This is a genomic window from Saccharibacillus sp. WB 17 (assembly GCF_008634075.2).
Taxonomy (GTDB): Bacteria; Bacillota; Bacilli; order Paenibacillales; family Paenibacillaceae; genus Saccharibacillus; species Saccharibacillus brassicae.
Map to the genome: position 1 here is coordinate 1 of NZ_VPFK02000038.1, position 57,671 is coordinate 57,671.

Below are 57,671 nucleotides of genomic sequence, written 5' to 3' on the forward strand. Positions count from 1 at the left end.
GCATTCGGCTTCGCGGGCGGAGCCGGCGGCGGCTGGGCGGCATCGGCGGCGGCCGGCGCCGGCGCCGGCGTTGATGCCGCTGCCGGCGCGGTATCCAGCCCGCGCGGCTTCGCTCCGGCTGCGAGCGCCGCCGTGCTGAGCTCAAGCAGCGAAGACGGGCCGCCCGGCCCGCTGCGTCTGCTGGACGTCAAGCTGGCCGGGCAGATCTCGTGGCTGCTGCCGTTCGCGCTGTTCGGCGCGGTGCTGCTGGGGGTGAGACGCCCCAAGCTTCGGGCGGACGTGCTGCTGTGGGCCGGCTGGCTGCTGCCGATGATCGTCGTGTTCAGCGCAGCGGGCTTTTTCCACCGCTATTACCTCGTCATGCTGGCGCCGGGCATCGCGGCGCTCGCCGGAGCCGCGATCGCGGAGCTGTGCCGCGACCGGCAGCCGGGCTGGCTGCTGGCCGGCGGCACGGTCGCTTTCGGCACGGCCGCCTATATCGCGAATGCCGACGGGCTGCCGCGCCTCGGCCTGGCCGCGGCGGCGCTCGGCGCCTCGGGCCTGCTGCTGGCGCTGGCCCTTCCGCAGGCGCGCGCCGCTTCGAAGGCCGCCCTCGCGCTCTGTCTCGCGGGCGTGCTGGCCGCGCCGGGCTTCTGGTCGCTCACGCCCGCCCTGTACGGCGGAAGCGCCCGCCAGCCCTATGCGTCGCCTTATCTGGCGGACGGCGACAACTGGAGCCGCGACGGCGAGCCGCTCGACGCCGGGCTCGTGCATTACCTGCTCCGCCACCGCGGAGACGCGAAATACGTCGCCGCCATGCCTTCGTCCAACAGCGGAGCCGATTCGCTCATTATCCAGACCGGCGAGCCGGTGCTGGCGTGGGGCGGCTTCAAAGGCGCCGATCCCGCTCTAGGCGTCGACGGGATGCGGCGCATGGCCGCGGCCGGGCAGGTGCGCTACGTGCTGCTGGGCGGCTCGCACGACTCGGCGGACGCCGTCGCCTCGTGGGTGCGGCAGCATGGCGCGGTCGTCCCGCGCTCCCGCTGGGACGTCATGAGCACGGCCGAAGCTTCGGCCTTTTCCCCGGCGGCAGGCGCCGAAGCGGAGCAAGCCGGAACGGTCGTCGCCATGCTCGGCCGCGCCGTCGACCTGCTGGGGCTGCACCGAAGCTATACGCTGTACGATCTGGATAAGGAGGATTCTTCTGTTGAAAACCGCTAATGCACTCGGCCGTCCGCTGCGCTTCGCGATCGTCGGCGTATCCAACACGGCCGTCGATTTTATCGTCTTTTTCCTGCTGCAGGGCTGGCTTGGTCCGCTCGCCCAGGCTGCCGGCTATGCCGCGGGCACGGCCAACAGCTACGTCTGGAACCGCGGCTGGACGTTCCGGAGCGATTCTCCCGCACCCAGCGGCGCGCTGCTTCGCTTTCTGCTCGCGAACGGGGTCGTCGCCCTGTTCACTTCTTTTTTACTCATCCGGCTCGAATCGTTCCTGCCTCTGTGGATGTCCAAAATCGCCGTAACCGTTCCCGGTTTGGCGCTGAACTACATGCTGAGCCGCTATTGGGTGTTTCGCGTCAACCGAACTCCGCTCTGATCCGCTCCGTCAGCTTCCCGGCCGCCCGGATATGCGTCTTCCTCGTCGGATGGTAATCCGACGTCCGTCCGTCTTCGTCGCGCTGCACGTCGAATCTCAGGGTGGAGACGGACGTGTCGCCCGTCGCTTCGACGTACCGCTTCACGGCCTGCTCCACCAGCGGATACAACCGGTCGCCCATAATTCCGAGCGTGCACAGAATCGGCGCCTCGGCGCTTCGGCTTCGCACCTCCTGGAGAAAAGCGGCATACCGCTCCGCAAACTCCGCCTGCCGCTGGAGATCGCTTTGCGCATACGAATCGTCGTTCGTGCCGAGATTGATCACGATCAGGTCGGGTACGAAGCGCGAGAAGTCCCACTCCACCGTCAGCGGATTCAGCGTTCCGCCCGGTCGGCCTTCGGACTTGGCCCATTTGGCGTAATAATCCGGCACCAGATGCGTCAGCAGCTTCTCGCCGTTCTCCGTATAGCCCGAGATAAGGCCGTAGCCGCTGTACGACACCATGCTGTAATCGGCATCCAGCGCTTCGGCCGTTAAGTACGCGTATGTTCCGGTCACGTCTTCCGTCGCCGTGGAGAACGCATGCAGCGGGTCTTCGTCGTCGATGCCGTAGCCGCACGTGATCGAGTCGCCGATAAATTCGATACGGCGGCTTCTGCCCGGCGTCGGGCGGATGCCGTCTTCGGCGTCGACCGCGATCGCCCAGATACCGACCGTCGACATGGCGGCTTCCGACAGCTTCAGAATGCCGATCGTAACCTCCTGCTGCTCATCGCTGTCGAACACGGTATACACTTTGCGGGCTTCGTTCATAAGATCGTCCACGACCCGCTGCCCGTTCACCGTAATGCCGATCCGGGCAAAATTGTTCGTTCCGCCGACGGTATCGTCGCCGATCAGGGCAATCTGCGCTTTTTTTCCGTAAAAAGAAAATTCCGCGCCGCTGCCCGACAGGGCCAACCACAGCGCATCGCCGTATTCGTGCGTTCGGCCAAGCTTTTTCACGTAACCTTCCGCCGCTTTGAACGTTTTCATTGGATATTTCCCGCTCCTTTTGATAAGTTTTCCCCGAGATGCACGCGAATGACGATGTCCTGATCATGATTGCCGAAGCCTGCTCCGTACAGGGTGAGTCCGCCGACATGCTTCGCCTGCTCGTCCACCCCGAAGCGCAGCGTCCAGAACGGCTCGTCCAGACGCAGGTCCGCGGCGGTCACGTCCGACATAGGCTCTCCGTCGATAAAAGTGCCGCGCGCGTCGATCCGTATCGTTTTGAGCAGCCCGTATTGGTTGACGTTGCGATGCCACCACGTCGGCGTGTGCCGGCCGCGTGCGGCCCGACCGAAGTCGGCCGGACTCGTCCAGATGCCGAGAGGCACGCCGTTAAAGGCGAACCCGATGTCCGAAGGCCAGTCGTCCCGCAGCCCCGGCGCTTCGGAAGCCAGCTCCATCGAAATTTCGATCGCTTCCGCCGCCTGCTCCGGCAGCAGGTAATTGGGCGTTTTGTATTCGACGAATCCCTGCCCGAACCAGAGAATGGCCGCCTGCACGCGTTCCGGATCGAAGAAATAGCGCGGATCGTCCCACACGCCGATCTCTTTCTCCAGCGTGCCGAGGCCGCACGTCGGACGTATATCGAACGCCGTATAATGGCCGATCGCGATCGACTGCTCCCGAATCTTCGACGTTTGGCGTTCCGACGGCAGCTCGATCTCGATAAGGCTCTCCGCGAGAAAACAAATCTTGTGCGTCCCCCCGTTCAGGCGTATCCGGCGGCTGCCGGTCAAGCCCGCCTGTTCGAGCTTGCGGATATGCAGCGTCACGATCGACGGGCTGAGCCCAAGTTCCGCCGCCAGGTCTTTGACGTTGCGTTCCCGTTCGGCCAGCAGGTTCATGATTTTCCACCGGACTTCGCTCGCCAGCGCTTCGTAGATCGGCATGCACCCGGCGTCCCCGTTGACTTTCAGCATCTTCCGCCTCCTTCTTGACCGTTGAAATCATATCGGCATTCGTTCAACCCAATTCCTGCGCCGATTTTACTGTATCATATTGTGAACCGTTTTCGAATACTGTTTAATTTGCTTAGTTCCTCTAACTGCGTCGATTGATATAAAAGCGAATTCAACTTATCCCACGTTCGAAAAAGGAGACCAGCATGAAATACAACAATCCCGTAATCAAAGGTTTCTATCCCGATCCGAGCGTCTGCCGGGTCGGCGACACGTATTACCTTGTGTGCAGTTCGTTTCAATATTTTCCCGGCGTTCCCCTGTTCGAGAGCCGCGATCTGATCAACTGGACGCAGATCGGCCACTGCCTGACCCGGGAGAGCCAGGTGCAGCTTCGCGGCGTGAACAGTTCCGGCGGCGTCTTCGCTCCGACGATCCGTCATCATGCCGGCCGGTTCTACATGACGACGACCAACGATACGACGCGCCAGAACTTCTACGTCTGGACCGACGACATCCGCGGCGAATGGTCCGAACCCGTGTACGTCGATCAGGGCGGCATCGATCCGGATCTGTATTTTGAAAACGGTAGAGCGTTCTTCATGAGCAACGGAACGGACGACGACGGGATCGGCGGCGTGGTGCAGTGCGAACTCGATATCGAGACGGGCGCCAAACGTTCGCCGAGCCGCTCGATCTGGCAGGGAACGGGCGGGCGTTATCTGGAAAGTCCGCATATGTACAACATCGACGGCCACTACTATCTGATGGCCGCCGAAGGCGGAACGGAATACGGCCATATGGTCGTCTACGCGCGGAGCGAGAGCCTGTCCGGCCCGTTCGAATCGTACCCGGCCAATCCGGTGCTGACCAACCGCAATCTGGGCGGCTACGAGCTGCAGGGCGTCGGTCACGGCGACCTCGTGCAAGACGGCGACGGCCACTGGTGGATGCTGCACCTCGGCTTCCGGCAGATTGGGCGCTGGCTCACCTATCACCATCTGGGCCGCGAAGTGTTCCTCACTCCGGTCACGTTCGGCGCGGACGGCTGGTTCACCGCCGGGCATGACGGCTTGACGCTGACGTCGTTCACGACCGACCGGATTCCCGAGGCGGTGCGCCAGCAGAAGAAGAAGCTCGATACGTTCGACAATACGGATTGGAGTCTGGACTGGTGCTATCTTCGCCATCCGGTGACGTCGAATTACGAACTGGGCGAAGAGGTGCTGCGACTGCGGGGCACGGCGGTCACGTTGGACGAAGCGGCTTCGCCGACTTTTATCGGGCTGCGGCAAAAAGACTTCGACGCGACCATCGCCTGCGAAGTGCGGCTCTCCGGCCGCGAAGGCGAAGCCGGCCTCACGCTGTACATGGACGAGAACCATCGCTACGACCTGGCTGTCCGCACCGATGCCGACGGCAGCCTCAGCGTGATCAAGCGACTCAACGTCGGCGATATCAAGTCTATTGAAAAAGAGATTCCGCTCAGCCGTGCAGGCGCCGTCCGGCTGCTGATCCGCTCGGGACACGAACGTTACCATTTCTTCCTCGTCGAAAACGGCCGCGAGATTGCGCTCGGCAGCGCCCAGACCCGCTATCTCTCGTCGGAAGTCGCGGGCGGCTTCACCGGCGTCGTGATCGGCTTGTACGCGGTAGGCGAAGGCGCGGAAGCCGAATTCACCGACTTTGCGTGCGAATACGCGTAAATCGCCATGGCCGTTTCTCACTTGACTGCCTGCTTGATTGCCTGCAAATCGCGTTTCTTCGCAACAAAAAAAGAGCCCGCCGAAGCGGGCTCTTTTTCGTTGGAGCTGTCTACATTTTCATGCCGATCGAGTTGTTGCCCATGATCCAGATCGAACCGACAACGATCGTCAGCAGGATCAGAACCCCGAAGATCAACGTGATCAAGTTCCAACGCGGCTGTTCTCCGTCACGCACGTGCATGAAGAAGATCAGCTGAACGAGAAACTGGAGCGTTGCCGTAACCATGATGACCGCGATGGTCGCCGTACGGCCCATCATGTCGTTCAGAACGACAACGAGCGGGATGATCGTAAGCACGATCGAAATGATATAGCCGATGATGTAGGATTTGAGCGAACCGTGCTCGTGACGATCCCCACCGTGGCTGTTATGCGCGTTGTTGTGATCCGCCACCTTACATCACCTCCATCAGGTACACGATCGAGAGCAGGAAGATCCAGACCGCGTCCAAGAAGTGCCAGTACAAGCTGAATACTGTAACTTTGCCTTTGGTATCGTCGGTCAGACCGCGGCGAACGATCTGAATCATGATCGAGATCATCCAGCCGATACCGACGGTAACGTGCACCCCGTGCGTGCCGACGAGCGTGAAGAATGCCGACCAGTACGCGCTCGTTTGCAGCGTCGCGCCTTCGTGGATCAGGTGCAGGAACTCGTTGATTTCCAGGTATAGGAACCCTGCGCCGAGCAATCCGGTAATCACGAGCCAGATCAGCATCTGCTTGATCTTGTGCTGGTGCATGGCCAGAACGGCCACGCCGCTCGTGAAGCTGCTTGTGAGGAGCAGGAACGTCGAGATGATGATCCCGTTGATCTCCAGCAGTTCCGCGCCGGTCGGACCGCCGTCCGTACCGCCGCGAAGAACGATGAATGTCGCAAACAGCGTTGCGAACAAGATAACGTCGGTTACGAGGAAGATCCAGAAACCGAGCAGTTTGATATCCTGCGGATCATGATGACCCGCAGCGTGATGGTGATGATCCGTGCCGTGTGCCGGAGACTGTGCCATTATACCGCGCCCCCTCTTAACTTCGCTTCGGTTCTTTCAATCTCATCAACCGGAATGTAGTATTCCGCTTTGTGTGCGCTGAAGGAACGAGCATACATGCAAATGAATACGCCGAGCAGGCCAGGAATGGCCATCCACAGCCAGTGGAAGACGAGACCGAATCCGAGCACGAACCAGAATGCGCCCATGATCGGCCCGATCGCCGAGTTTTTCGGCATATGGATCGGTTCGATCGGTCCGAGATCCCAAGGCTTCTCGCCTCTGGCGCGGCGCTCTTTCTCTTCCCACCACTCGTCGCGGCTGTGAACCTGCGGGATGACCGCGAAGTTGTATTCCGGCGCCGGGGAAGGAATCGAGAACTCAAGCGTACGAGCATCCCAGATATCGCCCGTCGTATCTTTTTCGTGACGGAAGATGCTGTAGCCGATCTGTGCAACCTGGAACAGGAAAGCGATACCCATCAGGTAAGCGCCCATCGTCGAGAGGACGTTGAGGCCTTGCCAATCCGGGTCTTTGAATACGCTGATCCGCCGAGTCATGCCGTCGAGGCCGACGAGGTACTGCGGCATAAAGCAGACGTAGAAACCGATGTTCCAGAACCAGAATGCCCATTTGCCGAGGTATTCGTTCAGCTTGAAGCCGAACATCTTCGGCCACCAGTAGTACAGGCCCGCGAAGTAACCGAATACGACGCCGCCGATCAGCACTTGGTGGAAGTGGGCGATCAGGAAGTAACTGTTGTGGAACTGGAAGTCGGCCGGTGCGACCGAGAGCATGACCCCCGTCATCCCGCCGACGACAAACGCCGGTATGAACGCGATCGTCCACATCATCGGGGTCGGGAAGGTGATCCTGCCCTTGTACATCGTAAACAGCCAGTTGAAGATCTTGACCCCGGTCGGGATCGCGATGATCATCGTCGTGACCGCGAAGAACGCGTTGACGTTAGCGCCGGAGCCCATTGTGAAGAAGTGGTGAGCCCAAGTGAAGAACGAAATGATACTGATGATAACCATGGCGAATACCATCGAAGCGTAGCCGAACAGCCGTTTTCTCGCGAAGGTCGCAACCGTCTCCGAGAATACGCCGAAGGCCGGCAGAACGACGATATACACTTCCGGGTGACCCCACATCCAGATGAGGTTGATATACATCATCGGGTTGCCCCCGCCGTCGAGCGTGAAGAAATGGGCGCCGAAGAAGCGGTCCATGAACAACAGCAGCAGCGTGATCGTCAGGATCGGGAAAGCGAAGATGATCGTCGTCGAAGCGGCGAATACCGACCAGGTGAACATCGGCATTTTCATCATCGTCATGCCCGGAGCGCGCATTTTGAGAATCGTAACGATAAAGTTGATACCGGACGCGAGCGAGCCGATACCGGAGATCTGTATCCCCCAGATGTAGAAGTTCTGTCCGACGCCCGGGTTGAACTGCGAACCGGAAAGCGGCGGATAGGCGAGCCAGCCGGCGTCAGGCGAACCGCCGATGACGAACGACAGGTTGAACAGCATTGCGCCGGCGAAGAACAGCCAGAAGCTCAGCGAGTTCAGGAAAGGGAAAGCGACGTCGCGCGCGCCGATTTGCAGCGGCACGACGATATTGAACAGACCGAACATCAGCGGCATGGCCATGAAGAAGATCATGACGACGCCGTGCGTCGTGAAGATTTGGTTATAGTGGTCGGCTTCCAGGAAGTTCAATTCCGGGAAAGCCAACTGAGTCCGCATCATGACGGCATCGACGCCGCCGCGGAACAGCATCACGATCGCGGCCAGGATATACATAATCCCGATCTTTTTATGATCGACGGTCGTGAGCCATTCCTTCCAGAGCCAGCCCCATTTTTTGAAGTAGGTCAGTACGAATACGATCCCGAGCGTCGCCAACACGATGGATGCGTCCGCGCCGTAGATGAGCGGATCGCCCGTTACAAAAAACTCGGATGCGAACTCTTTGATTTTCTCGAGCATTAGGGAGCTCCTTTCGTTGCAGTAAATGTTCAGATCACCCTATCCGGCCAAGACCGAATGTCAGTGACCGCTGTGCGAGGAAGAACCGTGTTCTTCCGAGTCCGCAGTCGAAGCCGTGCCGTCCGCTTTGTCGGCCGACGCGCTTCCGTGCTGGTGAAGTTCCGCGCCTTCGTGCATGTACTTGGTCACGATGCTTTCGTAAATGCCTTCCGGGAACGAAGAGTACAGCGTCGGTTCTTCGCTTTCGGTCGGCTTGGACATTTCTTCGTACGACTCGGCGGTGATTTTGTTCGGCGAGCTTTTCGCCTCTTCGATAAACTTCTCGTAGTCCGCTTCGCTCGTCGCGTTAACGTCGAACGTCATGTTCTCGAAGTGTTCGCCGGTGAAGTTGGCCGCCGTGCCGAAATATTTGCCGGGTTCGTCGGCCTGCAGATGCAGCGCCATCGACATGCCGGACATGGCATAAATCTGTCCGCCCAGTTCCGGAATCCAGAACGAGTTCATCGGCGAATCCGCCGTCAACTCGAAGCGTACCGGATGACCTTCGGGAATCGTGATCGTGTTGACGGTCGCGATGCCTTCTTCCGGATAGAAGAACAGCCATTTCCAGTTCAGCGATACGACCTGGATCGTGACTTCGTCTTTCTCGGACGCCAAAGCTTTGGACGGTTCGAGTTCGTGCGTGTAACGCACGGTAACGATAGCGAGGACGATAACGATGACAATCGGAATTCCCCACCAGATCGTCTCCAGCAGGTTACTGTGTGCCCATTCCGGCTTATAATCGGCCTTCTTGTTGCTGGCCCGGTAGCGCCAAACAATGATGAACGTAATGATAAGCACCGGCACGATAATGATCGCGCACAGGATCACGGTGATAATCATCAGGTCCAACTGCTTCGCGGCGATCGGTCCCTTCGGATCGAGGACCATATAGTCCGCGCATCCCGAGAGCAGCAGCATCGTCATGACGAGCATGACAGCCGAGAAAGCTGCGCGAACGAGCGATCTTCGTTTTTTGCCCATGTGGATCCCCTCTCTTTGTTGAACGCTCAGTAAATTCGACAAGCATTTCACACATTAAAACGCAACTTTGATTCTACACTTAAAGATACCAGAAATGAACAGCTTTTTCGAAAAGTTTTGACTTTGTTAACAAAGATGTCAAACTATCCTCCGGAATTAGTGATGTTAGGCCTTGAAAAGCACTTACCCGAAGGCTAAGTGTCTTTTCATGCCCAGTGCCTAACGAGCCTTTGGCCTTGAAACGCACTTGATCTTAATCCCAGATCTTGATCTTAGTCTTGCCCTCAGATCTTTCTCTCGGATCTTCCCCTCAGATCTTCCCCTCAAATCTTTTCCCCATTAACAATCCCCGGCGCGAAAAAACCCTTGTCGCTTTCCTTCCATCACCGCCTATTGTTCCGCCCCCACCTCACTTTATTTCAAATTTTAATTTTTCTCTTCCTTATAATAGGCCGATATATAGCCTTTAACGTCTTCCGGTCCGATCCTAAACACCTTTCCTTCCGGTTTCCTCCTTCTACGGGGCTTCTTTCTATTATCGGCCTTTATTCGGCGCGTTCAAGGGTTATCCGGCGCTCTCTTCGACACTTTTGTGACATTTCTCATAGCCTCTGTCCTATCCGGATTTCTGCGGCCGAAACGCGTAGAAACCGCGCGAATTCGCCTTTTTCCGACACATCGAACCCATCCTGCGCGCTCCACTTGTTCGTACTATGCTCCTCATCCCTGCTCTGCCTGTCCTGTGTCCTGCTCCATCCCTGCTCTACCTGCTTCCGCTACAACCCGCAACGAATCCTCCTATCGCTATTTGCCCGTTTTCGGCTTTTTCCGCCCTCCAACGAATCCTGTTATCCTTATCTGCCGCAATCCGCCCGATTAGGGCCGATTTCGAGCACATAGCGTGATGACGATTCGTTAAAAAGTGAAAAAGCGAATCCGGGCGCAAATAGCGTGCTGACGATTCGTTAGCCCGCCCCCCTTGGCATCGGCCTCGGTACACGCCATCAGCCTCGCCACCGGCATCTCCAGTACCAGCACCAGCACCAGCCTCACCATCGCCCAACCCGACTCCCCCGTTTTCCCCGCAAGCCAAAAAGACGCGGAGATCCGCGTCTTCGGGCCGTGCGCTTTTTCGGAACAGGGAAGCCTCGGGGCGACTGCGCCTTAGTCTTTGCGGGTCTCCATCCAATTGTTCTTCACCAGGTTCTGGTACCAGTAGAAGCTCTCTTTCGGCGTGCGCTTCAGGGAACGGTAGTCCACGTGCACGAGACCGAACCGCATCCGGTAGCCTTCGGCCCACTCGAAGTTGTCCATCAGCGACCAGGCCATGTAGCCTTTGAGGTTGATACCGTCGGCAATGACGCGGTGCACCTGCGCGATATGCTGCTGCAGGTAGGAGATGCGGCGCGTATCGTTGACTTTGCCGTTGACGATATCGTCGTTGATGCAGGCGCCGTTTTCGGTAATGTAGATGTCGATGTTGCCGTATTTTTGCAGGTAATGGATAACGTCGTACAGCCCTCTCGATTCGACCGGCCAGCCGATATCGGTCTTGGTCAGTCCCATATCGACTTCTTCCATCTGCAAATAGCCGCCGTCCGGGTTGAACCGGTTGACGCTCATCGCGTAATAGTTGATGCCGATATGGTCGATCGGCTGCGCGATCGCTTCCATGTCGCCTTCGTGGATCGGCGGCACGTGGCCGGACTGCTCGAACCAGTCGTACAGCGGCTTCGGATAGCTGCCTTTGTAGATCGGGTCGAGGAACCAGTCGGAGAAGACTTGGATATTGCGGTCCGCGGCGCCTTGATCGGCTTCCGTTTTGGAATACGGCACGGCCCAGGCTACGTTCGGCGCGATGCCGATCTTGCCGTCGACGCCGAGTTCGCGGAACTTGGACACGGATTTGCCGTGGGCGACGAGGAGGTTGTGCGCCACGTCGAGGCCGGCCTGCAGATCCTGCTTGCCCGGCGCGTGGACGCCGATCACGTTCGACAGGAAGGCGATGCACCACGGCTCGTTGAACGTCAGCCAGTGTTTGATCTTGCCGTTGAACTCGCGGTACATCACTTCGGAGAACTTGACGAAAGCGTCGATGCTGCGGCGGTTTTCCCAGCCTCCCACATCCTGCAGCGTCTGCGGCAGATCCCAGTGGTACAGCGTGCAGAACGGCTCGATGCCGGCTTCCAGCAGCTTGTCGACGAAGCGGTGGTAGTAATCCAGTCCTTCCTGGTTGATCTCGCCGTCGCCGTCCGGAATGATGCGCGACCAGGAGATGGAGAAGCGGTACGTGTTGATGCCGAGTTCTCTCATGAGCTCGACGTCTTCTTCGTAGCGGTGGTAGCTGTCGCACGCGACGTCGCCGTTATCGCCGTTGTAGACCCGGCCCGGCGTGCGGGCGAACGTATCCCAGATCGACGGGCCGCGGCCGCCTTCCTGCGCGGCTCCTTCGATTTGGTAGGCGGCCGTAGCCGTGCCCCATTTGAAATCTTTCGGGAATTGGAAAATAGTCATGTGTCGTTCCTCCATAAATTGAGTGTGGGCGGATCTGTTCAGGCAGGCCCGCATTGCAGGGCGAATCGAAAAGCATCAGGGCGCCGGCCGCTCGGCAGGCAGCGGCCGGCAGGACCGTATCGCCTACTCGAAGGCGATACGGCGGGTCTCGCCGGCGGCGAACACGAATTCGCCGGCAAAAGCTCCGGCTTCGCCCGCGGCAGCCGGCGAAGAGCCTTCAAAAGCACGGTCGGCGCGCAGCCGGACCGTGGCGGAACGGTCGGCCGCGATCTCGGCCGACCGGAGCTTGCCGCCGCGCCATTCCAGCGCGACGGTGAAGCCCCCGCGCGCGCGCAGCCCGCGAACAGAGCCGTCCGCCCACGCTTCCGGCAGCGCCGGCAGTAGGTGCAGCTCGCCGAGATGGCTCTGCAGCAGCAGCTCCGCGATGCCGGCCGTTCCGCCGAAGTTGCCGTCGATCTGGAACGGCGGGTGGTCGTCGAACAGGTTCGGGTGCGTAGAGCGCGCCAGCAGCGTGTGTACGAAGCGATAAGCGCTGTCCCCGTCCAGCAGGCGGGCGTACAAATTGATCAGCCACGCGCAGCTCCAGCCCGTGTGGCCGCCTCCGCTTGCGATGCGGGCTTCAAGCGAAGCCCGCGCGGCCGCCAGCAGTTCCGGCGACTCTTCCCGGTTGATGGAACGGCCCGGGTACACGCCGTACAGATGCGAGACGTGGCGGTGGCCCGGCTCGTGCTCCTCCAGTTCGGTGCCCCATTCCAGCAGGCGTCCGTCGGAGCCGACCTGCAGCGGCTGCAGGCGTTCCAGCGCCGCGGCGAATTCCGCCGTCTCGGAAAGATCGAGCCCCAGAATCGAAGCCGATTCCGATGCCTGCTCCAGCACGTCGCGAATAAGCGTCAGGTCCATCGCCGAACCGAAAGCGGTACTGCAAGGCTCGCCGTCCGCCGTCACGAACTTGTTCTCCGGCGAAGTCGACGGAGCCGTCGTCAGACGGCCGTCCGGCCCGTCCACGAGCCAGTCGACGGCGAACAGCGCCGCTTCGCGCAGGATGGGATACGCGGTTGTCCGCAGGAACTGCGCGTCGCCCGTGAACAGATAGTGTTCCCACAGATGCGACGTCAGCCACAGGCCGCCCATCGGCCAGAACGCCCAGCTGGCTTCTCCGCCCGACGGCGTCGTCATGCGCCACAGATCCACGTTGTGATGCGCCGCCCAGCCGCGCGCCCCGTAATGGATCTTCGCCGTGCGGCGCCCGGACTGCGCCAGCTCCCCGATCATGCGCAGCATCGGTTCGTGGCATTCGCCGAGATTGACCGACTCGACCGGCCAATAGTTCATCTGCACGTTGATGTTCGACGTGTAGTTGCTGTTCCACGGCGGCTCGATCTGATGGTTCCAGATGCCCTGCAGGTTGGCCGGCTGCGTCCCGGGACGCGAGCTGCCCATCAGCAGGTAGCGGCCGTAATGGAAGTACAGCGCTTCGAGCGCCGGATCGACCGCTCCCTGCTTGTACGCGTCCAGCCGCTGATCCGTCGGCAGCTGCGCGCGCTCCGCGCCGCCCAGATCCAGCTCCACGCGGCCGAACAGCGCCGCATGGTCGCGGACATGCCGCTCGCGCAGCGCCGGCGAACCGAGCGCCGAAGCGGCCGTGAGCCACGCTTCGCACAGGCGGTCCGGCCGGCGGCTGCCGCTTTCCGGCAGCTTGTCGTACGCCTCGAAGTTCGTCGCCGCCGCAAGCAGCAGCACGGCCCGGTCGGCGCCGCGAATCTCGATCCGCCCTGCGGCGGCGCGCATCGTTCCGCCTTCGACCTCGCTTTTGAGCTGCGCTTCGAAGCGCATGCCCAGCCCTTCCTCGAACAGGACGCCCTGCGGATGGTCGCGGAAATAATTCGATTCCACATGGCTCGGCGCCATGCCTTTGATCGACAGCCGTCCATCCGTGAACGCAGCCGTCTCGTAAGGCAGCAGGCTCTCCAGCGACACGTCCGCGTCGATCGCTCCCGGACGGTCGGCGCTCAGCACGACGGCCAGCACCTGATCCGGTTCGCTGATCCACACTTCGCGCGTATGGCGGACGCCGTCCGCCGAGAACACGGTCGTCAGTACGCCCGTGGACAGGTCCAGTTCACGTTCGTAGCCCGAAGCTTCACCGCCGCCAATCCGGTCGATGTAGAGGTCTCCGAGCGGCTGGTACGCTTCCGTATTCCACCCCAGCATCCGCTGGTTGATCTGCTGCTCGGCTTCGGCGTACCGGCCGGCGAAGATCGCTTCCCTGGCCGGCTTCAGATAACGCTGCGCGTCGTAGTTGACTTTGTCCCGCGGAAAGCCAGACCACAGCGTATCTTCGTTCAGCTGCAATCGCTCCCGGCGGTCGCCGCCGAACACCATGGCGCCCAGGCGTCCGTTGCCCGCGGGCAGCGCTTCTTCCCAGCGCCGCGCCGGCTGTTTATACCATAATTTGAACGTTCGGTTGTGCTCCATTGCGTCTTACCCCCGTCTCCGGAAAACGTTTTAGGTACATCGCGGAATTGGCCCGCTGAAAATGCTTACACATACGTATTCAGTATAATTCAGCCGCCAAACAGCGTCAATTCCTTCATGCAAATTTGACCCTGTACCGGTCCTGTGTCCCGCTCTGCCGCGGCGGCTTGTACGAACCTTTCCCTTCACGTAAAAACAGCCTTCATCCGCGGGGGATGAAGGCTGTTTGCCGCTGCGTGCAGAATCCGGGTACGGAATTATTTGGCCGACCAGGCTTCTACCGTATCTTTGATCAGTTGGGTATACGTCGCTTCCATTTCCGGAATGCCCGAACCTTCGAGATCGTTCAGCATTTGATCGTAGATGGCATCGAACTCTTCCGGTGTCGCCACGATCGCGGCCGGAATCGCTTTACGGACGATATCCTGCGATTTTTGGAAAGCAACCGTGTAGTCCGAACCGCTCGGAGCCGGCAGGTTGTACGCGGCGCCCCATGCTTTGACCGGGAAGGCGTCTTTGTCCGGGAACAAGTCTTTCCACGTCGTTGCGTCATACGCAGCCAACGCTTTTTTCATCGGCTCGCTGTAGTTCGCCGTGATTTGTTCCGGGTAGTTCGTCGTGTAGTAGTTGTCGCTTGGGTCTTTGACGCCGTCGCCGTAACGGACGGACAGCGGGTTGTACAGACCAATGCCGGATTCTTTGCTGAAGGCGGCGTTGTCATTTGTTTTGCGGTCCTGCACGTCGGCCGGAATCACTCGCTTGCCGTCTTCGACGTTGTAATGCGTGCCTTCGATACCCCAGTTGTTGAGGACTTGAGCTTCGTCGGAAGCCATCCAGTCGATGAACTGGATCGCGCGAATCTGGTTCTCTTCGCTGAGAGCGGTCGTCAGGCCGACACCGTAACCGGAGCCGTTGCCGATGTCCACAAAGGAGTGGTCTTCGTATTCTTCAGTCAATGTAACCGGGAAGTGACCGTACGTACGCTCGTGTTTGCCTGCGCCTTTGAGCGCATTTTCGGCTTCCTGGTAGTTCCAGTTCTGGTCGATCAGGCCGAGTACGCGGCCGCTTGCGATCTTCGCTTTGTACTGGTCGTCTTTTTGTGTGAACGATTCTTTGTCCAGCAGGCCGGTGTTGTACATATGGTTCAACCAGCGGAAATATTCTTTCTCCTCCGGACGTTTGTAGTGCAGTTTCGCTTCGTACGTCTCCGGGTCGACATAGTATTCGCCGTCATCCGGACCGCCGGTCGCGTATACGGCCGGGTTCGTCACGGTAATCATGATCTTCCAGTCGTCCGCGTTCAGCGTCAGCGGAATGGTCGGCTGTCCGTCGATCGTCGGGTTCTTCGCGTAGTAATCTTTGAGCGCTTTCTCGAAGTCTTCGACCGTACGGATCTCCGGATAGCCGAGTTCTTCCAGCACGGCGAGCTGTACTTCGAATCCGCCGCCGGCGTCGAAGTACGATTGGTCGACCATCGCGTTCGTCGGGATCGTGTAGATGGACGGATCTTCCTTGCTGAATTTCAGACGGTTCATGTAAGGTCCGTAGATTTTCTTGATGTTCGGGGCGTACTTGTCGATCAGGTCGGTCAAGTCCACCATAGCGCCCGCGTCAACCAATTTGCTTGTTTCGCCTTTGGGGAAGATGATCTCCGGGTAATCGCCCGAAGCGATCATGAGGGCAATCTTCTGCTGGTCGGTACCGCTGACCGCGAACTCCGCATTCAGCGTCACGCCGGTCTTCTCGGTAATGACTTTGCCTACCGCGTCCTGCATGCCGGTCCAGTTCGGGCTGGCGTCGCCGCCGAAGAACGTGAATTCGATCGGTTCCGTGCTCGGTGCTGCCGTCTCGGTTGTGCCTCCGGTATCCGTTGTCTTGGCCGGGTCGGTACTGGCTGTCGTACCGCCGCCACCGCCACCGCATCCTGCTGCCACAACCAGCGTGCTCGTCATGAGCAAAGCCGCCATTTTCTTTGTTTTCCCCTTCATAAATCTACATCCCCCTTAGGACGGATTTTATAGTCGTACAACGGGCGCTGACCCGGTTATACCGATGCTGAACTTCTGTCGATCCTGCCAAAAAGAGATTACATTTCCCGACTTTGATTGTCATATAAAGCGTTTACATTATTAATGAATAATTAAGCTTTATCCGGCCGGTTTCCAAACTGTTTCGAAGCAGGAAAGTCTCTGGGATAAAGCCGTTTCGAGCGAAGCTTGAATAATTGCTTCATTTAATAATGTAAGTGCTTACAGTAAGAATATAACGCTCCGAAAACGTTTTGTCAATAACCAATCGCTTAAATCGACACGAATTTTTTTCAACGTTTTCGGTCTTTCGCAGACGGCTGGTTTCAAGCAAAAAACCTTGTCCGAATGGACAAGGTTTTTCGTCTGAAAAGGCTTATGTTATTGGGCGGCCGTCTCGCTGTTCCACAGTTCGACCGTATCTTTGATCAGCTGCGTGTAGAGAGCTTCCATCTCCGGAATGCCCGAACCTTCAAGATCGTTCAGCATTTGATCGTAAATGGCATCGAACTTCTCCGGCGTCGCCACGATCGCGGCCGGAATCGCTTTGCGGACGATGTCCTGCGATTTTTGGAACGGTACGGTGAAGTCCGGCGTGCTAGGCGAAGGCAGGTTGTATGCGGCGCCCCACTTTTTCACCGGGAATTCGTCTTTGGCCGGGAACAGGTCTTTCCACGTCGTCGCGTCGTACGCGGCCAACGCTTTTTTCATCGGCTCGCTGTAGTTCGCCGTAATCTGTTCCGGGTAGTTCGTCGTGTAGTAGTTGTCGCTCGGATCTTTGACGCCGTCGCCGTAACGGACAGACAGCGGAGCATAGAGACCGACGCCGGATTCTTTTTGGAAAGCGGCATTGTCGTTCGTCTTGCGCTCCTGCACGTCGGCCGGAATGACTCTTTTGCCGTCTTCGACGTTGTAATGCGTGCCTTCGATCCCCCAGTTGTTGAGGACCTGCGCTTCGTCGGAAGCCATGAAGTCCAGGAATTGGATCGCCCGAACCTGCTGGTCTTCGCTCAGCGCCGTCGTCAGGCCGACGCCGTAACCGGAGCCGTTGCCGATATCGGTGAAGGAAGGATCTTTGTACTCTTCCGTCAGCGTAACCGGGAAGTGACCGTATGTGCGCTCGTGTTTGCCCGCGCTCTTGAGCGCGTTCTCGGCTTCGCCGTAGCCCCAGCTTTGGTCAATCAGACCGAGCACGCGGCCGCTTGCGATCTTCGCTTTGTACTGATCGTCTTTTTGCGTGAACGATTCTTTGTCCAGCAGGCCGGTGTTGTACATATGGTTCAACCAGCGGAAATATTCTTTCTCTTCCGGACGTTTGTAGTGCAGTTTCGCTTCGTACGTATCGGGATCGATACTGAACTCGCCGTCATCGCCGCCGCCCGTCGTGAATACGGCCGGGTTCGTCACCGTAATCATGATCTTCCAGTCGTCCGCGTTCAGCGTCAGCGGAATGGTCGGCTGCCCGTCGATCGTCGGATTTTTTGCGTAATAATCTTTGAGCGCTTTCTCGAAGTCTTCGACCGTGCGAATCTCCGGATAGCCGAGTTCTTCCAGCACCGCCAGCTGCACTTCGAATCCGCCGCCGGCGTCGAACGCCGTGTTATCGACCATGCTGTTCGTCGGGATCGTGTAGATGGACGGATCTTCTTTGCTGAATTTCAGGCGGTTCATATACGGTCCGTAGATCTTCTTGATGTTCGGGGCGTGCTTGTCGATCAGATCGGTCAGATCGACCATCGCTCCCGCGCTGACCAGCTTGCTCGTCTCGCCCTTGGGGAAGATGATCTCCGGGTAATCGCCCGAAGCGATCATGAGCGCGATCTTCTGCTGGTCGGTACCGCTGACCGCGAACTCCGCATTCAGCGTCACGCCGGTTTTTTCCGTAATCGCTTTGCCTACCGCGTCCTGCATGCCGGTCCAGTTCGGACTGGCGTCGCCGCCGAAGAACGAGAATTCGATCGGCTCCGTGCTTGGCGCTCCCGTCTCGCTTGATGTTCCGGCACCCGAAGAATTGTTGGCCGCGTCGCCGCCGCCGCATCCTGCTGCCACTACCAGCGTACTCGTCATAAGCAGAGCCGCCATTTTCTTTGTCTGTTTGCGCATGGATCTGCATCCCCCTTAGGATGTATTTTTGACAATTCCAACTTCGTTTTACTTATAAAGCGCTTGCACATGTAATAAAAAATGCAGCTTCGTTTCCGCGCTTCGGCCTGCTTTTCATATAAAATATGGCCTTCTGTATAAAGCGTTTTCGAAATAGGCTGAAAATAAACCTTCATCTAATATTGTAAGTGCTTACAGTCCGAGTATAACGGACCGAAAACGTTTTGTCTATATAAATGTTCTTTTTTTACTCAAAAAGAAAAACTCTCCTTATCAGGAGAGTTTTTCTTATAAATGTTTGATATTCTAATCGCTTATTTACCGTTGAACAGGTCAACCGTATCTTTGATTTGCTGCGTGAACGTTTTTTCCATTTCGAGGATCGAAGGGTCTTCCAGCTCTTTCAACATGCCGTCATAGACCGCGTCGAATTGGGCCGGCGTCGCCAGGATCGCTTCCGGAATACGCTTGCGCACGATATCCTGCGATTTTTGGAACGCTACCGAGTACGAAGAATCGTTAGGTGCCGGCAGGTTGTACGCCGCGCCCCAGTCGCTCGTGCCCAGTTCGTCCGCTTGCGGGAACAGGTCTTTCCAGGTCTTCGCGCCGTATTCTTTGAGCGCGTCTTTTTCGGGCTGCGTATAAGCGGCTTGAATCTGTTCCGGGAAGTTCGTCGTGTAGTAGTTGTCGGTCGTGTCTTTTACGCCGTCGCCGTAGTGCGGGGACATCGTCGTGTACATGCCGATACCCGTTTCTTTGGTGAACGCCGCGCTGTCTTTCGTTTTGCGGTCCTGCACTTCTTGCGGGATAACGCGTTTGCCGTTCTCGACGTTGTAATGCTTGCCTTCGACGCCCCATTGCACGAGCACTTGGCCTTCGTCGGAAGCGAGCCAGTCGAGGAACTTGATCGCGCGGATCTGTTCCGCTTCGTTGAGGTTGGTCGTCAGGCCGACGCCGTAGCCGCCCGGGAAGCCTACGTCGATAAACGAGTGGTCTTTGTACTCTTCGCTCAGCGTAACCGGGAAGTGGCCGAAGATGCGGTTTTGCGTCGTTGCGTCGCTCGAACCTTTAAGCGCGTTTTCCGCTTCCGAGTAGCCCCACTCCTGGTTGATCGTGCCGAGTACGCGTCCGCTGGAGATTTTCGCCAGATATTGGTCGCTTTTTTGCGTAAATGTTTCTTTGTCCAGCAGGCCTTCGCTGTTCATTTTGTTCAACCAACGGAAGTATTCTTTCTCTTCCGGACGTTTGTAGTGCAGCATCGCTTCGTACGTCTCGGGATTGATGTAATACTCGCCGTTATCCGGCAGGCCCGTCGCCATGAAGGCCGGGTTGGTCACGCCGATCATGATGTTCCAGTCATCCGCGTTCAGCGACATCGGGATCGTCGGCTGGCCGTTGATGGTCGGGTTTTTGGCGTAATATTCCTTGATGGCGTTCTCGTAATCTTCGAGCGTCCGGATTTCCGGGTAGCCCAGTTCCTTCAGCACTTCAAGCTGCAGTTCGAAACCGCCGCCCGCGTCGAACGAAGTTTGTCCTACGCCGGTATACGTCGGGATGATGTAGATCGCAGGATCTTCTTTGCTGTATTTCAGACGGTTCATGTCTTCGGAATACAGTTTCTTGATGTTCGGAGCGTATTGGTCGATCAGGTCCGTCAGGTCGACCAGCGCGCCGGCATCGACCAGCTTGCTCGTATCGCCTTTTGGCATAATAAGGTCAGGGTATTCGCCCGAAGCGATCATCAGCGAGACTTTTTGCGTGTCGCCGCCGATTGCGAATTCGGCATCGAGCGTAACGCCCGTTTTTTCCGTAATGACTTTGCCGACTTCGTCCTGCATGTTGACCCAGTTCGTATTCGTATCGGCGCCGAACAACGTGAAGTCGATCGGTCCGCTTTCCGTCTCTGCTGCTGCTTCGCTATCGCTTGCGCTGCCGCCTCCGCATGCCGTCAGACCGACGATCGATGCCAGTGCGACAGGAGCTACCCATTTCACTTTTTTGCTTACCACTTGTAAAAACCTCCCTATTCAATTTCACCCTGAGAATTTAATCTCTTTATTTGTATGGAGCTCTTTGTCAAAATGTCCGAAAAACAGCTTCAGGCGAATTTCGCAAAGCGCCCTTTGTATATCGGGAGGCCGAAGCCTCCCATAGATACCTAAGGAATACTTGCTCGCAGCCGTTCCCGATCGGGAGCGATTGCGGTCTTGACGTTACGTGCTTACTCTTACGATTTTACCGCGCCAAGCGTCATACCGCTGACGAAGTATTTTTGCAGGAACGGATACACGATCAGGATCGGCACGGTAACGACGATGGTGATCGCCATTTTGATCGATTCCGGCGAGATTTGAGTCATCTTCTGCGCCATGTCGTTCGCGTTGATCTGCTGTCCGCTGCCGCCCTGCTGGGTGCTCTGCAGCACCTTCATGAGCTCGTATTGGAGCGTCGTCCATTCCGGATGGCGTCCGTTGTACAGGTACGTATCGAACCAGGAATTCCACTGGCCGACCGCGAGGAACAGGGCGATCGTGGCCAGTACCGGCTTACAGAGCGGCAGGATGATTTTCCAGTAGATGGTCAAATCATTCGCACCGTCCAGCTTCGCCGATTCCTGCAGCGCATACGGCAGGCCGTCCATGAAGGAACGGATGACGATAACGTTGAAAGCGTTGACGACGGTAGGCAGGACGTACACCCAGAACGTGCCCAGCAGGTCGAGATCGCGGAACAGGATGTAGACCGGGATCAGGCCGCCGCTGACATACATCGTCACGACCAGGAACGTCGAAGTGAATTTGCGGGCCTGGAAGTCCGGTCTGCTGAGCGTGTACGCCAGCATCGAGGCACTGACCAGGCCGAACAGGGTACCGATGACCGTACGGAGAATCGAAACCCACAGGCCGCGGATCAGACCTTCATATTGGAAGATCTGCTGATAGTTCTCGAAGGTGAATACCCGCGGCAGGATCGTAATTCCGCCTTTGACCGTATCGGACGATTCGTTGAGCGAAATCGCCAGTACGTTCAGGAACGGATACAGCGTAACAATCAGGACCAGCGACATGAAGACGATATTGGCGACGTCGAATATTTTATCGCCGCGTGTGGCGTTGAAAGCTTTAGGTGCTGCCATGACGTTCCCCCCCTTACATGATGCTTTCTTTGGATATTTTCTTGAAGATGCCGTTTACCGTGAACAGCAGGATTACGCTGACAACGGAGTTGAAAATACTGATCGCGGTACCGTACGAGAAGCGTCCCATCTGCAATCCGTACTGCAGCGCGTACAGTTCCAGCACCTGCGAGTATTCCTGCACCAAGTTGTTGCCGAGGAGGAATTGTTTCTCGAAACCGATTTGCAGCAGGTGACCGATCTGCATGATGAACAGAACCGAGATCGTCGTCCGGATACCCGGAAGCGTGATATGCCACATCTGTCTGTAACGGCTTGCGCCGTCGACCCGGGAAGCTTCGTACAGCTCGGGATCGATACCAGTAATGGCCGCCAGATAGATGATCGTGTTCCAGCCCATTTCTTTCCATACATCTGAAGCGGTTACAATGTACCAGAACCATTCGCCTTTGGCCATAAATTGGATCGGTTCATTGATAATGTGAAGTCCGAGCAGCAGGTCGTTGATCGCTCCATCCTGCGTCGAAAGCATTTTCGTTACGAGACCGGCCACAACGACCCACGATACGAAGTGGGGCAGGTAAGAGACCGTTTGCACGAATCTTTTGAACATCATGCCGCGCAGTTCGTTCAGCAGCATCGCGAAGATGATCGGAATGACGAAACCGACCAGCAGGCCGAGAACGCTCATTGCCAGGGTGTTTCTCAAAGCGAGATAGAACCGATCATCGCTGAAGAGTTCCACGAAGTGTTCGAATCCGACCCATTTTTGATCGAAGAATCCTTTGGCCGGTTTGAAATCCTGGAAGGCCATCGTCCAGCCCCATAACGGCAAATAACTGAACACAAAAGCCCAAATGATGAACGGTAACGACATTAAATACAGATACCTTTGCTGCAGAGCAGTACGCCAGAAACCTTGCTTTTTAAAGCGCTTACCAGCGTTTGGATCGGCAGCAGGAGTACCCGGGTTTTTGGAAGTACCGCCTGGTGTGAGCGTTCCCATTTCTATAACCCCTCCTGATTTCCTTTATGACCTAATGATAAGCGTTTTCTTTGAAAGCGCATACCCTACGAATTTTGGACAAAATCATGCGAAAATTAGACATCAAAATCAAACTCTCTCACAATTCGCAAAAAAACGGGTGAAAATTAGAGATCGCTCTCCAATCCTCGCCCGTTTTCGTAAAAATAAAAGGATATTTCGTCGAACTTTGTTTTGCAACCGTTATCTTTCTCCGCTTTGCTGCTCGCCGTGCGCCTCGCTGCGGTAAGCGGAAGGCGAAGTGCCGACGTATTTGCGGAATTTCGAATGGAAATAGTCCGCGTTGGAGTAGCCGACCCTCGAAGCGACCTGGTGCACTTTGAGTCCCTGGGCCAGCAGCTCTTTCGCTTTGTCCACTCTCACCTTGTCGACGAACGCGTTGAAATATTCGCCGGTGTAGTTTTTGAACAGCTTGCCGAGATAGCCGCTGTTGTAGCCGAACATTTCCGCCAGCAGTTCAAGCTTCAGGTTCTCGCTGTAATTGCGGCGGATAAAATCGATCATCTGCTTGAGCACGGTATCTTTGTTCGCGCCGCCGAAGCGGTCGACCAGTTCGCCGAGCCGCGCATGCACCCGCTGCTTCAGCTCGTTGTAGCTCTGCGCCTGGTTGACGTCCGAGAGCAGCAGGCTGTGGTAGTTCTGGGCCTGTTCCGCCGCAGCGGAACCGCCGGAAGACAGCTTGCCGATCGCGAGCGACAGCGTGCGGGAGTATTCGCCGCGGACCGCGGCTTCGTCCATCCGCCGGCCGACCGCCGCGCGTTCGAGCTCCGCCAGCACTTTGTACACCGCGTCGCGGCTGCGAATATCGAGCGCGTAATACAGCTTGTCGCCCAGCTGCGGGCCGTCTTCGGCCGCTTCGCCGTCTGCCGGCGTCTGCGCGCCGTCGAACAGCGCTTCGTAGGCGGAGCGGTCGATGACCGAGCCGTTCTCGAAAAAGAAGCGCGCGTGCAGCAGCCGTTCGGCTTCGCGGAACGACTCGCCGATCCCGGTCAGACTGTCGACGACGGGGCCGCAGGCCGCATGGAACTCAAGGCCGCTCGCGGCGTCGGCCAGCTGGGCGCGCAGCGTGTCGCCGCATTCCACGTGGCTCTGCCGCACGAGCAGCATGCCGATATGCGAGCCGGCCGAGAACAGCACGTTGCCGCCGCGTTCTTCGAACACTTCCTTGAGGCGCTGCCGGAACACCGCATGCTGGCGGGATTCCGTATCCGCGCCTCCGTGCGCGTCGAGCAGCGCGATCCGGTAAGCCGGCGCAGACAGTCCCAGCGCGTCGGCCAGCTTGTTCTGGTGCGCGTCGTCCGCGTCTTCCTCGAACAGCAGCTCTTCGACAAGCTGCGCCTTCGGCAGCGACGCTTCCTGCTCGATCCGGGCGCTGCGGGCGTCACGTTCGCGCTGCAGCAGCTCGCGCACGCGGCGCAGCTCGTCGAGCAGTTCTTCCTCGTCGACCGGCTTGAGCAGATAGCCGCTGACGCCGCTCACGATTGCGCGCTTCGCGTAATCGAATTCCGCGTAACCGCTCAGGATCAGGAAATGCGCCGTGGAATTCGTCTTGCGCACCCGTTCGATCAAATCGAGCCCGGTCATCCCCGGCATCCGGATATCGACGATCGTGAGATCCGGTTCGAGCCGGCCGAACTTCTCCAATCCTTCTTTGCCGTTCGACGCCGTATCGACGATTTCGTACCCTTCGGCGCCCCAATCGACGATCGTGCGCAGGCCTTCGCGAATCATCGGCTCGTCGTCCACAATCAGCACTTTATACATCATTCGTCCCTCCCGGCGGGTATCTTGAAATAGATTTGCGTTCCTTTGCCGAGCTCGCTCGAAATGCGCAGCCCGCACTCTTCTCCGTACGTCATGATCAGCCGCTGGTGCACGTTGCGCAGCCCGATCCGGCTTTCTTCGTTTTCTTCCTTGTCGCGGATCGAGTCTTCGACCTGCCGCAGCCGTTCCGGCGTCATGCCCGCTCCGTTGTCGATGACGTCGATCAGCACCTCGTCGCCGACCCGTACCGCATGCAGCGAGACGATGCCTTCCGCTTCCTTGTTTTCCAACCCGTGCACGATAGCGTTTTCGATTAAAGGCTGTACGATAAGAGGCGGCAAAAGAACCGAAAGCGTATCAGGCTCGGCCGCCAGCTCGTAATGCAGCCTTTCCCCGTGGCGAAACTTCTGGATCTCCAGATACGACCGGACCATGTCCAGTTCGCTTTTGAGCGACGTATGCCGATTGCCCAGTTCCAGATTGCGGCGGATCAGCTTGCCGAGCAGTTGGACGATCCGCGCGATCTCTTTTTCCCCCTGGATATGGGCGCGCATCCGAATCGATTCGAGCGCGTTGAACAGAAAGTGGGGATTGATCTGGCTGGCGAGCATCTTGAGCTTGATCTCGCGCTGCATCACTTCGAGCCGGTTGTTCGTCTCGCTCGCTTCGTACACCTGGCTCATCAGTTCGTTGATATTGGTCACCATATAGTTGAACTGTTCCGACAGCTGCCCGATCTCGTCGTGCCCGTCGATCCGGGACACCGTGCCCAGATCGCCTTCGGCTACGCGGTTCAGGTTGCGGTTGAGCTTGAGCAGACGGGAGCTGATCAGCCGCGAATTGAAATATACGGCCAGCAGCGCCGTCAGCAGGATGAAGACGATCAGCTCCGCTCCGATCAGGCCGATCCGGTTCGCGTCGTGCACGATGCTGGACGACGCGAATGCGGACACGATCGTCAGTCCGCTCGTGCTGGAGTCCGGAATGAGCGTATTGATCGACACCTGATAATCCAGGCCGTTGATCGCCCGCTCGAACGTCCGCTCCTGCTCCCGGTCGCCGACCGCTACCTCGAAGCCCATATCGCCGAGCGTGCGCCCGATCGTCGACCGGTCTTTGGCCGCGACGATGTAGCCGTCTTCGTCGGCGACCATCGTGTCGAACGGTTCCTGGCTGAGCAGCGAGTTCAGATAATCGGTATCGACCTGCACAACGAGCACGCTGCGTTTGCCTGTATTGGGAAAAAAGATCTGCCGGACGAGGCTCAGCTGCTTGCCGGACACCGCGCCCGGATTGTTCATGTCTTCGATATACATCCAATAGATCGTCCGTTTGCCCATCGCCTTCTTGTACCATTCGGCGGACTGGATCGCGCTGTCCGCGTTCATGAACTGCAGGTTGTTGAGCAGCGTCGGATTGTCCGTGAACAGCTGGATGCCTTTGATTTCGCTGTAGGCACGCAGATAATCGCTGAAATCGGTATAGCTGCGGTAGGCGTTCACGAGCTGGATCGGATCGTCGGGCGGATACACCGTCGTGGCGACCCGCTCCATGTCGCGGTCCAGCAGCAGTTGGTTCGAGACGCTGATCGGCACGTTGAGCTGGTTCTCGATCTGCGTCTTAATCCGCTGGACGTTGTTCTCGGTCTGCTCGGTCGCTTTCTCAAGCGCGTCCTGCCTGAAATACTGGATCACGATCAGGCCGACGATCAGCACCGGAATCATGACAACGATTACATAAAAAAAGATCAACTTGTTGCGTATTTTCATATCGTTCAGCCATCGGACAAACCTTCTTGTCAACCTTCTCATCACACGTTTCATCCTCCGAACATCGGGCGATTGCCGAAGCCGTTCGCCGTATCGGCCGACGTGCGGCCCCATTTCATCATAACACAGAAAGAAGCCGCTGTTCATCCACGTGCCGGCTACCCGTTTCATCCGTTGCGAATTCGCCCGAAGCGGACTATACTGACAACAGGATGAAGCGCCGGCCCGCCTGCCGCGACGCCACGTTTCGTATTCGATCGACCAACGGGCCATGCCGTCCGTTCAAGGAGGGTCTATGTATTATTTAGCCGCTTTTGTATTGTCTTTGGCCGTTGCCCTGATTCTGATTCCTTTGCTTCGGAATTTGGCCGTCCGGCTCGACTTCGTCGACAAACCGCGACCGGACAATGAACGCAAACTGCACCGCGAACCGATTCCGCTCATGGCGGGAATCGCGCTGTTCGCCGGATTCGCCGTCTCTTACATACTGTTCAACGATATGGGCGCCATGGAATCGGCTGCCGTCATGGGCGGTTCGCTGCTGATCCTGCTGATCGGCCTCGTCGACGACTGGTACAAAGTCAGCCGCCGCGAATTCCCGGCGCTGCCCAAGCTGATCGTGCAGCTGCTGGCCGCGCTGCTCGTCTACATGGCCGGTATCCGCTTCTCCGGCTTCTCCAACCCGTTCACGGACAGCTACGTCGTCCTGCCCGAATGGCTCCAGCTCGTTCTTACGCTGCTGTGGATCTTCGGCGTGACGACGGTTATCAACTTCACCGACGGTCTGGACGGCCTCGCCGGCAGTCTCGCCACCATCTCCGCCGGCACGCTGTTCGTTGTCGCGATCGCCCAGCAGGAGAGCAATTCGGCGATCATGGCGATCAGCCTCGTCGGCGTTGGCCTTGCATACCTCAAATACAACAAGCCGCCCGCCAAAGTGTATATGGGTGACTCGGGAGCGACCTTCCTCGGCTTTATCCTGGCGATCATCGCCCTGGACGGTGCGTTCAAGCAGGCGACGGCCCTGTCGCTGCTCGTGCCGATTCTGGCGCTCGGCGTGCCGATCTTCGACAACATCTTCGTCGTGCTGAAGCGGTTGAAGAACGGACAGAAGATCTACGAAGCGGATGCTTCGCAGATCCATTACCGGCTGCTGTCGAGCGGGATGAATCCGAAGCAGGTGCTGTTCGTCCTGTGCCTCGTCAGCGTCTGCCTCAGCCTGTCTTCAATCATTCTGGTGCTGCTGCCGATCTGACGCCGGTCTGCCGCCTGTCGGCCCGAATAGGGCCGTATCCAGCCAAAAGAACCCCCTGTCCGATCTTCTCGATCGGACAGGGGGTTCTTTTGGCCTTTTACTTCCGGTTCATGCGGTAATGCAGCAGCACCTGCGGCCCTACGGGACCCTGCTTGCGGTGGCCGCGGTCTTCGAAGCCGGCTTGTGCGTAGACGCGCAGCGCCGCTTCGTTGTGCTGGTTAACGACCAGCACGATCTCGTTCATGTCGGGAAAATAATTGCTGACGAACTTGGGCAGCATGCTTGTCGCCTGCTTCGCGTACCCTTTGCCCTGTTCGGGAAGATTGACGGACATCGAACGCACCAGCATCGCGCGCGGAGATTCGGTCACGCTTTTGATCCGGTCTCCCCGGTGAAGCACGAAGAAGCCGACCGGCTTCTTGTCCGCCAAAATCACGATCGGGTGGCGATCCCGGTCTTCCCTGCACAACTGGATGGCCCGGACCGGCAGCGCGGTATATTTCTCCTGCTCCGCGGATACCTGATAGTCCTCGAACAGAGCTTTTTCGTATTCCGGACGGAAAAACTTCAGCTCCACTTTCGGCTCCGTACCCTGAGACATACTGCTCATCCTACGTTCCTCCTGTCTTCTTATCCCGACCGCCGCGGACGTGCCCGGCGCTGCGGCGGAAGCTAATGAAGATGACGCCGTTACTCTACTATATAAACGCGAATATTCCTTCTCTAATCGCCGGCCCCGCCGAACCGGGCATTCATTCGATGATCTGCTGAACCCGGCCGACCTGGCCGTCCTGCAGGCGAACCTTGATTCCGTGCGGGTGGGTGGCGGAATTGGTCAGCAGATCTTTGACGACGCCGCGCGTCAGCGCGCCGGTCCGCTGGTCTTTTTTGAGAATAATATCGACGGTGAGGCCCGGTCGAATGTTGGAGCGGTTCTTTCCGTTCATGACAATCTCTCCTTCTTGGTCTGCTTCCTTCATCATAACATAGCGCCATGCCGGACCAAAATGCAAAAACGCCTTTCGCCGATAGGGCGAAAGGCGGCATGCGTTCGCGATGACGGGACAGGCCACCTGACCTGCGCGAGTCCGGAGAACGGGTGCAGGCAAGATTCGTACGGGACCGTCTATTCGTTCAGGGCGCTCTGAAGCTGCTGCAAATTGGTGCGCATCACGGACAAATAGTCTGCGCCTGCGGCCGTTTCTTCTTCGGTCAAGCCTTCGAGCGGATTGAGCACCGCCGTTCTCGCTCCGATCTCGGTCGCGATCGTGGCGGCGACTTTGGAAGACACGAGCGTCTCGAAGAAGATCGTCTTGACGTCGTTCGCTTTGGCGAACTCGACGATCTCCGCCATTTCCTGGGCGGACGGCTCCTGATCCGGCGACAATCCCGCGATCGGCACCTGCGTCAGCCCGTAATCGCGGGCCAGATAGCCGAACGCGGCATGCTGCGTAACGAAGTCTTTGCGTTTCGTGTCCGCGAAGCCGCTCGCGAATTCCTTGTCCAGCGCTTCAAGCTTCGCGACATAGGCGTCGGCGTTGCTCTTGAAGCGGTCGGCGTTGCCTGGGTCCGCTTTGGCGAAAGCCGCTTCGATGCCGCGGACTTCCTCGATCGCCAGACGCGGCGACAACCAGACGTGCGGATCGAGTCCGCCGTGGTCATGGTCGTGACCTTCTTCGGCTGCCGCGTCATGTTCGTGTCCATGTTCATGGTCATGCTCGTCTTCCGAACCTTCCATAATGTCGATTCCCGCGCTCGCTTCCACGACCGCCGGCGCGTCGCCCGACGTGGCGTTCAACACCTGATCGACCCAGCTCTCCATGCCTGCCCCGTTGTAGACGAGCAGATCCGCTTCGGAGATCCTGGCGATATCTTTCGGCGTCGGTTCCCAATCGTGCGGCTCCGTTCCGGCCGGCACGAGCAGTTCGACGTCCGCGAGATCTCCGCCGACCTGGCGGGCAAATTCGTACATCGGATAGAAGCTCGCCTCGACCTTGAGCTTGTCCGCCGGCGCGGCGGCCTGCCCGGATGTGCCGCCATTTTCCGCCGACCCGTTAGCCGGAGCCGTACCGGCCGGCGCGGCCGCGTTCGACCCGCATCCTCCCAGTACCAACATCAAACCCAGCAGCGAAGCGCCGACGGCGCTTGCGGTCTTCACGTTCTTTGTATTTCTTTTTGCCTGCATCTTTTTGTTCAGTCCTCTCCGTTCAAACGATCTGTTTGATCTCTTTTTTGCGGCTGCCGGTATTTGAAATACCGACCCGGCCGTGACGTTTGCGCCGGAACAGAAGCCCGACTTTTTGCAGCGCCGTCCCGAGCAGCAGCAGGGCCAGCAGAATCAGCGCGATCGTCCCGCCGGGCGGCATGTCGTAAAAGTACGACACGGTCAGTCCGCCGAATATGCCGGTCAGCCCGACGACGACGGCGATGAAGATGGCCGACAAAAAGCCTTGCGCGATCCGCAGCGCCAAAGCGGCCGGCAGCACCAGCAGCGCCGAGACGAGCAGCACGCCCACGATCGGCATGGCGGCGGCCACCGTCATTCCGGTCAATACCGAGAAAGCGATTGATAACGCGCGCACCGGCACCCCGCTGATCCCCGCAGTCTCTTCGTCGAAAGTCAGGTCGTACATCGGCCGCCGGAACACGAACAAAAACAAAAGGCCCGCGACCGCGGCGCTCCCGATCAACCAGAGCTGCGTCTCGCTGACGGCCACGATCGAGCCGAACAGATAGGCATTGAAGCTCTGGGACAGCGTCTTCCCGAAGCTCATCAGCACGACCGCAAGCGCCAGCCCGCCGATCATCATGATCGCGACCGGCACTTCGGCATACGTGCGGTACCCGCGCCGCAGCCGTTCGATCAGCAGCGCCGCGACGACCGCCGCGACAAAGCCTCCGACGGAAGGATTCACGCCCAGCAGGGCGCCGGCCGCCACCCCGGCAAGCGATACGTGCGACAGCGTATCGGCCATCAGCACCTGACGGCGCAGCATCAGGTAGATGCCGAGCACCGGCGCGATCAGTCCGATCAGCGCTCCCGCCAGAAAAGCGCGCTGCATAAATTCGTAAGCCAGCATAACCGTTACCCCTTTTCCCAGCGGTCGCCGGTCGAGACTTCGCTTGGGCGCGGCGAAGCCTCAACCGATTCCGTGTCGAACCGCTCCAGCGTAACGACCCGGTCCAGATACCGACCCGCTTCTTCAAGGCCGTGCGTGACCATCACGACCGTGACGCCGTGATGCCGCACCTGATGCCGCATCAGGCGATACAGCTTGGTGCGGCTGTTAACGTCCATGCCGGTCGTCGGTTCGTCCAGAATCATGACGTTCGGGCATTGCACGAGCGCCCGGGCGATACATACGCGCTGCTTCTGTCCGCCGGACAGCTCGCCGATCCGGCGGCTTCTCAGCTCCCACATGCCAACTTGTTCCAGGCTGCCCCGCACAAGCCGCTCTTCCTTCGCGCCGAGGCGGCCGAACAGCCCTGCCCGGGCATGGCAGCCCGAACGCACCAGTTCGATCACCCGGCTCGGAAAGCCGGAATTGAACGCCGCCGCATGCTGCGGCACGTAGCCAATGACCGGCTTCTCTCCGTCAAACGCGGCCGCGTTCAGTTCGACGCTGCCGCTCCAGGGCTTGAGCAGGCCGAGCAAAATTTTGAGCACTGTCGTCTTGGCCGTGCCGTTGGGACCGACGATGCCCAAAAATTCGCCTTTGTGCACGTCGAGCGATACCCCGTTCACGACCGGCTTTTCCCCGTAGCCGAAAACGACGTTTTGCATGGAAGACAAGATCATGCCGGACACCCCTTGCGTAATGATTACGATTTAAAAAGAGGCAAAAAATTTTGCCTCTTTCCGGTTTTCGTTTTTCCGTTTTATCGTGTTTTCGTTTTAGCGCGTTTCCCGATGGATCGTATACTTTTTCAGTCGCGGGGAATATTTTTTCAATTCCAGACGCTCCGGATGATTTCTTTTGTTTTTCGTCGTCGTGTAGTTGCGGTCTCCGCATTCGGTACAGGCCAACGTAATGATGACTCTCATGATCGGAACCCTCCCATTTTTTTGAACGCGGCCGCATAACGGTCTGTATGCTGTGCCGCTTATTATCGTAATGATTACGAATAAATGAAATTATACGTATTCGTCGATCTCTTGTCAACAGTGCCTGCGTCGTGACCCGCTGTTACCAGCTCGCTTTTTTGACGCCCGGAATCTGGCCTTTGTGCGCCAATTCGCGGAACATGATCCGGGACACTTTGAACTTGCGCAGGTAAGCGCGCGGACGGCCCGTGATCTCGCAGCGGCTTTTGAGCCGGGTCGGCGACGAATCGCGCGGCAGTTTTTGCAGGGCGGCATAATCGCCTTTTGCTTTGAGTTCGCGGCGCAGGTCGGCGTATTTCGCTACCATCGCCTCGCGCTGCTGCTGACGTACCACTTTGGACTTTTTAGCCATGTTTATCTCTCCTTCGGTATGTTTGCTTCTATTGGGCGGATCGTTCCTCAGACCGGCAGTTGTTCGGCGACCGTCCACGGCAGCGGATTGTCGAACCCGCTCCAGTCCGCCTCCATCTCTTCTTCGCCCAGCAGGCACGCATCCAGCTCCCGCTCGATTTCTTCGCGCTGCATATCGATCCCGATCAGCACGAATTCGTTGATCCGGTCGCCGCTGCGTTCGTCCCAGCCGTCCGCAAGTTCCGGCTGCTCGGCGAACAGTTCCGCGCGTTCGCTCTCCGGCAGGCCCGCAAGCCAGCTTCCGGCCGGACCGAACTGGATCGAAGGACCCGCCTGGCTGAAGTTGGCCGCCCAATCCTGCTCGACGGCGATCCACATCAGCCCTTTGGCGCGTACGATCTCGGATGGCCATTCGGCCAGTACGTTCGCCAGCCGCTCCGGGTGAAACGGACGGCGGCGGCGATAGACGAACGAGCCTATGCCGTACTCTTCCGTTTCCGGCGTATGCTCTTCCCGCTGCAGCTCGCGAATCCAACCCGGCGCGAGGCTCGCTTTTTCAAAATCGAACCGGTTCGTATTCAGCACTTCGGCCAGGTCGACTTCACCGTGCACGGTGCGGATGATCCGGGCCGACGGCTGAAGCTTGCGCAGGACGCCTTCGAGGCGCTGCAAATCTTCTTCCGCAACGAGATCGCACTTGTTCAGCAGCAGCACGTCGCACATCTCCACCTGGTCGATCAGCAGATCCGTGACGTCGCGCAGGTCGTGCTCGTCATTCGCCTGTCCGCGGGCCAGCAGGCTCTCGCCCGACTCGAAATCGTGCCAGAACCGGTAGGCGTCCACGACGGTCACCATGCAGTCCAGCCGCGCCAGGTTCGTCAGATCGACGCCGGTCGTCTCGTCCGCATATGTGAACGTCTGCGCGATCGGCACCGGTTCGCTGATGCCCGTCGACTCGATCAGGATGTAATCGAACCGGCCGTCGGCCGCAAGCGTCTCCACTTCGCGCAGCAGGTCATCCCGCAGCGTGCAGCAGATGCAGCCGTTCGACATCTCCACCAATTTTTCCTCGGTGCGCGACAGGCTGGCTTCGCCCGCTACCCGTCCCGCGTCCACGTTGATTTCGCTCATATCGTTCACAATTACCGCCACTTTCAGACCCTGACGGTTATGAAGGATATGATTGAGCAGGGTGGTCTTCCCCGATCCCAAATAACCGCACAGGACGGTAACGGGAATCTTCTCGCTAGGCATGTGTACCGCTCCTTGAACAAATAGTAATTATTACGATTAATAAATCGTACTATACGCCTCTTTTTGCAATCCTGTCAACGTTCTATTGGAAAAAGAAATCCGGAAACGCCAAAAAACCCGGCGCGAACCGGGCTGCGGATCAGGAACTGCCGATCAATCGAACTTGTTAATCTTCTTGCCTTCGCTCTGGCCGAGCAAATATTCGAAATCGTTCTCCAGCCGTTTGCGTTCGGCCTGCTTCGCTTCGAGCGCCTGACGCTGCTCGGCCTGGCGCCGTTCTTCTTCCGTCGCCTTGAGTTCGTTCGCCTGGGCCTGCAGCTTCGCCAGCACTTCGGGGTTCAGCATATCTTTGAGCGTAGCCGGCTTGTCCGAAGGTGCCGGACGGGCGGCCGGCTGTTTTTTCTTGGCAGCCATGTTGTTTTCCTCCCTCGTGATCGCGGTTCCTGCGGAAGGAACCTGTATCTCTTTATTATACGGCGCACGCCGCGGGAAAGGAACCCGGCAGCCCTGTGTATAACTTGCTGGCTATGCACAAGTTATGCCGCGCTTTTCCACAACCTTATCCCCAGTAATCGGCAAGTTACCCCCAACCTGTTGAAAGCTTGCTCCTTTTTTCCAATTAACAGGTTTTTTTATCCACAAATCTCTCAATCCGTCGGCCGCTCTTCCCCGTCCCGTCCGAACGCGCGCACCGCTTCGATCTGTCCGATCCGGCCGTCCCGCATATCGAGCACTTTCCAGTCCCAGCCCGATTCGTGCAGCGTATCGCCCGGCTTGAGATCGAACTTGGCCGACAGCAGCCAGCCGCCGATCGTGTACACTTCTTCCGAATCGATATCGGTGCCGAGCGTGCGGTTCACGTCGTGCAGCAGCGCGTTCGAACCGAGCCGGAACCGTCCGTTCCCGTCTTCGCGAATAAGCGGCGTCGGCGTGCCTTCGCCGTCCGGCGAAGAACTGGACGGAATATCGCCCACGATTTCTTCCAGCAGGTCTTCGAGCGTGACCAGTCCCGACGTGCCGCCGTATTCGTCCATCAGCACCGCCATATGAATGCCTTCCTTCTGCATCCGCCCGAGCAGGTCGCGCGCCCGCACCGTCTCGATCACCTGAATGACCGGCCGGATATACGCCGCGATCGGCTTGGGCTGCCCGCCGCCGCTGCGCACGTAATCGCTCAGCACCTGCTTGACGTTCACCATGCCGACGATATGGTCTTTGTCCCCGTCCAGCGATACCGGCACGAGGCTGTACGCTTTCGGTTCGATCAGCTTCACCAGATCCCGCACGTCCGCCTGCTGCGGAATATGCCGAATCTCGGTGCGCGGCACCATGATCTCCTGCGCGTCGCGCTCGTCGAAGTCGAACACGTTGTTGAGATAGCGGTATTCGGTCGGCGTGATCTCCCCGCTCTTGAATCCTTCCGACAGCGCCAGACGCAGTTCGGCTTCGCTCTGCGCGGCTTCGCCTTCGGTCAGCGGCTTCAGCCCGAACAACCCGCTGATGACGCGCGACGAACGGCTGAGTACCCAGTTGAACGGGTACGTGAGGCGGTAGAACGCGATAAGCGGGCGGGCGAGCGCAAGCGCGAGCGGCTCGGCGACCTGGATCGCGATCGTTTTGGGTACCAGCTCCCCGATCAGCACTTCGAAATAGGTCAGGATCAGGAACGCCAGCAGAAACGAGAGCACGCCCGTCGCCGATTCCGGAATATGCAGCCAGACAAACGCCGGCGCCAGCAGTTCTTCCACCGTCGATTCGCCCAGCCAGCCGAGCGCGAGCGACGTCAGCGTCGTGCCGAGCTGGCTGGCGGACAGAAATTCGTCGAGCCGCGACAGTATGCGTTTGACGGCCTGCGCATTTTTGCTGCCCTGCTCCGCGAGCTGGTTGATGCGCGAGACACGCACCCGGATAATCGAATATTCGGATGCGACAAAAAAGGCCGTGAGCACGATAAGCAAAATGACGATCAATATATTTACGATTTCCACACTGTTCCCCCGCCTCCGGCCGCCCGCGGCGAACCGAAACGGAGAACACCTCCTTCACGGCATTCGTCGGTCCTGCGCGAACCGCGTCGTTGTCGTATTTATATACCCATTTTTACACATCGTATCGCGCGGTCATCATCTTGCAGCCGAACAGCGATCGTTCGACTGTTCCGGCAGCGCAAAAAGCCGCGGGGAGCGGCCGGCCGAACGTTCCCCATAACGGGAAATCTTCGGTCGACCGCGCCTTCGCGGCTTCAGAGAGTGCTTATTGAAGAGAGCTGACGGCTACCCGGCCAAAACGGCCGGTTTGGGCTTCACCTTGCGGTTGACCAAATAGATTCCGGTTCCGATCAGCACGAGGCCGAGCAGCAGGAAGCGGCTGAACGGCTCGTGCAGCGCAAGCGTTCCGATCAGCACCGACAGCAGCGGCACGAGGAACGTATAGGACGCGACCTGGCTCGCTTCTCCGGCCTGAGTCAGCGTGATGTACAGAATCCACGACAGCGCGATCCCGAAAAAGACGCCGAACAGCAGTCCGGTCCAATAAGCGCCGTTCCAGACGATATCGCTCCAGCTTTCGGTCAGCGAACCGGACAGCGTCAGCACGATTCCGCCAAGCGTACACTGGAACGCGACGAGCCAGAGCGAGTCGACGGACGTGCCCGCTTTTTTGATAAAGACGGTCCCAAGCGCCCAGCTGATCGCGGTCGCGATAGCGAGCACGACGCCGATCACGGCGACATGGCCGGAGAATCCGCCCAGGCTGACCGAGATCACGCCCAGGAATCCGAGCAGCAGCCCGACCGCTTTGAGCGGATTCATCCGCTCGTTCAGCCAGACCCAGGCGAGCAGTCCGACGAGCACCGGCTGCAAATAGACGAGCACGGTGAACAACCCCGACGGCATATAGAGCAGGCCGATCGTCTGCAGGCCGTAGAACAGCACGACATTAAGCAGCGCCGAGACGAGATAGACTTTGCGGTTTTCTTTCCAGCGGATACGGCTGCGCTTGGGCAGCAGGAACAGCATCAGCAGCAGTCCGCCGATCAGCGTGCGCAGACCCGCGAACAGCAGCGGCGGCGTGTAGTCGAGCGCGACTTTGTAGATCGACCAGGAGACGCCCCAGATCAGGACGAGCGCGGCGATCATGCCGAGACGCTGCGGTCCGGTTAAAGTTTTCATGGATGTATGACTCCTCGTTGTGTGATTTTATCGGCAAAAACGGAAAAAGCGTCGATCGCGCCGCGCAGGCACTTCCTTCGCTTTTCCCGTTGTCGATGTGATGAAGTTGGGGGAGAGCTTGTGCGCCGCCGTGTGCGCGGCCTTGCCGTTATTCGGGTGCGTGACCTTTGTCCAGGCGTTCCAGCCCGGTCTCCAGCGTATTCATGGCCAGAGCCAGCCGGTCGACCAGTTCGCCGAGATCTTTTTTGCCTTCCGACGGTTCGCTCGACACGGTCGGAATCGGGTCGCCGATCACGATCCGGGTCTTCGCGCCGCGCAGCAGTCCCTTGAACGTCGTCGGGCCGGAGAAAGCCGCCGGAACGACGGGAACTTTCGCCATCTTGGCGATGGTCACCGCGCCGCGCTTGAGCGGCACGTCTTCCGAAGAGCGGGTGCCGGACGGGAAAATCCCGATCGTCTTGCCCTGCTTGAGCAGTTGAATCGGTACTTTCAGGCTGCTCGGCCCCGGATTTTCCCGGTCTACCGGAAAGGCGTTGATGTCGCGCAAAAATTTATCGGCAATCTTTTTTCGGAACAATTCCTTCTTGGCCATAAAGTGGACTTCGGTCGGCAGCAGCGAGCTTCCGAGCGCGATGACGTCGATCCAGCCCCGGTGCGTGCAGGTGATCACATAGCCGCCTTCTGCCGGCAGCCGCTCCGCTCCGATCACTTCGAACTTCCCGAATCCACGCAGTACAAGTCTGGCCAATTTAGCTAGGGGTTGATACAACACGTCGACTGCTCCTTCCGTATTCCGCTTGTTCATGGGCTTAGGATCTGGTCCTAATTTTGAGGTGCGTCGTACTTTCCGTGCAAAAACGGACGACACGTGTTAAGTGTACCACGCGCTTGCTCTCCTGAACAGCGCTGCACCGGTAAAAAGCATGCGTCTTTTCCGCAATGCGGGTAGAAAGCCGCGGCCTTATCGCCTATAATGACGGTAAGCCAATCCTTTTGCATGCCTTCTTTTGGAAGGGGTACAAAAAGATTCTATCCGCAAACGAAGGAGACCGGCGTATACGATGAGCGACTTTATTTTATTCAAACTGGCCGACAAAACTTACGGAATTCCTTTTCACGAGATCGACGAGATCCAGAACTCCAAACCCGGCACGTCGATTCCGTTCTCTTCCAATTGGCATGAGGGCGTAGTCAAGATCCGCGAAGAAATCTATACGATCCTGAATCTGCGCAAAAAATTGAACGTCTCGCACGACGACCAGCAGGATACGGACAAGTTCATCCTGCTCCGCCGCGAAAAAGTCGCCCTGCTCGTCGATTCGCTCGACGATACGGCGTCCGTGCCCGATTCGGCGCTGACGGACAACGAAGAAGCGGCCAGCCGCCGTTTCCTGCCGTCGGTGTTCGAACACGGCGACCGGCTCGTCCTCGTGCTGAACGTCGATACGCTGCTCGCCAGCACGACCGGAGGCGGAGCCTAGGCTCCGTTCCCGCCCGGCGCGGCAGCGGCCGTATGCATGCAGCAAAAAGCCCCGATGCAAATCGGGGCTTTTCGTCGTTTCCGCGGCTGCCGGCAAGCGGGGAATAGTGCTGCGAATAAACAAGGTATGGGTCAAAATGCCGTAGGCAGAAAATCGCAAGCGTGAACGTACTCTGGTTGTATAGGCTGTATCGTTGAGAGAAGCTGCAGATACGAGCCGCGGAAATCGACCGGCCTGTGCCGAAAGTTGAGAAGAGAGCACCCACGGTTGGTTGAAAATCTAAGCGGGCGATGGGGCCGTACCAGTTGTTGTTCTGTGGTGCTCTCACCGGGTAAAACGCAAAAGATTCCGGGTTGGATCACTTTTTTTGAATTTTTTTAAAAAAGTTTTTCGGGACGTTCGGCGGGCGGTGCAGCGGAACGTTCGGCGCGTTTGGCGCTATGAAGGCTAAGCGCGCCAGACCGACGCGATCCGCGCGATCTGCTCCGGCGTCGTGCGGCAGCAGCCGCCGATCAGCCGGGCGCCGGCGGCGTGCCAGGCGCGCGCCGAGTCGGCCATGTCGCCGCAGGCCGCGGACTCGCCGCCGTGCCACGTCTTCGTCGAGGCGTCGTACGACTCGCCGGAGTTCGGGTAGACGAGCACCGGCTTGGACGTATGCGCGGCGAGCACGGCAACCGCTTCGGCCGCTGCCGAAGAGGGCGCGCAGTTGACGCCGATCGCGGCGATGCCCGCCCGCAGCGCAAGCGCAAGCGCGCACTGTTCGAGCGGCGTGCCTTCGCTGATCTGGCGGCCGTTTTGCAGCGAGAACGACATCCACGCGAACGTCCCCGGGAACTCTTCCAGCAGATCGGCGAGCACGAGCGCTTCCTGCAGCGACGGAATCGTCTCGAACGCGAGCAGGTCGGCGCCCGCTTCGATCAGCGCGCGCATGCGCGGCCGATGAAACTGCGCCAGGCGCTCGTCGCTCACCCCGTAATGGCCGACGTACTCCGAGCCGTCCGCCAGATAAGCGCCGTACGGACCGACCGAAGCGGCCACGATCGGCTTGGGCCGATCGCCATGTTCGCCGCCGGCCCAGAACTCGTCGCGCGCCTGCGCCGCAAGTTCCACCGTCAGGCGGATCAGCCGAAGCGCCTCCTCTTCCCCGATTCCTCTCGCCGCGAAGCCTTCCACCGTCGCCTGGTAGCTCGCCGTAATGGCGCAGTCCGCGCCGGCGCGGAAATAATCGGCATGGACGTCCCGGATATGCCCGGGATGCTCCAGCAGCACGCGGGCCGACCAGAGCGGATCGTCGAGGTCGCAGCCGCGGCCTTCAAGTTCCGTCGCCATCGCTCCGTCGAGGATCAAGACCGGATGCCGGCTCAGCAGGTCCGCGATCGGATCTTGGCGGGGCGCTCCGGCCGGGTCGTTTTGATTAGGCTCTTTTTGCGAATCTTCGTTCATGACTGTTTCTCTCCTTCGGGCCGCCCGGTGCGGGCGGTCAGGTAATAAGCCGCGTAACACAGCAGAATAAACGGAACGCCGAAGTACAGCGCGACGCGCTGCGTCGGATCGAACGCGATGCCGATACACGACAGCAGGCACAGCAGGAACGAAGCGATCGGCACGAACGGGTACAGCGGGGTGCGGAAGCCGAGATCGCCAACCGAATGCCCGGCTTTGAGGTAAGCTCGGCGGAACATGAACTGCGAAGCGCTGATGCTCATCCAGACGACGACTACCGCAAGGCCCGAGATCGAGACGAGCGCGATATAGACCGTTCCCGGCGCGATGATGCTCGACAGCAGCGCCAACGCGCCTCCGGCCATACTCAGCAGCAGCGCGTTAAACGGGATGCCGCGCTTGTTCAGACGGGCCAGCGAACGCAGGATCGTGCCTTTGTCCGCCAGCGACCAGAGCATGCGCGAAGACGCGTACAGACCGGAATTCGCCGCGGACAAAATGGCTGTCAAAATAACGAAGTTCATGACGTCCGCCGCGTAAGGAATACCGATCCGGTCGAGCACGGCCACGAACGGACTCTCCAGCACGCCGGCTTCGTTCATCGGCAGCAGCGCCGACAAGATGACGATCGTGCCGATAAAGAACAGGATCAGGCGCACGAGCGTCGTCTTGATCGCTTTCGGAATAGTGCGGGCCGGATCGACCGTCTCCCCCGCCGCGATCCCGATCAGCTCCGTGCCGGAAAAAGCGAAATTGACGGCCAGCATCGTCAGCAGAATCGCGCTCGCCCCGTTCGGGAACCAGCCGTCCGCTGTCAGGTTCGACAGCAGCGGCGCGGTCTCGCGCCCTTCCATCGGCATGATGCCGAACACGGCCGCCGCGCCGATCAGGATGAAGGCCACGATCGTCAGCACTTTGACGAGCGAGAACCAGAACTCCGACTCCGCGAACAGCCGCACGGTCAGCGCGTTCAGACCGAAGATCAGCGCCGCGAACAGCGCGCTCCAGATCCAGACGTTGATGTCCGGGAACCAGCGCTGCATCAGCAGTCCCGCCGCGGTAAATTCCGAACCGAGCGCCACGGTCCAGGTCAGCCAGTACAGCCAGGCGACCGTGTATCCGGTGGCGGGTCCGATATATTTGGCGGCATAGCTGTGAAACGCGCCGGTCTCCGGCATCTGCACGGCCAGCTCGCCGAGGCAGAGCATGACCAGGTAGACGGCGATCGCGCCGACCGCGTACGACAGAATCGTTCCGACAGGCCCGGCCTGCTGGATCGTATACCCCGAGCTCAGGAACAGCCCCGTTCCGATCACGCCGCCGAGCGAGAGCATGACGACGTGCCGAACTTCCATTTTCCGCTGAAAATTCCCGCCGTTTTTTTGATCCATCCGTATTTGCTCCTTTCGGTCCGCACGCAAAAGAGGCGTCTTCGTATTGAAGACGCCTTGTGAACCCCTGGTTGTCGGGACAGGTCTTCAAACCCTGTAGCCCTTCGAAGATCTGCGCCGGAACCCAAGATTTTCATCCCAATATACCGGGAGCTCCCTTGCCGTGTCAATCTTTATTTTGGTTCTTCACCGCATTGAACCGTCGATCCACTCAAGCGCCGCAATCAGGCGTTCGCCGAAGTCGGCCGGGTAATCGTGCCCCGTGCCGGCCGCGACTTCGAACCGGGCTTCAAGTCCCGCTTCGCGCAGCGCGGCGGAGATCCGCTCGGCGCCTGCCCGGCCTTCTGCGTCGAGTTCGCCCGCGATCCAGACGCCGCGCGGCGTCCGGCTTTCCAGCCGGTCCAGCGCCTGCGCCCATTCGTCCGGGTCGTCCAGCCACGGTGCGGCGAACACGTAGCCGTCCGCCGGAAACTCGTCGTGCAGCAGCGCATTCAGCGCCACTTCCGCCCCCGCGGAAAAAGCGCCTAGCACGACCGGCGCGCCGCCCTGCCCGGCGTCTTCCCCGCGCAGCGCAAGCAGATGCTCGCGCAGCTCGGCCGCGCCCAGGTCGATATCGTCCCAGCCGAACGTATCGTGGAAGCGAATCTGCGACGAACGCACGAGCCCGACCGTCCAGCCGGCCGCAAGCGCGGGGCTCCAGAACGGCTCGGCATCGCGTTCGTTCTCCTGGTCGCCGTGCAGCACGAGCAGCAGCGGCCCGTGAGGGGCTGCCTGCCCTTCCGCCGCCGAAGCCGCCTCGCTGGCGGCCGGAGCAGCGGCTTCGGCCGGGTAAGCCGGCGCTCCCGGCTCCGGCTCCAGCACCGCAAGCGCCGGCGCCGCGTCTTCCAGCGCCGCCGCTTCGCGCCGCGCGCACAGCTCCGCAAGCTCGGCGAAGCCTTCGCGCCCGCGCAGCGCGTCCAGATCCCCGTCTTCCAGCAGGTAGTCCGCCGGATACCAGAAGCCGCGCGCTTCGACCGCTTCGCGCAGCAGCGCGAACGCTTCGTCCGCGCGGCCGGCAGCGGCGGCCAGCGCGTACAGCAGGTTCATCTGCCGGGCATCGGCCTGCCCGGACTGCCGGTCGCTGCCGGCCTGTTCGCGCACGAAGCAGTAAGCGGCTTCCGCACCGGACGCCTCGCGCAGACGCAGCGCTTCGTTGAACAGGCGGGTTGCCGTCATGATCTCCATGCCGGCCCCTACTTCGTCAGGATGATCGGCGCGCCCTTGGTGATGATCATCGTATGTTCGTATTGGGCGACGAAACTGCCGTCGTCCGCGCGGAGCGTCCAACCGTCGTTCGCGTCTTCGAACACTTCTCGGGCGTTCGTCGACACGAACGGTTCAAACGCGATGACGGAGCCTTCTTTCCACAGATCCGTATCGGTCGGATCGAAGTAGCTCAGGATGTACTCCGGCTCGTCGTGCAGCGAAGTGCCGATCCCGTGTCCGGTCAGCGTCTCGATGATGTTGAAGCCGTGGCGGCGCGCCACGTTGTAGGACGCTTTGCCGGCATTGTTGCGCTTGGAGCCGGCTTTGATCTTCGCCGCTCCCGCTTCGAACGCTTCGACCGAAGCCTCGCACAGCTTGACCAGGCGCGGATCGCCTTCGCCGACGACGAACGAGACGCCCGTATCCGCGAAGTAGCCGTCGCAGGAAGCGGACACGTCCACGTTCACGAGGTCGCCTTCCTGAATGACGCGTTCGCCCGGAATGCCGTGCGCGACTTCTTCGTTCACGCTGATGCACGTGTATCCCGGGAAATCGTAGGTCGATTTCGGAGCCGAGATCGCCCCGTGTTCTTCGAGCAGTTCGGCGGCGCGGCGATCCAGATCGATCGTGCGCAGGCCGGGCTTGGTCATTTGTTTCAGTTCGTCGCGAATCAACGCGACGATCCGTCCGATTTTTTTCAATCCTTCGATGTCCTGTTCCGTTTTGGCTATCATGGTTGTTCTCCTTTGGATGTAAGTTGGGTGCGCGGCCTTCGAGCGAATTCCCCGCCGCAAATCGCGGCTCGGCCGCGCAGCGGGCACGTTCTGCCCGAATACGACGGTATCCGCTATTATACCACCGCTAAGCGCCTCTTTCTTCCTTCCCGGCAAAAAAGGCTTGGGGAAAGGTTCCCGAACCCTTTTCCCCAAGCCCGTTTACCAGCCCATGACACGCCCAAGCTCCGGCACGAGACGGTCGGCCATCTTCTCGTTGCCCTGCACCGAAGGATGCAGCGCGTCGGTATAGTCGCCCGTATCCGCCGTCAGCCAGCCGTCCGTCGCGATCACATGCAGACGTGCGTCGCCCCTTTTCTGGCGGATCAGGGCCGCTTCCTGCGCTTCTTCGGCCATATAGCCGTTCAGCGGCCGGATGACGAAGATTTGCGCCGCCGGATAGGCGCCGCGCAGCCGCTCAAGAAAGCGCACGTAAGCTTTGCGGAATGCGGCGCCGCCGATCTTCGCCCGCGCGTCGTTCGTGCCGAGGTTGAGCACGACGGCGTCCGGCTGCGCGGCCGTCCGGACGTTCCATGCCGGCGAATCGGCGTAATCGAGCGGCTGCAGCTTGAAATACTGCTCGCTCATGCCGCGGGGCGGCAGGCCGTTGCAGGAGACGCCGTCGGTCAGGCAGATGCCCGTATAGGCGATCTGCGTATGGTCCGCCTCCAGCCGTTCGCCCGCCATCCAGGCGTACGATTCGATCGAGACGTTCGGCGTTTTGTAACCGACCGTAATCGAATCGCCCACAAACTCGATCAGGCGCCCGCGTTCGGGCGGCGCGAACGTCCGGGCGCCTTCGTCCAGCAGCAGCCCTTTGAACACGGCGACGTCGCGGATATTGCGCGTCACCACCGTCAGCGTATGCTCGCCGCCCGGCAGCCGCTCGGGCGTCAGGTTGACGATGCCGGAAGCATTTTTGTACAAATTGTAAGGTCCGTCGTCGATCGACACGAACAGATCGGAGCCGGCGGGCGGCGCCGTATAGCCGAGCCGCAGCCGGACGCCGGTTCCGGTAAAGCCGGTCGTAAGCGACGTCCCCGACCAATACCCCCGGTAGGCGACAGCATCGGAAGTGTCCCAACGGCCGGTATACCGGATATGGGGATCGTCCGGACCGATCGGCGTCAGGCCGACGTTCATCCGTCCCGTCGCGGGCGCCGCCATCAGGACGGTCGCCGCCACTAACAGCAGGACGAGCCAGAACCGTCCGCCCGGCATCCGGTGCGCTCCGGTCCGGCTCCCGCCGGGCTGCGGACGAGCATCAGCGGCTGTCAACCAAGCGGACGGACGCACGGCGTCGCGGACGCCCGATCGGAATCGGCGTTTGCGTGCAGAGGACTTGCTGATGTTCAATCGGGTCGCTCCTTTGTGCGATATGAGGTTGGTTACTGGGTTATTTTGTAAATCCTATGCCCGTTTCATTATACCCGCTTTACATTTGGATTTCAGCTTTATTATAACGGCCTGCATGCCAAAAAAGCCCGGCAGCGCGAAAGGCTGCCGGGCTTGCCGCTGTTTACAGCGTCGAAATGTCGATCACGAATCTGTATTTGACGTCGGAAGCCATAACGCGTTCCCACGCTTCGTCGATCCGGTCGGCCGAGATGACTTCGATTTCCGGCTGAATGCCGTGCTCGGCGCAGAAGTCCAGCATTTCCTGCGTTTCGCGAATGCCGCCGATCGACGAACCCGCGAACGAACGGCGCTGCGGAATCAGCGAGAACACCTGAACCGGCAGCGGTTCCGAAGGAGCGCCGACGTTAACCAGCGTGCCGTCTACCGCCAGCAGCGACAGATAGGCGTTGATGTCGATTTTGGCGCTTACCGTATTGATGATCAGGTCGAACGAACCGGCGAGCGTCTTGAACGTCTCTTCGTCGCTCGTCGCATAGTAGTGGCTCGCGCCGAGTTTGAGGCCGTCTTCTTTCTTTTTCAGCGATTGCGACAGCACCGTCACTTCGGCGCCCATCGCATGAGCCAGTTTGACCGCCATATGTCCGAGGCCGCCAAGGCCCACGACCGCGATTTTCTGGCCCGGAGCCGCTCCCCAGTGGCGCAGCGGGGAATACGTCGTAATACCGGCGCACAGCAGCGGAGCGGCGGCGTCAAGCTCCAGCGCGTCCGGAATGCGTACGACGAAATCCTGCGTCACGACGATATGGGTGGCATAGCCGCCCTGCGTATACTGGCCGTAACGGTCGACCGAACCGTACGTGCCGGTCATGCCTTCGAGGCAGTACTGCTCTTCGCCGTCGTGGCAGTGTACGCATTTGCCGCACGAATCGACCATGCAGCCGACGCCGACGCGGTCGCCGACCGCATATTTCGTCACTTCCGGTCCGACCTGCGAGACGATGCCCGCAATTTCGTGTCCCGGCACGAACGGATACTGCACCGGTCCCCATTCGCCGCGGGCGCTATGAATATCGGAATGGCAGATGCCCGCGTATTTGATCTCGATCAAGATATCCTGGGCTTTCAGATCCCGGCGTTCGATTTCCGTGCTCTTAAACGACTGGTCCGCGCCGTGCACAGCTTTTGCTTGAGCGGTTATCATAAAAAACCTCCTGTAAGTTCAAAGATGTGTTCGTTCTTTTCCCATGCTAAGCCTTACAGTTAACTCTAAGTCAAGTTCTATTTTCGCAAAGGCACCTTACTTTTGACAGCCGATCATGCCGATGATAAGATTTCGATCAGACCCAACCTAGAGTTAACTCGAAGTCTATCCTTATAGAACAGGAGAATGACCATGACCTCTTATTCGATCAGCGAGGCCGCCCAACTGTTGAACCTGACTCCCTACGCCCTGCGTTACTACGACAAGGAAGGGCTGCTGCCGTTTTTGGAACGCAGCGCAAGCGGCACCCGCTTTTTCAAGGACACCGATATCGCCTCCCTCAAAATCATTGAATGTCTCAAAGCGACAGGCATGCCGATCAAGGAAATCAAGACGTTTATCGACTGGTGTTCCGACGGCGATTCGACGCTCCGGCAGCGGCGTGACATGTTCGAAGAACGCAAAGCCGTCGTGGAAGCCCATATGGCGGAATTGGTCGAGACGATGAAAGTGATCCGGCACAAGTGCGACTACTACGAAGCGGCTTTGGCCGCCGGCACGGAAAGCGTGCACAAAGAAAAAGCGATCTCCCCGACTCCGTAAAAAAGAACCGTTCTGTTCAAGCCACCGTTCCACGTTCCCGTTAATGCGTTCCAACGCCAAAAAAGACGACCCGGCGATTACCGAGGTCGTCTTTTTGATAGGCAAAATTCCGTTCTTCCTTGCGTCAAGCCGCGTTTGGTTTACTCAACCGTTACGCTTTTCGCGAGGTTACGAGGTTTGTCCACGTCCAGGCCGAGAGACAGCGAAGCGTAGTACGACAGCAGCTGGAGCGCCACGACGGACAGGGAAGCGGTCAGAAGCGGCAGCGTCTTCGGAATGGTGAATACCGAATCGACCGACTTCATGAGTTCCTGCGCGTCTTCTTCGTAGCAGATCGTCAGCACGACGCCGCCGCGCGCTTTGACTTCCTTGATGTTGCTGACCGTTTTCTCGATCAGCGCCTGTTCGGTCGCCAGCGCGATGACCGGCACGCCGTCTTCGATCAGGGCAAGCGTCCCGTGCTTCAGTTCGCCCGCCGCGTAAGCTTCGGAATGAATGTACGAGATTTCTTTGAGCTTCAGCGAGCCTTCCTGGGCTGCCGCATAATCGAGGCCGCGTCCGATGAAGAACAGGTGCTTCTGGTCCGAGAAGTTCTCCGCATGCACTTTCGCTTCGCCTTCGCGGGCCAGAATCGACTCGACCTGCTCCGGCAGAGCCTGCATGGCCGCAAGCGTCTCGGCGACCTGGGCTTCCGTCTGCGTGCCGCGCACCTGCGCGAAGTACAGACCGAGCAGGTAGAACGCGATCAGCTGCGACGTGTACGCCTTGGTCGAAGCCACGGCGATTTCCGGTCCGGCCAGCGTTGCGATCACGTCGTCCGCGTCGCGTGCGATCGAGCTGCCGACCACATTCGTGATTGCGAGCACGTGCGCGCCGTTGGCGTGCGCTTCGCGCAGAGCCGCCAGCGTATCCGCCGTTTCGCCCGATTGGCTGACGACGATCACGAGCGTCTCCGGCGTGATGATCGGCGCGCGGTAACGGTATTCGGAAGCGACGTCCGTCTCGACCGGAATGCGTACGAGGCGTTCGATAACGGTGCGTCCGACCAGACCCGCGTGGTAAGCCGTGCCGCAGGCGATGATCTGGATGTTGCGGATGTTTTTGATCTGCTCGTCCGTCATGTGGAAGTCCGGCAGCACGACTTTTTTGCCGGTTTCGTCCACGCGTCCGCGCATCGTATCCTGGTAAGCTCTAGGCTGTTCGTGAATTTCTTTGTGCATGAAATGCTCGTAGCCGCCTTTTTCGGCCGTTACGGCATCCCACTCGATGTACGTCATTTCCCGGGTAATGGCGTTGCCTTCGATCGTCATCAGCTGCACGCTGTCGCGCGTCAGAAGCGCCATTTCGCCGTCGTTCAGAATGAAGACGTTGCGCGTATACTTCAGGATGGCCGGGATGTCCGAACCGATGAAGTTTTCGTTCTCGCCGATTCCGATGATCAACGGGCTCGCTTGGCGAACCGCTACGATGCGGTCCGGTTCGTATTCGGTCAATACGCCGAGCGCGAACGCGCCGCGCAGATGCTTGATCGCTTTCTGAACGGCTTCCACGATGTTGCCGTCGTATTCGCGCGCCACCAGGTGGGAGATGACTTCGGTATCCGTCTCGGAGACGAATTCGACGCCGCTTGCGATCAGCTCGTCCTTGAGTTCCAGGTAGTTCTCGATGATGCCGTTATGCACGACCGAGAATTTCTGCGTAGCGTCCGTGTGCGGGTGGGAGTTCACGTCCGAAGGCTTGCCGTGCGTCGCCCAACGGGTGTGACCGATGCCGACCGAACCGGTCAGCGGCGCGCTTTCGAGCTTGTTCTCCAGGTTGACCAGGCGTCCGAGCGCTTTGGTGACCCGCAGGCCTCCGTCCGTGTATACGGCGATACCCGCCGAGTCGTACCCGCGGTATTCAAGCTTCGAGAGACCTTCGATCAGGACGTCCTGCGTATTTCTTGCTCCGATATAACCTACGATTCCACACATAATATATTGTTCCTCCGCTCATGATTTGGGTTGGATCATCGGCATTCGAGCGGTCGAGGGAACGCGGGCAGAGCTATTTTTTTGAAAAGAAAACGGTATGGCGCATCAGGCGCGCCAAAATCGGAATCGTTAAATCCGGTCCGGAAGGCGGACTTCGCCCTTCGGACAGAAGGCTTTTTCAAAATCAGCATACCGAAAAATGCGGCCGCTGCGCGTCGATTTTCGGCTGCGTAAGCTCTCGCGTTCTTGTCTTCCCTACGAAAAGCCCGATGATGGAGCATCCGCGAACTCGTTTGTGCGGCCAGTCGCCTGTCCGTTTTTCGAAATTCGCTTACGGTGTGATGCAGTACCGGGAGGTCCCCGCCGAATATTTCGAACACCTCCACCTCGTCAGCTTGAGCCGCGCATCCCCGTCGGACTGTCGTCCTTCGGCGTTCCGGTCCGGCGGCCAAGCTCTGGCGCTTGTTGAATCCCTACCTCACGATCCTCGCTTTCTGTCTCAAAGTCGGACTTTGTACGGAGTCCTGGCCGCGAAAATATAAAAAGGCCCGCCTGAACGCAAGCGGGCACTTCAACATTATATGATATTCGACCCCGCTTTACAACTCGCGCGTTTGCGAGCGCTCAAACGGCGGCTTAGACGAGCTCGCTGCGCACGACGTCGGCGATCTGTCCGACGACGCGGTCCAGCTGGTCTTTGTCCGGGCCTTCGGCCATGACGCGGATCAGCGCTTCGGTGCCGGACGGACGCACGAGCACCCGGCCTTCGCTGCCGAGCTCCTGTTCCACCGCTTCGACGGCGGCCAGAATCGCCCGGTTGCCTTCGTAGTTGCGTTTGTCCTGCACGCGAACGTTGACCAGCAGCTGCGGGTATTGGCGCATCATCGTTTTGACTTCGCTCAGCGGCTTGCCGGAAGCGGCAAGCGTATCGACGAGCTGAATAGCGGTCAGCATGCCGTCGCCCGTCGTGTTGTGATCGAGGAAGATCACGTGGCCGGACTGTTCGCCGCCCAGGTTGTAGCCGCCTTTGCGCATCTCTTCCATGACGTAGCGGTCGCCGACCGCCGTTTTGAGCGTGCTCAGGCCAAGCTTCTCGGTCGCTTTGTAGAAGCCGATATTGCTCATGACCGTCGTCACGATCGTGCTGCCGTTCAGTTTGCCGGCGCGGTTCATCGCGTCGCCGCAAATGCACAGGATGAAGTCGCCGTCCACGACTTCGCCTTGGTCGTCGATCGCGATCAGGCGATCGGCATCGCCGTCAAAAGCAAGGCCGATCTGCGCGCCGTGCTTCAGCACTTCTTCGCGCAGCGTCTCCGGATGGGTAGAGCCGACGCCGTCGTTGATATTGAGGCCGTTCGGCTCGGCGCCCATTGCGATCACTTCCGCGCCGAGTTCGCGGAACAGGCGGGGAGCCAGTTCGTACGCGGAGCCGTGCGCGCAGTCCAGCACGACCTTGATACCGCGGAACGACTGCTGCACGGTCGTCTTCAGGTAATCGAGGTAGACGAACTTGGACTCTTCGTCGTTCACGACCGTACCGAGAGCCGCGCCTACCGGGCGGGGCAGTTCGTCGGTCTCGGCATCCATCAGCGCTTCGATACGCAGTTCCGTCTCGTCGGACAGCTTGAAGCCGTCGCCGCCGAAAAACTTGATGCCGTTGTCTTCGACCGGATTATGCGAAGCCGAGATCATGACTCCCGCGTCCGCCTTCAGCGTGCGGGTCAGGTAAGCGACCGCCGGCGTCGAGACGACGCCGAGACGGACGACGTTCGCGCCGATCGACAGCAGGCCGGCAATCAATGCCGATTCCAGCATCAAGCCGGAGATCCGCGTATCCATGCCGATCAGTACGGTCGGTTTCTCCACTTTGCCTGCCAGCACATAGCCGCCGCAGCGGCCGACTTTGTACGCCAATTCCGCCGTCAATTCCTTATTCGCTACCCCGCGTACGCCGTCTGTTCCAAAATACTTTCCCATATCGATTCTCGTTCTCCTTTTATTTCAAAAACGTGCGGGCCGTATCCACCGTATTTTAGGTTGCCGTAAAATGCGGACCGATCAAGACCCCGATGCGACGTATTCGAATATGATGATGGTTCAATCTGTCTGACTTTCGATTTAGGGCGAAGAAGTTCCGCCGCTCGGTTCCTCGCCGGTGTCGGGCGTTGGATTCTCGCTTCCCGGCACGGCAGGATCGCCCGGTTCGGCTTGACCCGAATCGGGCGTCTCCTCGACGGCCGGAGGCGTCTCTTCTTCGGGAGCCGCAGGCTCCGGCGCAGTCGTCCCGCCGCCGTCCGAAGGTTCGGGCACGACGGCCGGATCGTCCGGCGCGGCAGGTTCCGGCGCAGGTTCTTCTTCCGTCGTGCCCGGCGCCGAAGGCGTCGCCGCGTCCGGAGCCGGTTCCGGTTCGGTATCCGCCGGCGGCTCGGCCGCGGCGTCTTCGGACGCCTCGCCGATCTCGACCGTCACCGACGGCGCCGAAGCGCCGCCCGCGCGGATGTAATCCGGCAGCTCGACCTTCAGCTGCACCTTGTGCGAACCGGCCTGCAGGCCGCTCAGATCGGCGGTCAGCCGTATATCGCCCGCCGTGATTGTGGACAGGCGATCCGGCGCGCCTTCGATCGTGACATTCATCTTGCCGGAGGACGGATCGGTAATCTTCGCTTCGGCTCCGCTCGGCTGCCCGGTCAAGGTCACCGGCACGTTCTCGATGGTCCGCTGCTCGTAAGGCACGACGTTCACCGTGAACTCGACGGAAGACGGCTCGATACGCTCGATCCCTTCGGGCGCGGCGAGAGCTTCCTTGTAGCGGGTAGATCCTTCCGCTTTGACTTCGCCCAGATCGAGCGTCACGGGCGGATAGCTGTCCAGCCGCTGCAGCACGCTGTCGGGACCGTACAGCGTCACCTGCTGCGCGCCGGCCTCGACGCCCGACAAGATCAGCCCGTCGGGCAGTTCGCCGCTGTAACTCACGTTGAGCGGCAGCGTCTTCGACGACAGGGAAGAGACGTTGGACGAGATCGGAATCTGCACCTTGAGGGACGATGGATTGATGACGGCGTCGTCCAGCACTTCGCCGTTGTTCGAGTAGGCGACCAGCTTGACGCGGCCGGAGATATTGTCGCTTGCCCCGTCCACGCTCATCTCGCCCTGAATCTTCTGAACCTGCTTGATCTGGCTCGAAGGAAGCGTCACCTGCACGGCGCTGCCTTCCGCGAAGACGGGATCGAGTTCCGTGAACCCGTTCTCCGGCACGCCGGTCGTCAGGATGACCGCATTGAATTCCTGCGTCACTTTCTCTTCGATCGTCACCGTCACCCGGGACGGTTCGATCGACAGCAGTTCCACGCCGGCCGGCGGATCGAACTGCAGCGGTACGGTATACTGCCCGGGTTCGGTCACCCGGCTCAAATCCATTTTCACCTGATATTCGGTGCTCGGCAGCAGCGAAGTGATTTGCGAGCGCTGGCCGGACACTTCGACGCTGATTCGCTGCGGCACGACGGACTGCATGACGTATTTGGCATCGTCGAGCCCGTAAGGTTCGATCGACAGATTGGCTATCGTCTGATTCCCCTGGGTATTGCGCGTAATGGTCGGCGTATCCGTATCGACATGAACGATGGCCCACAGAATCAAGGCTACGGCCAGCGCGATAATTTTGGCAGCGGTATTGTTGGCCAACCACTTATCCATTCGGCTCGTCCCCTTTCTTTCTCGAGAACAGGCTCTTCTTGTCCTTGACGGACGGATTCGGCTTCAACAGCTCGTAAAGTTTCGAGACCAGCGCTTCTTCGCTGATATCGCGGACGACTTTTCCGTCCAGGGCAAGCGAGACTTGTCCCGTTTCTTCGGATACGATGACGGACACGGAATCCGCCACTTCGCTGATTCCGATCGCCGCGCGGTGCCTCGTTCCGAGTTCTTTGCTGATAAACGGATTTTCGGACAGGGGCAGATAACAGGCCGCCGCGGACAGCGTGCGTTCCTGAATAATAACGGCTCCGTCATGCAAAGGCGTATTCGGCGTAAAAATATTGATCAACAGCTCCGACGTCACGACGGACTTCATCGGGATGCCCGATTCCGTATATTCGTTAAGTCCGGTATTGCGCTCGAACACGATCAAAGCCCCGATTTTGCGCCGGGACAAATAAGCGACCGATTTCATCAATTCGCCGATCATCTGACCGATCTCGGCTTCGTCCGCGCTGCTCCTGCCCACGAACTTGCCGCGTCCGATCTGCTCCAGCCCACGGCGAAGTTCCGGCTGGAAGATGATGAAGATGGCGACGACCCCGAACGTAAACATGCGGTCCATCAGCCATTTCAGCGTGTACAGGTCGAGCCAACTGCTGATCGCCCAGATGATGACCAGCACGAGAATTCCTTTGAGCAGCTGTACCGCCCGGGTTCCCCGCACGAGCAAAATCAATTGATACACAATATAAGTAACGATCAAAACGTCCGCGACGTCTTTGACCCGATCTGTCCAAGCCGTGTTCGTAAAATAATCCATCATGACCCAAGCCCCCGTTATCTCCGTCTTCCTCAGGCTGCTGGCATCTATGTATGTCCGCCGGCCGTCCAAGCTTCGGAACCGACTGCCGGTTCGGATTGTAGTTCGGATTGATATCTATAGGTTATAACGTTCATGCTTTTGTTGCAAGCCGATGCTGCGCGAGGCAAAAAAGGCGCCGCCGCCCGATAAGGGCGAAGGCGCCGCGCTTCTACTGCGAGATAAGCGGAATTCCGTGCGCCGGCCGGATTCCGGCGGTCTTTCGAACCGATGTCCGCACGATCGCGGCGGCCGACCCTTTACCGGTAAGCGACTTCCGAAAAGATATTCCCGAGCTTGTACCATACCCAGTCGAAAGCTTGGTTGATATCTTTCACCTGGCCCGCGACGTGAGCCGTCGAAGCCTGGTAAGCGGAACCGTCGATTACCGTCACGTTTCCTTCTACATCGCCGTAGATCTTCAGTTCGCCGCGTTCAACGGTCAGATCCCCGGTCACGACCGTCCCTTCCGGAACGATCACGGTGTTACCTTCCACCTGAACGCGATTGAGATCGCTGCCTTTGACGACAAGCTGCGTATCCGCGTTCCAGAATCCGATCGATGTGCCCAGCATAATAAGGATAAAGGCGGCAGCCGCGGTCAGAGCCGGATGCCTGCGCACCCAGTTCCATACGGGACTGTGCTTTTTGGGCTGAGGAAGAAAGCTCATGATGCGATCGGTTGCGTCCTCGGACAACGCGACGGACTCCGTTTTGCGGTTTGCGGCAAACAGCATCATCTCCGTCTCTTCGAGACTTCGAAAAGCCGATCGGCATTCCGGACAGGCGTCTAGGTGACTTTGTAATTCGCGCGCCTGCTCCGAAGGCAGGTCTCCATCCAGATAATCGTGCATAAACGAGACGGCTTGTTTGCATTCCATATGAGCCATATCCTTTCGTGAAAACTCGGTGAAATTGGTGATGGGCCTTATTATGCCCTACTTAATACGCCTTCGATCGGCGATAGTTTCAATTCGAAACGACAAAATCGGACTTTAATCCGATTTTATTAAATCTTGTTCAGGTTTTCGTAAAATTTCGCGGTTTCGGGGCATAAAAAAACCGAAATCGCTCAGCGCTGCGGCGATTCCAGTTTTTTTCGTAAAAATTCCCGTCCCCGGTGCACGCGGGTCTTGATGGTCGTGACGGGCATGTCGAGCACTTCGCTGATCTCCTGAAGAGACAGTTCCTGCAAATAGCGCAAAATCATTACCGTCTTGTACTTCGGAGGCAGCCCGTCGATCGCTTCGTGAATCGTCGTTCGCGTCTCGGAGATCATGTATTCGGTCTCCGGCGTGCGGTTATCGCCCGGAATAAGGGCGTAGCCGTCGGCGCCGTCCTGATCGCCGATCTCCGCGTCGAGCGAATATGTAGGTTTTCTTTTTCTGAGACGGTCAATGCTCAGGTTGGTGCCGATCCGGTATATCCAGGTCGAGAACTTCTGACCGGGATCGTACCGATCCAGATTGCGGTACACGCGCAGAAACGTCTCCTGCACGACATCTTCCGCTTCATGCCGATTACTCAGCATGCGATAGGCGAGATGAAAAATTCGATCTTTATAGAGATCAACGATTTCGGCAAAAGCCCTCTGGTCACCTTTGAGCGCAAGCTTCACCAATCTCGTTTCCAGATTGTCCACCGTGTCTCCCCCAGACTAAGCCTGCTGAATCGGGAACCTGAAGCGCCCTGTCGCTCCGTTTCCGGGGTTCCCTTACCAACTGAAGGCAAGCATTCCTTCCGACGTCCCGACGCGGTGCGCCGCCTGGCTCGTTCTTGTCCGAACCGCAGCGCAAACCACGCGGAATTGCCGTTTTATGCGTATGTTCAAATCGTAATTCATGCGGCGTCAAAAAGCAACACTGCTGCTGTAACTTCTTCCAACCCTTGACAGCGTTCGGCAACAATCCCCGATCTTTTTCTTTTTCCGGAAAATCGAACGAAAAAACCGCGTCTTTCCGTATGAAAGGACGCGGTTTTTCGTGAGACATGCCTGCCACAAACGGGAAGCGGACCGTCGATCAGCCCGTGTTCCGCAATCCGGCGGCAATACCGTTGATCGTCAGCAGCACTTCGCGCAGCATCTCCTGGTCTTCCGGTTCCGCGGAATCGCGCAGCGTGCGAAGTTCGTTCAGCAACTGCACCTGCAAATAGCTGAGCGGGTCCACGTAAGGGTTCCGCAGACGAATCGACTCCTGGATAACCGGTACGTTATCGAGAATCTCCTGTTGGCCGGTAATATCGAGAATGAGCTGCTTCGTCAGCTTGAACTCTTCCTCGATCAAGCCGAAGATTCGGGTACGGCTTTCTTCGTCCCCGTACATCGAAGCGTATTCCTTGGCGATGACCAAGTCCGCTTTGGCGATCGCCATTTGCAGCGAATCGATCAGCGACGTGAAGAACGGGAAGCTGGCGTACATCTTTTTCAGCACTTCCAGATTTTCCGCTTTGCCTTGGTAGAAGCTCTGGATGCCTGTTCCCGCCGCGTACCAGGCCGGCACGAGGTAACGTCCCTGCGTCCAGGCGAACACCCACGGAATAGCGCGGAGATCTTCGAACCGGTCGCTGTTTTTGCGTTTCGAAGGACGGGACCCGATATTCAGTTCGCCGATTTCGGACAGCGGCGTTGCTTCCTTGAAGAAGGACAGGAAATCCGGATCGCGGAAGATCAGATCCTGGTATTTATTCAGCGAAGCTTCGGAAATGTTGCGGGCAATGTCTTCCCACTGGCGCTCTTCCTCCATATAAGAGGTATCCGTCGCGGCGACCGCAGACGTGAGCAGCGCCGAAGTGGCCTGCTCAAGACTGCGGTAGGCAATGCCCCGAAGCGAATAGCGCGAAGACAGCACTTCGCCCTGCTCGGTAATCTTGATGCCGGCGCCGACCGTATGCGGCGGCTGGGCCAGAATGCTGCGGTTAAGCGGCATGCCCCCGCGGCCAAGCGCACCTCCGCGGCCGTGGAAAAACTTGAGCTTGACGTCGTACGAAGACGCCATCTCGGTAATTTCGTTCAGCGCCACGCGCAGTTCCCAGTTGGCGGCGACCACGCCGCCGTCTTTGCTGCTGTCGGAATAACCGAGCATGATTTCCTGCTGATCGTTCCTTGCTTTGACCGCTTCGCGGTAGATCGGAATATCGAACAGCCGCTTCATGATACCGCTTGCGGCTTGCAGGTCGCCGATCGTCTCGAACAGCGGTACCGCTTGCAGCGTGCAGACGACCGTGCCGTCCGAATGCTTGCGGAACAGCCCGACTTCTTTGGCGAAGACCATGACTTCCAGAATGTCGCTGGAAGCTTCTGCCATGCTGATCAGATAGCTGCCGATACAGTTGCGGCCGAATTCGTTCTGGGCCTCGAACACGGTGCGGTATACCTGCAGGCATTCTTCGGTTCCGTCGCTGTACGTCTGGTACGGCGTAGTGAGCGGTCTCGGATCTTCGAGCAGGCCGACGAGCAGCTTGACCTTGTCGTCTTCCGACAGTTCCGGATAGTTGGAGACGATGTTCATGCTGTGAAGAATCTCGGTCATCGCTTTCTCGTGTTCCTGGCTGTGCTGGCGAATATCGAGCGAAGCCGTATGGAAGCCGAACAGTTCGACCTGTCGAACGAGCTTCTTGATCGCGCTGTCGGCCACGTAGTCGGCATGGTGATAGCGCAGACTCCGGTCGATGATCTTGAGTTCCTCGATCAGCTCGGACGGGTCCGCATACCGGTCGGGCTGTCCTTTTTTATCTTCGTCCAACACGTTGTCCAGCTTGCGGATCATATAAGTCAGCTTGACGCGGTAAGGTTCGTTATCGTTATGCCAATTCGCTTTGGCTTCCACCGTGACCGTCTCGCGGTCGCGTTCGATCGACTCCAGCAGCTCGTCCGTGACGTTCACGATACTGCCGCTGAAGCTGAGCATATGGATAAGTTCCACCAGAATGGCGTGGTATTCGCGAATAGCCAGCTTGCGCTGCATCTGGAGCGTCTGCCACGTGACGTTCGCCGTTACGGAAGGATTGCCGTCCCGGTCCCCGCCGATCCAGGAACCGAAGCGCAAATAGTTCGGCACATGCCAGTCATGACCCGGATAGTAGATGTCCAGACAGCGTTCCAGTTCTCCGTATACGTCCGGCAGCACGTGGAACAGCGTCTCGTGGAAATAATACATGCCGTTTCTGACTTCGTCGAGCACGGTCGGTTTGCGGTCGCGCAGCTCGTCGGTCTGCCACAGCGTAATGACTTCGTTCAGCAGTTTCTCGCGCAGCTGTTCGCGTTCGCGGAACGTCAGCGAAGGATCGTCCAGCTTCATCACGTCCGCTGCGATGCGTTTGTGAATGTCCAGAATGACCCGGCGGACCGCTTCTGTCGGATGCGCCGTCATGACAAGTTCAAGCGACAGGTTTTGCAAAAAAGCCTGTACGTCTTCATAGGAGAAGTTCTGTTCTTTCAACTGCTGAACCGAGGTCTCGATCGAGCCCGGCTGCGCGGCTTCGCCGGCAGAACGCTCGTAATCCCGTTTTCTGCGAATACGGTGATTTTGCTCCGCAATGTTGACGAGTTGAAAATAAATGGCGAAAGCCCGAATCACCTGATGTCGGATCTCCGGATCGAGCGAGTAAATTTCCCGTTTGAACTCTTCGTGCAGGTCGGGCAAATAGATAGCGCGAAGCGATTTGCTCAGTTCGCGAATTTTCTCAACTTTATCCAGGAGTTCTTGTCCGCTGTGATGAACGAGCACTTCACCAAGAATATTTCCCAGGAACCGCACATCGCGTCTGAGCAGATTGTTGGAACTGCCTTTGCTTGCGGTTACCATCAGTTCAGTCATTTTACTCCTCCTATCTGTCTGCATCGCATGCTTGCCGATATGACATCTTCATCACATCATACAACAATTCATTTGATAAATCTTCACTTTATAGCGAAAAAGCGACCGGGTATTTCGAGTAACAATCAGCTGAAACAGGAACTTGATTTATGAATGAAAGCGGGTGAAACCTATGTATGGAATACAGAATTCCCGCTTTAAAACTGCGCAGAGCAAAAGCGAATGTATACAACAAAATGGCGTCCACAGAGAACGCCGGGAATATAACAAAAAAGACCGCTTCCGGTCTCTGCTTTTTAGAAATGGAGCGGGTGATGGGAATCGAACCCACGCTACCAGCTTGGAAGGCTGGAGTTCTACCATTGAACTACACCCGCAAAAACAATCGGGATGACACGATTTGAACATGCGACCCCCTGGTCCCAAACCAGGTGCTCTACCAAGCTGAGCTACATCCCGTTATTGATTTGTAAAAATGGCGCGCCCTGAGAGATTCGAACTCCCGGCCTTTTGATTCGTAGTCAAACGCTCTATCCAGCTGAGCTAAGGGCGCAAAAA

The 57,671-nt window shown here is 58.7% G+C and carries 45 protein-coding genes, 3 tRNA genes and 1 pseudogene; 6 read left to right on the plus strand and 43 right to left on the minus strand.

What is annotated here, in order from left to right; genetic code table 11:
- Together FTE24_RS17395 and FTE24_RS17400 are read left to right on the plus strand one after the other, a co-directional pair.
- A pseudogene (locus FTE24_RS17395) lies at nucleotides 1-1,200 on the plus strand (hypothetical protein); the annotation flags it as partial.
- A complete protein-coding gene (locus FTE24_RS17400) occupies nucleotides 1,187-1,576 on the plus strand; it encodes a GtrA family protein (RefSeq protein ID WP_237401820.1) in 390 nt (129 codons plus the stop codon). The pseudogene FTE24_RS17395 and the gene FTE24_RS17400, both read left to right, overlap by 14 nt.
- On the opposite strand, the gene FTE24_RS17405 is transcribed toward FTE24_RS17400, so the two are convergent.
- Together FTE24_RS17405 and FTE24_RS17410 are read right to left on the minus strand one after the other, a co-directional pair.
- Complete coding sequence (locus FTE24_RS17405; RefSeq protein ID WP_150235398.1) at nucleotides 1,557-2,612, minus strand: SGNH/GDSL hydrolase family protein; 1,056 nt, start codon at nucleotides 2,610-2,612, stop codon at nucleotides 1,557-1,559. The two genes, FTE24_RS17400 and FTE24_RS17405, sit on opposite strands and share 20 nt — an antisense overlap.
- Nucleotides 2,609-3,547, minus strand: a complete 939-nt coding sequence (locus FTE24_RS17410) for an ArsR/SmtB family transcription factor (protein ID WP_150235395.1) — start codon at nucleotides 3,545-3,547, stop codon at nucleotides 2,609-2,611. Before FTE24_RS17410 ends, FTE24_RS17405 begins: the two co-directional genes overlap by 4 nt.
- A gap of 185 nt (nucleotides 3,548-3,732) precedes the next feature.
- On the opposite strand from FTE24_RS17410, the gene FTE24_RS17415 reads away from it, so the two are divergent.
- Nucleotides 3,733-5,232 carry a glycoside hydrolase family 43 protein gene (locus FTE24_RS17415; protein ID WP_150235393.1) on the plus strand — a complete coding sequence of 500 codons (1,500 nt, stop codon included), beginning with the start codon at nucleotides 3,733-3,735 and terminating at the stop codon, nucleotides 5,230-5,232.
- Nucleotides 5,233-5,341: 109 nt separating this feature from the next.
- Here FTE24_RS17415 and cyoD read toward each other — a convergent pair whose 3' ends face one another.
- The 13 genes from cyoD to FTE24_RS17480 form a co-directional block, all read right to left on the minus strand.
- Nucleotides 5,342-5,686, minus strand: coding sequence for a cytochrome o ubiquinol oxidase subunit IV (gene cyoD / locus FTE24_RS17420; RefSeq protein WP_141447220.1), 345 nt, complete (start codon nucleotides 5,684-5,686; stop codon nucleotides 5,342-5,344).
- A gap of 1 nt (nucleotide 5,687) precedes the next feature.
- The gene (locus FTE24_RS17425) at nucleotides 5,688-6,302 is read right to left on the minus strand and encodes a cytochrome (ubi)quinol oxidase subunit III (RefSeq protein ID WP_141447221.1); all 615 of its coding nucleotides are present in this window, start codon (nucleotides 6,300-6,302) and stop codon (nucleotides 5,688-5,690) included.
- Complete coding sequence (locus FTE24_RS17430) at nucleotides 6,302-8,275, minus strand: cbb3-type cytochrome c oxidase subunit I (RefSeq protein ID WP_141447222.1); 1,974 nt, start codon at nucleotides 8,273-8,275, stop codon at nucleotides 6,302-6,304. The genes FTE24_RS17425 and FTE24_RS17430 overlap by 1 nt, the downstream gene beginning before the upstream one ends.
- A gap of 60 nt (nucleotides 8,276-8,335) precedes the next feature.
- Nucleotides 8,336-9,301 carry a ubiquinol oxidase subunit II gene (gene cyoA / locus FTE24_RS17435; protein ID WP_141447223.1) on the minus strand — a complete coding sequence of 322 codons (966 nt, stop codon included), beginning with the start codon at nucleotides 9,299-9,301 and terminating at the stop codon, nucleotides 8,336-8,338.
- A 1,164-nt stretch (nucleotides 9,302-10,465) separates the two neighbouring features.
- On the minus strand, nucleotides 10,466-11,815 hold the full coding sequence (locus FTE24_RS17440; RefSeq protein WP_150235391.1) for a GH1 family beta-glucosidase: 1,350 nt from the start codon (nucleotides 11,813-11,815) through the stop codon (nucleotides 10,466-10,468).
- Between the two features lie 123 nt (nucleotides 11,816-11,938).
- A complete protein-coding gene (locus FTE24_RS17445) occupies nucleotides 11,939-14,290 on the minus strand; it encodes a glycoside hydrolase family 95 protein (protein ID WP_150235389.1) in 2,352 nt (783 codons plus the stop codon).
- Between the two features lie 257 nt (nucleotides 14,291-14,547).
- Complete coding sequence (locus FTE24_RS17450; protein WP_141447227.1) at nucleotides 14,548-16,278, minus strand: ABC transporter substrate-binding protein; 1,731 nt, start codon at nucleotides 16,276-16,278, stop codon at nucleotides 14,548-14,550.
- A 420-nt stretch (nucleotides 16,279-16,698) separates the two neighbouring features.
- Nucleotides 16,699-18,420, minus strand: a complete 1,722-nt coding sequence (locus tag FTE24_RS17455) for an ABC transporter substrate-binding protein (protein ID WP_150235387.1) — start codon at nucleotides 18,418-18,420, stop codon at nucleotides 16,699-16,701.
- Nucleotides 18,421-18,734: 314 nt separating this feature from the next.
- On the minus strand, nucleotides 18,735-20,429 hold the full coding sequence (locus tag FTE24_RS17460) for an ABC transporter substrate-binding protein (RefSeq protein ID WP_150235385.1): 1,695 nt from the start codon (nucleotides 20,427-20,429) through the stop codon (nucleotides 18,735-18,737).
- Nucleotides 20,430-20,647: 218 nt separating this feature from the next.
- Nucleotides 20,648-21,556: a carbohydrate ABC transporter permease gene (locus tag FTE24_RS17465; RefSeq protein WP_141447230.1), complete on the minus strand. Its 909-nt coding sequence runs from the start codon at nucleotides 21,554-21,556 to the stop codon at nucleotides 20,648-20,650.
- 13 nt (nucleotides 21,557-21,569) lie between these two features.
- Nucleotides 21,570-22,562, minus strand: a complete 993-nt coding sequence (locus tag FTE24_RS17470; RefSeq protein WP_141447231.1) for an ABC transporter permease — start codon at nucleotides 22,560-22,562, stop codon at nucleotides 21,570-21,572.
- Nucleotides 22,563-22,784: 222 nt separating this feature from the next.
- A complete protein-coding gene (locus FTE24_RS17475; RefSeq protein ID WP_150235383.1) occupies nucleotides 22,785-24,368 on the minus strand; it encodes a response regulator transcription factor in 1,584 nt (527 codons plus the stop codon).
- On the minus strand, nucleotides 24,365-26,134 hold the full coding sequence (locus FTE24_RS17480; protein WP_237401821.1) for a sensor histidine kinase: 1,770 nt from the start codon (nucleotides 26,132-26,134) through the stop codon (nucleotides 24,365-24,367). Before FTE24_RS17480 ends, FTE24_RS17475 begins: the two co-directional genes overlap by 4 nt.
- Nucleotides 26,135-26,429: 295 nt before the next feature.
- On the opposite strand from FTE24_RS17480, the gene FTE24_RS17485 reads away from it, so the two are divergent.
- Entirely contained in the window at nucleotides 26,430-27,389 is a 960-nt protein-coding gene (locus FTE24_RS17485) for a glycosyltransferase family 4 protein (protein WP_150235381.1), read from the plus strand.
- Nucleotides 27,390-27,486: 97 nt separating this feature from the next.
- Here the strand turns inward: FTE24_RS17485 and FTE24_RS17490 are convergent, their stop codons facing one another.
- The 12 genes from FTE24_RS17490 to FTE24_RS17545 all read right to left on the minus strand — a co-directional run bounded on the left by FTE24_RS17490 (nucleotide 27,487) and on the right by FTE24_RS17545 (nucleotide 37,038).
- Entirely contained in the window at nucleotides 27,487-27,999 is a 513-nt protein-coding gene (locus FTE24_RS17490) for a GNAT family N-acetyltransferase (RefSeq protein WP_150235379.1), read from the minus strand.
- Nucleotides 28,000-28,141: 142 nt separating this feature from the next.
- On the minus strand, nucleotides 28,142-28,336 hold the full coding sequence (locus FTE24_RS17495) for a YwbE family protein (protein WP_141447235.1): 195 nt from the start codon (nucleotides 28,334-28,336) through the stop codon (nucleotides 28,142-28,144).
- A gap of 179 nt (nucleotides 28,337-28,515) precedes the next feature.
- On the minus strand, nucleotides 28,516-29,574 hold the full coding sequence (locus FTE24_RS17500) for a metal ABC transporter substrate-binding protein (RefSeq protein WP_237401822.1): 1,059 nt from the start codon (nucleotides 29,572-29,574) through the stop codon (nucleotides 28,516-28,518).
- 22 nt (nucleotides 29,575-29,596) lie between these two features.
- Complete coding sequence (locus FTE24_RS17505) at nucleotides 29,597-30,469, minus strand: metal ABC transporter permease (protein ID WP_150235377.1); 873 nt, start codon at nucleotides 30,467-30,469, stop codon at nucleotides 29,597-29,599.
- A gap of 5 nt (nucleotides 30,470-30,474) precedes the next feature.
- Nucleotides 30,475-31,188 carry a metal ABC transporter ATP-binding protein gene (locus FTE24_RS17510; protein ID WP_150235375.1) on the minus strand — a complete coding sequence of 238 codons (714 nt, stop codon included), beginning with the start codon at nucleotides 31,186-31,188 and terminating at the stop codon, nucleotides 30,475-30,477.
- A 96-nt stretch (nucleotides 31,189-31,284) separates the two neighbouring features.
- The gene (gene rpmG, locus FTE24_RS17515; RefSeq protein ID WP_141447238.1) at nucleotides 31,285-31,434 is read right to left on the minus strand and encodes a 50S ribosomal protein L33; all 150 of its coding nucleotides are present in this window, start codon (nucleotides 31,432-31,434) and stop codon (nucleotides 31,285-31,287) included.
- 142 nt (nucleotides 31,435-31,576) lie between these two features.
- Nucleotides 31,577-31,846 carry a 30S ribosomal protein S14 gene (rpsN, locus tag FTE24_RS17520; RefSeq protein ID WP_141447239.1) on the minus strand — a complete coding sequence of 90 codons (270 nt, stop codon included), beginning with the start codon at nucleotides 31,844-31,846 and terminating at the stop codon, nucleotides 31,577-31,579.
- Between the two features lie 47 nt (nucleotides 31,847-31,893).
- Nucleotides 31,894-33,099: a GTP-binding protein gene (locus tag FTE24_RS17525; protein WP_150235373.1), complete on the minus strand. Its 1,206-nt coding sequence runs from the start codon at nucleotides 33,097-33,099 to the stop codon at nucleotides 31,894-31,896.
- A 153-nt stretch (nucleotides 33,100-33,252) separates the two neighbouring features.
- The gene (locus FTE24_RS17530; protein ID WP_150235371.1) at nucleotides 33,253-33,513 is read right to left on the minus strand and encodes a YqkE family protein; all 261 of its coding nucleotides are present in this window, start codon (nucleotides 33,511-33,513) and stop codon (nucleotides 33,253-33,255) included.
- Nucleotides 33,514-33,746: 233 nt separating this feature from the next.
- Nucleotides 33,747-35,087: a CNNM domain-containing protein gene (locus tag FTE24_RS17535; RefSeq protein ID WP_150235369.1), complete on the minus strand. Its 1,341-nt coding sequence runs from the start codon at nucleotides 35,085-35,087 to the stop codon at nucleotides 33,747-33,749.
- A gap of 285 nt (nucleotides 35,088-35,372) precedes the next feature.
- On the minus strand, nucleotides 35,373-36,269 hold the full coding sequence (locus FTE24_RS17540; RefSeq protein ID WP_150235367.1) for a DMT family transporter: 897 nt from the start codon (nucleotides 36,267-36,269) through the stop codon (nucleotides 35,373-35,375).
- Nucleotides 36,270-36,417: 148 nt separating this feature from the next.
- The gene (locus FTE24_RS17545) at nucleotides 36,418-37,038 is read right to left on the minus strand and encodes a lysophospholipid acyltransferase family protein (protein ID WP_272915086.1); all 621 of its coding nucleotides are present in this window, start codon (nucleotides 37,036-37,038) and stop codon (nucleotides 36,418-36,420) included.
- Nucleotides 37,039-37,330: 292 nt separating this feature from the next.
- On the opposite strand from FTE24_RS17545, the gene FTE24_RS17550 reads away from it, so the two are divergent.
- The gene (locus FTE24_RS17550) at nucleotides 37,331-37,750 is read left to right on the plus strand and encodes a chemotaxis protein CheW (protein ID WP_141447245.1); all 420 of its coding nucleotides are present in this window, start codon (nucleotides 37,331-37,333) and stop codon (nucleotides 37,748-37,750) included.
- Between the two features lie 447 nt (nucleotides 37,751-38,197).
- Here FTE24_RS17550 and mmuM read toward each other — a convergent pair whose 3' ends face one another.
- The 6 genes from mmuM to FTE24_RS17580 form a co-directional block, all read right to left on the minus strand.
- Nucleotides 38,198-39,193 (minus strand): homocysteine S-methyltransferase, encoded by a 996-nt coding sequence (gene mmuM / locus FTE24_RS17555; protein ID WP_150235365.1) that lies wholly within the window; start codon nucleotides 39,191-39,193, stop codon nucleotides 38,198-38,200.
- Nucleotides 39,190-40,584, minus strand: coding sequence for an S-methylmethionine permease (gene mmuP / locus FTE24_RS17560; protein WP_150235363.1), 1,395 nt, complete (start codon nucleotides 40,582-40,584; stop codon nucleotides 39,190-39,192). The genes mmuM and mmuP overlap by 4 nt, the downstream gene beginning before the upstream one ends.
- Nucleotides 40,585-40,770: 186 nt before the next feature.
- Entirely contained in the window at nucleotides 40,771-41,808 is a 1,038-nt protein-coding gene (locus FTE24_RS17565) for an alpha/beta hydrolase (protein WP_150235361.1), read from the minus strand.
- An 8-nt stretch (nucleotides 41,809-41,816) separates the two neighbouring features.
- Nucleotides 41,817-42,563, minus strand: a complete 747-nt coding sequence (map, locus tag FTE24_RS17570; protein ID WP_150235359.1) for a type I methionyl aminopeptidase — start codon at nucleotides 42,561-42,563, stop codon at nucleotides 41,817-41,819.
- A gap of 201 nt (nucleotides 42,564-42,764) precedes the next feature.
- Nucleotides 42,765-43,958: an SGNH/GDSL hydrolase family protein gene (locus tag FTE24_RS17575; RefSeq protein WP_150235356.1), complete on the minus strand. Its 1,194-nt coding sequence runs from the start codon at nucleotides 43,956-43,958 to the stop codon at nucleotides 42,765-42,767.
- 163 nt (nucleotides 43,959-44,121) lie between these two features.
- The gene (locus FTE24_RS17580) at nucleotides 44,122-45,162 is read right to left on the minus strand and encodes an NAD(P)-dependent alcohol dehydrogenase (RefSeq protein WP_150235354.1); all 1,041 of its coding nucleotides are present in this window, start codon (nucleotides 45,160-45,162) and stop codon (nucleotides 44,122-44,124) included.
- Between the two features lie 192 nt (nucleotides 45,163-45,354).
- On the opposite strand from FTE24_RS17580, the gene FTE24_RS17585 reads away from it, so the two are divergent.
- Complete coding sequence (locus FTE24_RS17585; protein WP_150235352.1) at nucleotides 45,355-45,765, plus strand: MerR family transcriptional regulator; 411 nt, start codon at nucleotides 45,355-45,357, stop codon at nucleotides 45,763-45,765.
- Between the two features lie 140 nt (nucleotides 45,766-45,905).
- Here FTE24_RS17585 and glmS read toward each other — a convergent pair whose 3' ends face one another.
- From glmS to FTE24_RS17635, 10 genes are all read right to left on the minus strand, one after another.
- Entirely contained in the window at nucleotides 45,906-47,738 is a 1,833-nt protein-coding gene (gene glmS / locus FTE24_RS17590) for a glutamine--fructose-6-phosphate transaminase (isomerizing) (protein ID WP_150235350.1), read from the minus strand.
- Nucleotides 47,739-48,374: 636 nt separating this feature from the next.
- The gene (glmM, locus tag FTE24_RS17595; RefSeq protein WP_150235348.1) at nucleotides 48,375-49,715 is read right to left on the minus strand and encodes a phosphoglucosamine mutase; all 1,341 of its coding nucleotides are present in this window, start codon (nucleotides 49,713-49,715) and stop codon (nucleotides 48,375-48,377) included.
- Nucleotides 49,716-49,856: 141 nt separating this feature from the next.
- Nucleotides 49,857-51,434, minus strand: a complete 1,578-nt coding sequence (locus FTE24_RS17600) for a CdaR family protein (RefSeq protein ID WP_150235346.1) — start codon at nucleotides 51,432-51,434, stop codon at nucleotides 49,857-49,859.
- Entirely contained in the window at nucleotides 51,427-52,260 is an 834-nt protein-coding gene (gene cdaA / locus FTE24_RS17605; protein ID WP_150235344.1) for a diadenylate cyclase CdaA, read from the minus strand. The genes FTE24_RS17600 and cdaA overlap by 8 nt, the downstream gene beginning before the upstream one ends.
- Before the next feature lie 296 nt (nucleotides 52,261-52,556).
- Complete coding sequence (locus FTE24_RS17610; RefSeq protein WP_141447260.1) at nucleotides 52,557-53,177, minus strand: zf-HC2 domain-containing protein; 621 nt, start codon at nucleotides 53,175-53,177, stop codon at nucleotides 52,557-52,559.
- Nucleotides 53,178-53,368: 191 nt separating this feature from the next.
- On the minus strand, nucleotides 53,369-53,938 hold the full coding sequence (sigW, locus tag FTE24_RS17615) for an RNA polymerase sigma factor SigW (protein WP_141447261.1): 570 nt from the start codon (nucleotides 53,936-53,938) through the stop codon (nucleotides 53,369-53,371).
- A 379-nt stretch (nucleotides 53,939-54,317) separates the two neighbouring features.
- Complete coding sequence (ppc, locus tag FTE24_RS17620; protein ID WP_150235342.1) at nucleotides 54,318-57,113, minus strand: phosphoenolpyruvate carboxylase; 2,796 nt, start codon at nucleotides 57,111-57,113, stop codon at nucleotides 54,318-54,320.
- Between the two features lie 303 nt (nucleotides 57,114-57,416).
- Nucleotides 57,417-57,490 (minus strand) — tRNA-Gly (locus tag FTE24_RS17625).
- 8 nt (nucleotides 57,491-57,498) lie between these two features.
- Nucleotides 57,499-57,572: transfer RNA gene (locus tag FTE24_RS17630), tRNA-Pro, on the minus strand.
- Nucleotides 57,573-57,589: 17 nt separating this feature from the next.
- Nucleotides 57,590-57,666 (minus strand) — tRNA-Arg (locus FTE24_RS17635).
- Nucleotides 57,667-57,671 lie beyond the last annotated feature (5 nt).

Coding starts and splice junctions, on each gene's coding strand:
- FTE24_RS17585 (WP_150235352.1), top strand. CDS start 45,355: ATGACCTCTTATTCGATCAGCGAGGCCGCCCAACTGTTGAACCTGACT.
- FTE24_RS17495 (WP_141447235.1), bottom strand. CDS start 28,336: ATGAACGGAAAGAACCGCTCCAACATTCGACCGGGCCTCACCGTCGAT.
- ppc (WP_150235342.1), bottom strand. CDS start 57,113: ATGACTGAACTGATGGTAACCGCAAGCAAAGGCAGTTCCAACAATCTG.
- FTE24_RS17600 (WP_150235346.1), bottom strand. CDS start 51,434: ATGGATAAGTGGTTGGCCAACAATACCGCTGCCAAAATTATCGCGCTG.
- map (WP_150235359.1), bottom strand. CDS start 42,563: ATGATAGCCAAAACGGAACAGGACATCGAAGGATTGAAAAAAATCGGA.
- cyoA (WP_141447223.1), bottom strand. CDS start 9,301: ATGGGCAAAAAACGAAGATCGCTCGTTCGCGCAGCTTTCTCGGCTGTC.
- FTE24_RS17465 (WP_141447230.1), bottom strand. CDS start 21,556: ATGGCAGCACCTAAAGCTTTCAACGCCACACGCGGCGATAAAATATTC.
- FTE24_RS17550 (WP_141447245.1), top strand. CDS start 37,331: ATGAGCGACTTTATTTTATTCAAACTGGCCGACAAAACTTACGGAATT.
- rpmG (WP_141447238.1), bottom strand. CDS start 31,434: ATGAGAGTCATCATTACGTTGGCCTGTACCGAATGCGGAGACCGCAAC.
- FTE24_RS17580 (WP_150235354.1), bottom strand. CDS start 45,162: ATGATAACCGCTCAAGCAAAAGCTGTGCACGGCGCGGACCAGTCGTTT.
- cdaA (WP_150235344.1), bottom strand. CDS start 52,260: ATGATGGATTATTTTACGAACACGGCTTGGACAGATCGGGTCAAAGAC.
- FTE24_RS17455 (WP_150235387.1), bottom strand. CDS start 18,420: ATGCGCAAACAGACAAAGAAAATGGCGGCTCTGCTTATGACGAGTACG.
- FTE24_RS17430 (WP_141447222.1), bottom strand. CDS start 8,275: ATGCTCGAGAAAATCAAAGAGTTCGCATCCGAGTTTTTTGTAACGGGC.
- FTE24_RS17565 (WP_150235361.1), bottom strand. CDS start 41,808: ATGGAGATCATGACGGCAACCCGCCTGTTCAACGAAGCGCTGCGTCTG.
- FTE24_RS17610 (WP_141447260.1), bottom strand. CDS start 53,177: ATGGAATGCAAACAAGCCGTCTCGTTTATGCACGATTATCTGGATGGA.
- FTE24_RS17425 (WP_141447221.1), bottom strand. CDS start 6,302: ATGGCACAGTCTCCGGCACACGGCACGGATCATCACCATCACGCTGCG.
- FTE24_RS17415 (WP_150235393.1), top strand. CDS start 3,733: ATGAAATACAACAATCCCGTAATCAAAGGTTTCTATCCCGATCCGAGC.
- FTE24_RS17525 (WP_150235373.1), bottom strand. CDS start 33,099: ATGCCTAGCGAGAAGATTCCCGTTACCGTCCTGTGCGGTTATTTGGGA.
- mmuP (WP_150235363.1), bottom strand. CDS start 40,584: ATGGATCAAAAAAACGGCGGGAATTTTCAGCGGAAAATGGAAGTTCGG.
- FTE24_RS17510 (WP_150235375.1), bottom strand. CDS start 31,188: ATGATCTTGTCTTCCATGCAAAACGTCGTTTTCGGCTACGGGGAAAAG.
- FTE24_RS17540 (WP_150235367.1), bottom strand. CDS start 36,269: ATGAAAACTTTAACCGGACCGCAGCGTCTCGGCATGATCGCCGCGCTC.
- glmM (WP_150235348.1), bottom strand. CDS start 49,715: ATGGGAAAGTATTTTGGAACAGACGGCGTACGCGGGGTAGCGAATAAG.
- FTE24_RS17480 (WP_237401821.1), bottom strand. CDS start 26,134: ATGAAAATACGCAACAAGTTGATCTTTTTTTATGTAATCGTTGTCATG.
- FTE24_RS17450 (WP_141447227.1), bottom strand. CDS start 16,278: ATGAAGGGGAAAACAAAGAAAATGGCGGCTTTGCTCATGACGAGCACG.
- FTE24_RS17500 (WP_237401822.1), bottom strand. CDS start 29,574: ATGCAGGCAAAAAGAAATACAAAGAACGTGAAGACCGCAAGCGCCGTC.
- FTE24_RS17490 (WP_150235379.1), bottom strand. CDS start 27,999: ATGAGCAGTATGTCTCAGGGTACGGAGCCGAAAGTGGAGCTGAAGTTT.
- FTE24_RS17530 (WP_150235371.1), bottom strand. CDS start 33,513: ATGGCTGCCAAGAAAAAACAGCCGGCCGCCCGTCCGGCACCTTCGGAC.
- glmS (WP_150235350.1), bottom strand. CDS start 47,738: ATGTGTGGAATCGTAGGTTATATCGGAGCAAGAAATACGCAGGACGTC.
- FTE24_RS17410 (WP_150235395.1), bottom strand. CDS start 3,547: ATGCTGAAAGTCAACGGGGACGCCGGGTGCATGCCGATCTACGAAGCG.
- FTE24_RS17485 (WP_150235381.1), top strand. CDS start 26,430: ATGTATTATTTAGCCGCTTTTGTATTGTCTTTGGCCGTTGCCCTGATT.
- FTE24_RS17445 (WP_150235389.1), bottom strand. CDS start 14,290: ATGGAGCACAACCGAACGTTCAAATTATGGTATAAACAGCCGGCGCGG.
- rpsN (WP_141447239.1), bottom strand. CDS start 31,846: ATGGCTAAAAAGTCCAAAGTGGTACGTCAGCAGCAGCGCGAGGCGATG.
- FTE24_RS17475 (WP_150235383.1), bottom strand. CDS start 24,368: ATGATGTATAAAGTGCTGATTGTGGACGACGAGCCGATGATTCGCGAA.
- FTE24_RS17505 (WP_150235377.1), bottom strand. CDS start 30,469: ATGCTGGCTTACGAATTTATGCAGCGCGCTTTTCTGGCGGGAGCGCTG.
- FTE24_RS17470 (WP_141447231.1), bottom strand. CDS start 22,562: ATGGGAACGCTCACACCAGGCGGTACTTCCAAAAACCCGGGTACTCCT.
- FTE24_RS17440 (WP_150235391.1), bottom strand. CDS start 11,815: ATGACTATTTTCCAATTCCCGAAAGATTTCAAATGGGGCACGGCTACG.
- FTE24_RS17405 (WP_150235398.1), bottom strand. CDS start 2,612: ATGAAAACGTTCAAAGCGGCGGAAGGTTACGTGAAAAAGCTTGGCCGA.
- mmuM (WP_150235365.1), bottom strand. CDS start 39,193: ATGAACGAAGATTCGCAAAAAGAGCCTAATCAAAACGACCCGGCCGGA.